At 43.0% G+C, this 44488-nt stretch carries 27 protein-coding genes; 7 read left to right on the forward strand and 20 right to left on the reverse strand.

What is annotated here, in order from left to right; all coding sequences use genetic code 11:
• Positions 1–233: 233 nt before the first annotated feature.
• The gene (locus tag F6K46_RS22065; protein WP_293061017.1) at positions 234–380 is read right to left on the reverse strand and encodes a hypothetical protein; all 147 of its coding nucleotides are present in this window, start codon (positions 378–380) and stop codon (positions 234–236) included.
• Positions 381–1270: 890 nt separating this feature from the next.
• Between F6K46_RS22065 and F6K46_RS22070 the strand changes: the two genes are divergently transcribed.
• A complete protein-coding gene (locus F6K46_RS22070) occupies positions 1271–2143 on the forward strand; it encodes a M48 family metallopeptidase (RefSeq protein WP_075899608.1) in 873 nt (290 codons plus the stop codon).
• Positions 2144–2622: 479 nt separating this feature from the next.
• Here F6K46_RS22070 and F6K46_RS22075 read toward each other — a convergent pair whose 3' ends face one another.
• The 16 genes from F6K46_RS22075 to F6K46_RS22150 form a co-directional block, all read right to left on the reverse strand.
• A complete protein-coding gene (locus F6K46_RS22075) occupies positions 2623–3765 on the reverse strand; it encodes an aminotransferase class I/II-fold pyridoxal phosphate-dependent enzyme (protein WP_293061020.1) in 1143 nt (380 codons plus the stop codon).
• 433 nt (positions 3766–4198) lie between these two features.
• Positions 4199–4942 carry a UPF0489 family protein gene (locus F6K46_RS22080; RefSeq protein WP_293061022.1) on the reverse strand — a complete coding sequence of 248 codons (744 nt, stop codon included), beginning with the start codon at positions 4940–4942 and terminating at the stop codon, positions 4199–4201.
• 250 nt (positions 4943–5192) lie between these two features.
• Complete coding sequence (locus F6K46_RS22085) at positions 5193–6263, reverse strand: peptidoglycan bridge formation glycyltransferase FemA/FemB family protein (RefSeq protein ID WP_293061024.1); 1071 nt, start codon at positions 6261–6263, stop codon at positions 5193–5195.
• A gap of 259 nt (positions 6264–6522) precedes the next feature.
• Complete coding sequence (locus tag F6K46_RS22090; RefSeq protein WP_293061026.1) at positions 6523–7161, reverse strand: sugar transferase; 639 nt, start codon at positions 7159–7161, stop codon at positions 6523–6525.
• Positions 7162–7588: 427 nt separating this feature from the next.
• Positions 7589–8788: a glycosyltransferase family 4 protein gene (locus tag F6K46_RS22095; protein WP_293061028.1), complete on the reverse strand. Its 1200-nt coding sequence runs from the start codon at positions 8786–8788 to the stop codon at positions 7589–7591.
• Positions 8789–8885: 97 nt separating this feature from the next.
• The gene (locus tag F6K46_RS22100) at positions 8886–10019 is read right to left on the reverse strand and encodes a glycosyltransferase (protein ID WP_293061030.1); all 1134 of its coding nucleotides are present in this window, start codon (positions 10017–10019) and stop codon (positions 8886–8888) included.
• The gene (locus F6K46_RS22105) at positions 10016–11320 is read right to left on the reverse strand and encodes a hypothetical protein (protein WP_293061032.1); all 1305 of its coding nucleotides are present in this window, start codon (positions 11318–11320) and stop codon (positions 10016–10018) included. The genes F6K46_RS22100 and F6K46_RS22105 overlap by 4 nt, the downstream gene beginning before the upstream one ends.
• Positions 11283–11474 carry a hypothetical protein gene (locus tag F6K46_RS22110; RefSeq protein ID WP_293061034.1) on the reverse strand — a complete coding sequence of 64 codons (192 nt, stop codon included), beginning with the start codon at positions 11472–11474 and terminating at the stop codon, positions 11283–11285. Before F6K46_RS22110 ends, F6K46_RS22105 begins: the two co-directional genes overlap by 38 nt.
• 1 nt (position 11475) lies before the next feature.
• A complete protein-coding gene (locus F6K46_RS22115) occupies positions 11476–11640 on the reverse strand; it encodes a hypothetical protein (protein ID WP_293117348.1) in 165 nt (54 codons plus the stop codon).
• A gap of 199 nt (positions 11641–11839) precedes the next feature.
• Complete coding sequence (locus F6K46_RS22120; protein WP_293061038.1) at positions 11840–12934, reverse strand: glycosyltransferase; 1095 nt, start codon at positions 12932–12934, stop codon at positions 11840–11842.
• 64 nt (positions 12935–12998) lie between these two features.
• The gene (locus F6K46_RS22125) at positions 12999–14168 is read right to left on the reverse strand and encodes a glycosyltransferase family 4 protein (protein WP_293061040.1); all 1170 of its coding nucleotides are present in this window, start codon (positions 14166–14168) and stop codon (positions 12999–13001) included.
• Positions 14159–15583 (reverse strand): lipid II flippase MurJ, encoded by a 1425-nt coding sequence (locus tag F6K46_RS22130; protein WP_293061043.1) that lies wholly within the window; start codon positions 15581–15583, stop codon positions 14159–14161. The genes F6K46_RS22125 and F6K46_RS22130 overlap by 10 nt, the downstream gene beginning before the upstream one ends.
• A gap of 66 nt (positions 15584–15649) precedes the next feature.
• On the reverse strand, positions 15650–17044 hold the full coding sequence (locus F6K46_RS22135; protein ID WP_293061045.1) for a DUF4832 domain-containing protein: 1395 nt from the start codon (positions 17042–17044) through the stop codon (positions 15650–15652).
• A gap of 301 nt (positions 17045–17345) precedes the next feature.
• Positions 17346–20171, reverse strand: coding sequence for a polysaccharide biosynthesis protein (locus F6K46_RS22140; RefSeq protein ID WP_293061047.1), 2826 nt, complete (start codon positions 20169–20171; stop codon positions 17346–17348).
• A 1056-nt stretch (positions 20172–21227) separates the two neighbouring features.
• Positions 21228–21449 carry a CpcT/CpeT family chromophore lyase gene (locus F6K46_RS22145; RefSeq protein WP_293061050.1) on the reverse strand — a complete coding sequence of 74 codons (222 nt, stop codon included), beginning with the start codon at positions 21447–21449 and terminating at the stop codon, positions 21228–21230.
• A gap of 358 nt (positions 21450–21807) precedes the next feature.
• Positions 21808–22311: a CpcT/CpeT family chromophore lyase gene (locus F6K46_RS22150; RefSeq protein ID WP_293061054.1), complete on the reverse strand. Its 504-nt coding sequence runs from the start codon at positions 22309–22311 to the stop codon at positions 21808–21810.
• Positions 22312–22435: 124 nt separating this feature from the next.
• On the opposite strand from F6K46_RS22150, the gene F6K46_RS22155 reads away from it, so the two are divergent.
• Positions 22436–22615: a hypothetical protein gene (locus tag F6K46_RS22155; RefSeq protein WP_293117351.1), complete on the forward strand. Its 180-nt coding sequence runs from the start codon at positions 22436–22438 to the stop codon at positions 22613–22615.
• On the opposite strand, the gene F6K46_RS22160 is transcribed toward F6K46_RS22155, so the two are convergent.
• Positions 22579–23790, reverse strand: a complete 1212-nt coding sequence (locus tag F6K46_RS22160) for an aspartate aminotransferase (RefSeq protein WP_293061056.1) — start codon at positions 23788–23790, stop codon at positions 22579–22581. The two genes, F6K46_RS22155 and F6K46_RS22160, sit on opposite strands and share 37 nt — an antisense overlap.
• A gap of 270 nt (positions 23791–24060) precedes the next feature.
• Positions 24061–25218 carry an iron-containing alcohol dehydrogenase family protein gene (locus tag F6K46_RS22165; protein WP_293061061.1) on the reverse strand — a complete coding sequence of 386 codons (1158 nt, stop codon included), beginning with the start codon at positions 25216–25218 and terminating at the stop codon, positions 24061–24063.
• A 157-nt stretch (positions 25219–25375) separates the two neighbouring features.
• Here F6K46_RS22165 and F6K46_RS22170 point away from each other — a divergent pair, with 157 nt between their 5' ends.
• Positions 25376–25507: a hypothetical protein gene (locus tag F6K46_RS22170; RefSeq protein ID WP_293061063.1), complete on the forward strand. Its 132-nt coding sequence runs from the start codon at positions 25376–25378 to the stop codon at positions 25505–25507.
• A 1-nt stretch (position 25508) separates the two neighbouring features.
• On the opposite strand, the gene F6K46_RS22175 is transcribed toward F6K46_RS22170, so the two are convergent.
• Positions 25509–26303: a lysozyme gene (locus F6K46_RS22175; RefSeq protein WP_293061065.1), complete on the reverse strand. Its 795-nt coding sequence runs from the start codon at positions 26301–26303 to the stop codon at positions 25509–25511.
• Between the two features lie 1090 nt (positions 26304–27393).
• On the opposite strand from F6K46_RS22175, the gene F6K46_RS22180 reads away from it, so the two are divergent.
• From F6K46_RS22180 to F6K46_RS22195, 4 genes are all read left to right on the forward strand, one after another.
• Positions 27394–27843 (forward strand): hypothetical protein, encoded by a 450-nt coding sequence (locus F6K46_RS22180; RefSeq protein WP_293061067.1) that lies wholly within the window; start codon positions 27394–27396, stop codon positions 27841–27843.
• Between the two features lie 55 nt (positions 27844–27898).
• A complete protein-coding gene (locus F6K46_RS22185) occupies positions 27899–28066 on the forward strand; it encodes a hypothetical protein (RefSeq protein ID WP_293061069.1) in 168 nt (55 codons plus the stop codon).
• A gap of 6 nt (positions 28067–28072) precedes the next feature.
• Positions 28073–43198 carry a hemopexin repeat-containing protein gene (locus F6K46_RS22190; protein WP_293061071.1) on the forward strand — a complete coding sequence of 5042 codons (15126 nt, stop codon included), beginning with the start codon at positions 28073–28075 and terminating at the stop codon, positions 43196–43198.
• Positions 43199–43613: 415 nt separating this feature from the next.
• Positions 43614–44474 carry a transposase gene (locus F6K46_RS22195; protein WP_293061073.1) on the forward strand — a complete coding sequence of 287 codons (861 nt, stop codon included), beginning with the start codon at positions 43614–43616 and terminating at the stop codon, positions 44472–44474.
• The last annotated feature ends 14 nt before the right edge of the window (positions 44475–44488 follow it).

Consider the following 44488-nt stretch of genomic DNA (forward strand, 5'->3'; position numbering starts at 1 on the left):
ATCCCAAATGGGGTTGGAGAGCTTTCTTTAATTCGCTATATTGGTTCATGGGGTTTCTGATGGCTATCCTCAATTCTGATGAAACCCCATCCTGTTCTTCTTTTCAACTTTTTTGTCCTGTACTGAGGAACGGTTAATGGTTTCTGGTGATTTGAAACGCAAACTCAAAGAAGAATTATAGTAAGCATATGCGCTACGCGCAGGCTACGCCAACAGCCGTCAGCGGTCAGCCGTCAGCCTTGGCCTATGGCCACGCTACGCGAATGGCTGATAGCTGTTCGCGTAGCCTGCGCGTAGCAGTGGTAGCTGATAGCAGCTTGTAGGGTGGGCAAAAAGCGATGCAGCGCGGTCTTGGGGGTTTCCCCCATGAGCGACTGCATCAAGACACAGTTTGCTTGTTTTGAGTATTAATGATTATATTACTTTGCCCACCCTACTTTAATTGGTCTGATAGCTCATTGGAATATATAGCGGTTTTCAATTTGGTGAGATTTTTAGGGAACAGGGAACAGCGGATCACCGGAACAGGGAACAGATAAGTCGGAAGTAGCTGATAGCAGCTTGTAGGGTGGGCAAAAAGCGATGCAGCGCGGTCTTGGGGGTTTCCCCCATGAGCGACTGCATCAAGACACAGTTTGCTTGTTTTGAGTATTAATGATTATATTACTTTGCCCACCCTACTTTAATTGGTCTGATAGCTCATTGGAATATATAGCGGTTTTCAATTTGGTGGGGTTTTTAGGAAACAGGGAACAGCGGATCACCGGAACAGGGAAGTCGGAAGTCGGAAGTGGGAAGTGGGAAAAAATACTTTGTACCTCATTAGGCTAGAAACTGCCGAGGAAAGAGTACCCTTATGGGTATGGTCAAATCCTTAAAAATTTAATAATAAAACCTAAGGATTCAACTATCAGCTATTTTTTTATATGCTACCGGTCAAATAGTACCCTTATGGGTACTGTTTAATTAAAAAAAATAAGCTAAATCAATCCAAATTATTCAGTAAAATAGGGATAGATTAAACTAACCATATTAGAATCAAATCACCATTGATTGATATAGGATTGGATGACATGAGATTACTTTTGACAAGGCTTGGAGTTCAAAAATAAAAGTTTAGTCTCAATTAGTTATTATCAATTGATTAGGACACATTATTGAGTAGCACACTAGGAAATCCAAGCCAAATTCTACTTTGATAGAAAGTAAATGAAGAGAGAAATCTATCCTCTGATTAGTTTACGCCCTGAGCTAGGGGCAAGGAGAAATTATGTTGACAAGCGTAAAAACACAGGCAAGGATTGTCACTTCTGTGCTGGCACTAATGCTTCCTCTGTCTTTATCAATGCAAACCGCTGCTGCTGCACAAACCGATCAGACCGCGCCCGACATTTCTCTAAAACAACCCTTGGGATATCAACTTCCCACTGCCTATGAAAAGGCTAAAGCCGAACTCCCACAAGACTTGTACGTAATTTACAGGATCGTAGACCGCATCGTTCGCACCAACGACATAGATACTCGTTTCTGGCGAGTGAGGATTGTCCCTGAGTATTCTACAAAAGCCTACGCCCATTCAGCTTATGTGATTACCCTTGATAAAAGTTTGTTGGATCTGATGGCAGGGGATGTTTCTGCTTTGGCTTTTGTGATTGCCCATGAAATGGCACACCATAGTCACGGTCATATCTCTGAGCTAATTGAAAGTGCCCATGAAGCGTCTATTGATGTCTCCTCTGCGGACAATCAACAAGAAGCTCAAAAACGGCTGAGGGAGTGGCAGGAGCGAATACAAAAGTTGAGTCACAATCTAGAATTGGAAGCTGATCGCATAGCTTATCAGTATTTGGCTCGTGCTGGATTTGATCCGGAAGGGTCTGTGCGAGGGCTTAATACTTTAGCAGAACTGCCCGGAGGCGGCCTTAAGAGCAAGACGCACCCAACTATTTCTCAGCGTATTGAGGCGATCGAAGCGCTGATGGTGGAAAATCCTCCAAAGCAGTTAGCACGGCGAGGTCGTATCCAGCTACTTGGGAGCAAGCCGCTGACTTATGAGCTATCAGACAATGGAAACTCGTTGCGAGTTGACTCTAAACCAAGGAAGTCTTTTGAAGAGCAAATCGAAGGTAGGTTTGGTCAGTAGTTGGTGTATTTAATCGGAAGAGTCATTGGTATCAGGTACTTTCGTCTTGGGTTTTAGGGAGCAGGGAGCAGGGAGTAGGGAGTAGGGATTAGGAAGTAGGAAGTAGGGAGATAAACATTCAGCTAATGCGCTACGCGCACGCTACGGGAACAGCTAAGAGGATATCTGAAAAGTTTTTTTATACTGAATTTTGCCCCCCTAGCCCCCCAACTTTGGGGGGAAAAAGAGTCCATTTGCTTCTAAAAGTCCCCCAAAATTGGGGGATTTAGGGGGCTTGGATGTAGCAAATGAGACTTCTCAGACAACCTCTAAGACTTACCTTGCTTTTGCTTAAGGGAGTATGTTCACAATTGAAATAAAAAGGTTATATAATGTCAGGGTAATTACCCTTAATAAAAATCTCCCCCATCTTCCCATCTCCCCATCTCCCCATCTCCCCACACTCTCGATTAATTATGGGTATTCAACCAGACTTGATATTACTTGTGTACTAGACAACGAGAGGTTGCCTTAATCCCTTCAATCACCCGCTCTAGGTCTTCAGTGGTAAGATTGGAGCCAGAAGGTAGGCAAAGACCATGCTCAAATAAATCTTCTGCGATCGCACCACCAATAGAGTGACACTCAGCAAATACAGGCTGCAAGTGTAATGGTTTCCATACAGGACGGGTTTCAATTTGCTTTGCAGCCAAAGCCAGGCGAACCTGCTCTCGATCTGCTCCAAAGGCATCAGGGTTAATGGTCAGGCAAGTTAACCAGCGGGTGGCTCGTCCATAGGGGGCTTCTGGCATAAATTTTATTCCTGGCAGCTCTCCCAAGGCTTCCTGGTAAATCTCGAAGTTGCGCCGTCTCGCTGCTACTCTTTGATTCAAAACCTGCAATTGACCACGACCAACTCCAGCTAAAATATTGCTGAGGCGATAGTTGTAGCCAATTTGTGAGTGCTGGTAATGGGGGGCTGGGTCTCGGGCTTGGGTTGCCAGAAAACGAGCTTTGCTGACAAAATCAGGATGGTTTGAAACCAACATGCCGCCACCAGAGGTAGTAATAATTTTATTGCCATTGAAGGAGTAAATACCAATTTCCCCAAAGGTTCCCGGAGAGCGACCTTTGTAGGTGGCACCTAAGGCTTCAGCAGCGTCTTCAATCACGGGAATCTCGTAGCGATCGCAAACCTCTAAAATCGGATCAATATCAGCACTTTGACCATACAGATGAACCAAAACCAAGGCTTTAGGTAATTTACCCAGTCGAGCCCGCCAATCTAAAGCTTGCCGCAGTAAGTCGGGATCCATATTCCAGCTAGTGCGATCGCAGTCGATGAAGACTGGCTTGGCTCCCAAATAAGTAATTGCGCTAGCAGTAGCGATAAAGGTAAGGGTAGAGCAAAAAACTTCATCCCCTGATTTAACCCCAACTAGCCGTAGGGCTAGATGCAAGGCTGCTGTGCCAGAACTAACAGCAGCTCCGTGGCGAGTACCCACAACTTGGCAAAATTCTTGCTCAAAAGCATCCACATGGGGACCCACTGGCGCAATCCAATTTGTTTCAAAAGCTTCTTTAACAAATTCCAGTTCCTGATCACCCATGTGGGGTGTAGACAAAAGAATTGGTTTATTCATAGGAAAATGATGAATGTAGAATGCAGAATGTAGAATGTAGAATGTAGAATTTAGAATGTAGGATTTAGAAGGTTGAAGGTTGAAGGTTGAAAGTTAAAAATTAAAAGTTAAAAGTTAAAACTTTAAGGTTGAAGGTTGAAGGTTGAAGGTTGAAGGTTAAATTTAGAAGGAAAAAGGTTTAAGGTAAAAAATAATTTTCAATGTTAAGGGTTGTTCGCATTTGGGGTTCGGTTAAGGGTAGGTTTAAGGTTTAAGGTTGAAATATTAATTAGCTGAAGTTGCTTCCTAACTACAGGGTTTTTCATAACTATGAGGTAAACAGGATTTTTTCCCTGTTCCCTGTTCCCTGTTCCCTGTTCCCTACTCCCTACTCCCTACTCCCTACTCCCTAAAACCCAGGACGAAAGTACCTCACCAATTGAGAACTGCTCTATTAGTAAATACCTTGGTGACGCAACCAGAGTTGACTTTGGTAGTAACCTGTACGAAGGGTGTCGTAAAATATAGGAGGAAGAAGTTTTTTGTAAGTTTTTGGTGGGGGTGGTGGCGCTGCAGGTAGTCGCTCAATTTTGGCTTGGAACATTCCAGCTAGACGCTGGATAGTTCGTTCAAATTGAAGTTGAGTCTGATGGGAAAATCTGGGAGAATAGCACACTGAAATTTGCTCTGGTACACAGGTAAAGTTCCGTTCAAAAAATGCTTCTATCCTAGCTTCGACGCTGTCAGCGGGATAGTCTTTGCAGGCGAACACATCCCAGTCAATATCGAGGAATTCACCAGCTTCTAGACCAGACCACTCTGGGAAAGTCATGACCTCGTAAGTTAAGGGAATACCCACTTGCCCTTGCTGTGCCAAACGCCACCGGGTCAGTTGCACACTCCAATCACTCTCATACTTAACGGTGCCTACATCATGCTGCCGACCCCCTGGTAGATCGTGAACCCAGCGCACCCGCTGCACGCGACCCTCAAGGATAGCATGAGTTAAAAAATTGCCGACGTCTACACCCTTACGTATATCATCAATAGGGTAGGCTCGCTGCGCCCGACGGTCGATCAACAGACCCCGCATATCACAGTGAAAATCCAAATGAACCACCCGTAGGTTAGTAGCATTTTGGCGACGCCAGATAGACAACAGTTGGTCGTGTTTCTCAATTACGTATAGTGTAGTCATATCAAAAAGTAAAAAGTAAAAGGCCTCCATGAAAAGTGTTAATTTCAACTAACACTTAACACTTAATAAGTCAACAATTAACAATTTAAAAATTACTAAACTGATGTGCATTTAAATTGGTTATTTACGGTTCCCGTCTTGATGCAGTCGCTCATGGGGGAAACCCCCGCATGAAGGCGCTGCATCGCTGTTCCCAGAGACGCTGTTCCCTTTTAGCAATTTAGATATGCCAATCTAAATGCTAAACAGCTTAATGACTACAACGATAGGCGGGGAAGAATTTGGAGTGGAGGAGTTTTTCTGGGTCAGTGTTTAATGCTTTGGCTCGTAAATTAACGAGATAACGATACTTTTCTTCATCAGTAATTAAACGTAGTGTCAGGAAGTTGTGTCTTTGCTTGGAGAAACCCGCTTTGAAATTGTATAGACTATCTTTTGCGCCTCCTACACCACCGCCAAGGTGCAAAAATTCATTGCCGCGTTCTTTAGCCCAGAGTCGGACAAAATCTGTTTCTAAAACACTTGGAGATTGTTTGAAAAACTGGGTTTTAGTTCCACCCAGGACAGCTTGAACGATGCCACAGGATTCTGTGTAAATTCCAGCGGATATGATTTGATTATCCAGTTCAACGATACAGAGGTGAAGTTGCTCTCCTAGAATCTCTAACAGTCTGACAAAGTAATCATAGTTAAAATAATAAAAGCCTGAAGCACCTACCCGATCCATAGTCTCTTGATAGACTTCAATAAATTCCTGAATGTAGTCTTTAAATGGAACCATTCTGGCTGTCATCCCAGCACGCTTACACTTATTAATTTTATTGCGATGATCTTTGCGGGTATGACTCCAGAGTTCAGACTCAGGGAGTGTTAAATCAATAGAGATTGTCTCGCCATTGAAGGTAAACGGGTTAGGGTTAAATAATTCATTAATATTATGATTAAGTATGGGATGAAGTCGCAAGAAGGCTGAACATACTCCCTTGACAGATAACACACGTTTGAATTCAGCCATTGCGGCATCAGCAAACCCTGGTGTGCTAGCGGCTGCCTCACTTAATAAAATTCCTGGATAACCATAGGGAGAGACTATATCAAATAAATCCCCTGAGTCTTGATCGCAAATGTCATCACATTGGCGCAGTAAATAAGGAACGAAGAAAATTTGATCACCATCTGCTATTACAATTGCTTCCGGTATCCCTTGATTTCGTCTAGACTCTAAACTAACATAGTCGGCTAGATGATAGATATCATGACGTAATTGGTTTAGAGTTTCTCCCCATAACGGGCTTAAAAAATCAATTATTTTACTATCCATACTGTTATCTAAAAAACTAATAATTAAATTTGCTACTATTTCAAAACGTTAGTAAAACTTCAAACACTATTTAGGACTTACGCAGTTAAACCAAAAATCAAGGGTTTCAGCTATAGGGAACAGGGAACAGGGAACAGGGAACAGGGAACAGAGAGTTAAAGACATTTTATATATCTGAATGCGTAAGTCCTGTATTGCTACATAATAATCACCCCATCGCCTGATTATCATCTTTTAGCAGGAATAAATTTAATTGGTATTAACAAGAGGGAGAGGTCCCCTGAAACTCACTTAACGTAGAGTGGGTTGGGTTAACAATACCTTCGCGCTTGGTCACTTTAATAAAGGTTAGGAATAAAATTTTCAAATCAAGCCAGAGATTCCACTTATCAACGTACCAAACATCACATTTGAATTTATTTTCCCAACTAATAGTGTTGCGACCATTAACTTGTGCCCAACCCGTAATACCAGGTTTCACCTCATGGCGGCGTGCTTGTTCACAATTGTAGCGATCTAAATACTCCACCAGTAAAGGACGAGGTCCGACAAAACTCATATCCCCTTTCAGAACATTCAAAAGTTGAGGAAGTTCATCTAAACTGGTTTCCCGTAGAAATTCACCAATTGCGGTCAGGCGTTCTTCATCCGGAAGTAGATTACCATCGCCGTCGCAATCATCGGTCATAGTGCGAAATTTATAGAACTTGAAAATACGACCATCTTTCCCCGGTCTTAGTTGGGTGAAAACAATTGGTCTTGCCATACTGAAGTAGATTGCGATCGCAATAATTAAGATAACAGGCGATAAAACAATCAGAGCGGTCGCAGCAACAAATTTTTCGGCAATCTCTTTAATTAGTTGTTGTAATTTATGGCTAGGAAAAATGTTCGTCATAGTTCACTCAAAACACAATTTTTTTCTCTTATTAAATAAAACATATAACGTTTGAACTGGGATGTGTTGCCACAATGGCTATTACTAGTGATTAATGACTAATCATGCACACACTTAAAATCCCACGACTTGTATAACGTGGGATGATTTAATATCAAAGATATTCACTTGGAGATCGGGATATGGGGAGATCAGAAGATCGGGAAATGAAATTGATGTGTAACCGTAATCAGCGAGAATTTGTATTATCCCCCCAAAGATCGGCAGGTGGTTAACCTTAAACCTACCCTAGGGGAACGCCAAGGGCGAACAACTTTAAACTTTTAACCTTCAACCTTCAACCTTCAACCTTCAACCTCGAAACCTTCAACCTTAAACTTTAAACCTTAAACCTTCAATAAAAACTGCTTGAATTAAGCCCATCTGTTTACATAGAGTCATTGTAAACAGGCCAAAGTCCAGTGCCTAAAGGTGTCAAAATGCGATCGCTGATTGCTTCAGTATACAAAGCCTCATGGAGTTCCAGAATGTTTTGTAAATCATAAGCACTCATGTGCTCCCGTCCACGTTTGCCCATAGCTAAGGCGTCTTCAGGATGGTCTAATACCCACGTCATTGCCTGAGCGATTCCCTTGATATCCCCCACCTCAACCAAAAGACCACTGTCTCCTGCCAGCAAATCCCTAGTGCCACGGATATTTGTGCCAATCACTGGTGTTTCCAGGCACAAGGACTCCATCACACTTCTAGGAAGTCCTTCTTGTTCTGAAACCAACAGTGTTGCCACTGAGGCTTGTATCAGAGTCGGAATATCCCTGCGGAAACCAAGGAAATGTACCTGATGTTTAATGCCTAGAGCTGATGCCAAGTCTTGCATTTGTTGAGTCCACTCTTCATCTCCATCTCCGGCCAATGCCAAGTGGACATCAGATCGCTCCAAACAGGCAAATGCCCTTAAAATATCCTGATGATGCTTGCGAGGGATAAACTCAGCAACTGACAAAAATAGTGGATTTTCCGGTGCTATTCCCAGCTCCTCGTACACCCCCATTACCTCAGCTACAGGAGTCGAATCAAAATTGTAGTATTCCAAATCAACACCGATTCCTGGCATATAACGAATCTGTTGTGGTGACACAATATTATAGTGCTTAGCTGCCTCTTTATCCTCATGATTAATTACTACTAAGTAGTCAGTCCAATGTCCAGCCAATTTTTCCAATGTCAGGAACAAAGCATTTTTTAAAGGTTGTCCCCCACCATAGAAGTGAAAGCCATGAGCGGTGTAAATTACCCTGGGTTTTTCCTGCTTTCTCAAACCCCTTAGAGCATAACGAGTAATAAAAGCCGCTACTGGGGTATGTACATGAACAATATCATAGTTCTTCTGAGCAATTACTTCTTGGATAGTTCGTGGAGCCAACAGTAGATTCTGTGGATCCAAGGGATTGCGTGACCACTGGACATCCCAAACCTGGTCAAAAGCTGCCAAGCATTCCTCACAAGCTGAAATTCCCTGAGCCATAGCATCTACGCGCCAGCCTTGAAACCGGAAGTGGTGAGCCAAGGGAAGCAGGAAGCCACGGAGTGTATCCGGAATAGTAGTTATTATTAAAAGTTTATTCATGATTAGTTTTTACTAAACAGTAGTTATATCGATTGACAATAATTACAATCTCTATAATTAGCTATTGGAAATTATTAGTGACGGATTAGCACTAGCTTTAGCCTAAAAGTAGTTCATATAAAGTCTCATATTGACCAACGACTGAGTTAATAGAAAAGGACTCAATAATTCTAGATCTTGCTGCTTTTCCTAACGCTTTTCTACCTTCATTACCCATCAAAATCAGCTCTTTCCAAGCCCTAGCCAATGCTTCTGAGTTTCTTGGGGGTACCACTCGTCCCGTATTACCCACAATCCAGGCTGAATCACCGACATCTGTTACCACACAGGGAACACAACTCGACATTGCCTCTCCAATAACTAAAGGAAAGGCTTCCCCATAGGCAGAAGCCACAGTATTAATATCTAGAGCAGCAGTAAGGCGAGGAATATCAGTGCGTTCTCCTAGTAAGTGGAAGTGATTCCATAGTCCTAAGTCCTGAATCAAGGAAGATAAAAATTTATTATTTTTATCAACCTCTGTGCCAGCCATAATAAAATGCACATCAGGAAAAGTTTTGGCTAACAATGAAGCAGCCATAATAAAATTTGGGTGATCTTTCATGGGGTGATAACGACCAATTAATCCGATTAAAACCGATTGCTCATACAAGCCTAATTCAGACCGAAAAGCTGCTCTAGCTTCCAGGGATGGTTTAAATAAAGACGTGTCAAATCCATTCGGAATTACACAGCTATTTTGCGAAGAATATCCCAACGCTTCATGCTGTAATTTACTTTGATTAGATACAAAGCAAATTCCCTGAATAAATTTAGAAATTATAGCACCACTTTTAATCAGAGATGCTGTCATTTTATTCTCAGATGACAAGGAATAAACTGAATGATGAATGCTCCACAAAAGTGGGATTTTATGGGAATAAAAACTACTAGCTAATTTGGCAGCTATATTTCCGTGATACATCCATCCCTGAATTACGTCAGGCTTGAGAGTATTCACCGTATTAATTAACTTAGACAATGCCTTTAGGGTTGGAACCTTTCCTGGTTCAAGACCAATATGAACAACAGGTATACCCAAAGATTCAATGCGATCGCCTACCGTATCACGCCCCATTAGAGACAGTACCACTGGACTAAAGCGCTTTCGGTTTATCTTGGATAGGAGATGATATAACATCAACTCTGCACCTCCTATTGAAACTCCAGTAGTAAGGTATAGTATTTTCATAATCTATAGTTCTTTTTCCAATAAACTTTGCTAACGAAAGATAGTAAGAGACCCATAGCCGCAAAAAACCAAAAATTAGCGATTAGGTAAGCCTCTGGGTCACCAAAGGTAATAAAATCTATCCAAGTTACAGCTGTTAAAATGTAAACAAATGGCATCCAGTATATTGTATGTAGCTGATTATTAAAAATAGTTTGTAGATAACGACCAATCCAACCAAAGCTCAACGATATGATAATTAGTCCGACCCAAGACATACTATAGATACCAAAGGCCAGTATACCTGGTGGTATAGCAAACTCATTGGAGCCTATGATATTTGCTGTATTCTCAAAGGATAGGGTTTCTGGGAACTCCATATTAGTCAGACGCTCCGGTATTAAGGAAAGCACCCCATAGTAGATATCCAGAAATAGCCGCATTGGATAATGATTATTAAAAGCTGCATCTAGGGAATGAACTGGAAACACAAAGTTCTCTACTAGTTCGATAATGCTAAAGCTTTCATTGGAACCACTGTCCAGAGATTGTCTAAAGCGTTCCACTACAGCAACATAGCCATCTGGCAAAGCACTTAAGCTAAAAAACAGGGTTTTGCCGTGAATCAGAAACAGAGCAGCACTAGAGACAAAAGTAAGGGTGAAAGTAAAGGAAAATTTGCCAGTTTTAAGGACATAAACTAAATAAAACCCGATAATGTATCTGACAAAAGGAATACGCCCAGCTGTTAAAGTGGCTGAAATCCAGGAAGCGACTACAGATAGCAAAAACAAACTAAATAGGATGAATTTACCTTTTTTTAGGTTGCTAAAAAATACCAGGGCTGCCAATAAATAAGAGGCAAAGAATGAAAAGAACATAAAATTCTTAAAAAAAACCAGGTTGCCACTTTCAACCGTGGTTGATCGAATCAGGTGGCTTTTAGCAAGGGCTACCATAACGCCACCATACTGAGAGCCATAGATTTGAATAGATAGACAAGAGAATAACAGCAGCAAAATAGCAAATACAATCACAACATTGTCACTATAGCTCTTGATAGTAATCGTTTTTCCAAATTTTTCAGCCGACTTAGAATAGAAACCAATAACAATCAGAATGTATCCCACAAATATAGCAATAACTGTTTGTGGGTTGTCAGTGTATAAGGTATTTCCCCAGTTCAACTCATGCCTAGCATTCTCTAGGTTAGCTGATAAGACAAATCCTGGAAAAGCATAGACAAGAAAGAAAATCAAGTTAGCCAAGGTCAGGAAATCCAACTTACCGGTTTTTTTTCGTTTTATTTCTGTAAGCAACATCAATAAGATTAGTCCCAAGTAAGCTGTGGCTAACATAGTCAATTATTTCTATAGCAAAGGGAGTAGGGAATAGGGAGTAGGGAGTAGGGAGTAGGGAGTAGGGAATAGGGAGTAGGGAGTAGGGAGTAGGGAGTAGGGAGTAGGGAGGGTGCATCTCAGTTTTGAAAATTTTCCGTAGGGTGCGTTAGGGGGCCTTCATTTTTCGCCTCGTAGTCAGGGTTATGTTGCTGCCCGTAACGCACCACCGTGTCAAACAGCAACAATGAGATGCACCCAGTAGGGAGTAGGGAGTAGGGAGTAGGGAGTAGCCAATATGGCATCAAAAACTTTGACAATTTAATTTATTTAGAATTGCTATATATATCCCATAAGGTACAAATTGATCCCCCTAAATCCCCCTTAATAAGGGGGACTTTGAGGTTGAGAAGCGTACCTCATAACTGCGAGAAACGCTATAAAAACAATACATTGAGGAAAATTTTGAATTTTGAATTTTGAATTTTGAATTAACTAACGACTTTAGTTCAATATAGCTAAATACTCAGAAACCGCTCGCTCAGTAGAAAAGTACCTTGCCCGCTCCATTAATTTATCCTGAGTTAATGGAGATTTAAGTACTTGTAACATAGCTAATGATAAAGCGGCTGAATCCCCGACTGGTACTAAAATGCCATATTGTCCTGCTGATAAAATTTCCGCTGGACCACTAGGACAATCTGTAGCAATTACTTGGCAACCACATGCCATTGCTTCAATTAACACAGTGGGTAACCCTTCCCAGCGAGAAGACAAAACCAACGCATTCGCTTTACTCATATATGCATAAGGATTCTCTACAAAACCTGGCATAGAAACATCCGCTGCAATTCCTAGCCTGTTAATGGTTGCCTCTAATTCGCCTCGGGATTCCCCTTCACCTAAAATCACCAGGCGAGCGATCATTTTTTTTCTTAAACGTGCAAACGCTTGGATTAGAGTCAAGAAATCTTTCTGAGGTGATAATCTACCAACAGCCAAAAAGACAGGAGGAGCGTCTTTGCGAAACCAAGGATGGCTCAAAGGCATTTTTGATTTGGCGATTAGCTGATGATTAACCACTGGATTGTAAATTTCTCTGACTTTGCCTTGGTCAAAACCAAGTTGACACTCCAAATCCCGTGCTACTGCTTGAGAAACTCCGACAATTTCATCAGCACGAGGGTAAAACCATTTCATCAGTGGTGGTACCAATTTAGCTCGCATTAACTGAGACTTAGAAGCTGAAAAAGTGTTGTGTTCTACCAATACTAATCGAGTTTTGGTACGAGCTAACTCTTTGGCTGCTACAGCAATGACGTTAGCATGAGCCAGATGAGAGACTAGGGCAGAAGGTCTGTTTTGTTGTAAGTAACGTGACAAGGGTTGAATTGCTTTCACAACTCGTCCGGCTGCCAAGTTAACTAGACGCACCTCCTTAGGCACTTGGCTTAGATAAGGTCCGTCAGCACTGGCAAGAACTAGATCCAACTGGACATCTTGTTCCAACATCCCTTTGAGCAAGTTAACTGTTACCCGTTCTGCGCCACCGTCATAGAGAGCAGGTAGAAAAAAAGCGATATGCTTTATATCCATCATTCTTTTATAGATTATACTTTATAGCAGTTTTCAATTAATCCCTGTTAGATCTGCTGTCAGTGATTCATAAAGCTGACTGCTGACTGCTGACTGCTGACTGCTGACTGCTGACTGCTGACTGCTGACTTATAACGTCACTAAATAAAATTTCCCAGCGTTCTATTATTGTTCCTAAACCAAATTGTTCTGTAATTTTTGGAGCATAAGAGGCTAGACGTTTACGCTCTTCCTCATTGGATATTAAACGCTCCAGTGCTGTAGCTAAGGCTAACCTATTTTCACTGGGCACCAAAATCCCATTTACACCATCACGAATAACTTCTCGTGGACCACTAGGACAATCTGTTGAAACAACGGGGAGTCCACAAGCGAGTGCTTCAACTAAAACCCCTGGTAACCCTTCAAAGCGGGAAGACAAGACAAATAATTCTGACCGTTTTAAGACTGAAAAGGGATTACGAACAACCCCAGGGAAGATGACATTATCAGTTAAACCTAATTGATCTCTGAGATTTTCAAGCTCTGGACGAAGCTCCCCTTCTCCTAAAATTATAAGTTGCCAGTCTGGATGGTGACCAGCATGTTTTTTGAAAGCAGATAATAAAATATCAAACCCTTTCTGATGGGTAAGCCTTCCGATAGCAACTATCCATTTTTTAGTTAGATCAGCTCCTTTAGTTTCCAGTAATTTATCCATACTAGGTCTGGAATTGATACTAGCCAATGGGTTATAAATTACTGCTCGTTTAGTTTCGGGGAGCCAGTCAAAATACTGATTCACCCCATCCCCTACGCTCACCACTTTATCTGCAAAGGAATAGGTGATATGTCGCAATCTATCCCACATTTTTCCACTAGAACTTTTCCGAGGATCATTTTGTTCACTTACCAGAACCGGATAGTTAGTCTTAACAAGAGCTAACAGGGTCAAGATATTGATTTGATCTAAGAAAGAAATGACAACATCAGGGTGTAGGGATTTAATGGTTCGTCTCAAGACCCACAAACGATAGAGGTTATTCAAAATTCCATGAATAAAAGTTGGTGAGTTTTTGGCGATATTAAGGGCTACTCGATTAACCCCATCAGGTAATTTATAAAAGTCAAGATAGGTGTCATCAATTGTTACCACATCAACTTGATAACCCTTGTTAAAGAATCCTTTTGCTAGCAAAGCTACCGCTCGCTCAGCACCTCCACAGGAGAGAGATGACGTCACTAGTGTTAATCGCATAATTGTTTTTCAGGGTTTTTCTTTTTGATTTGATTTTGGGTAAATAAGAGCATAAATGAGAAACAAAAGATATACACGCAGCTAGTGGATAACGCAATGCCTTTAATTCCCAGCCATTGCATAAAGAGAATATTCAAAATAATATTAATGGCTAAATCAAATCCAGATACCCACATCAAAATATAGTTAAGTCTCATTGCTGACACCAGCCTAACAACTAGAATATTAGCAATATAAAAAGGAATTTGTAATGCATAAAGTGCTTGAGATTGAGCGACTAAATTAGTAGCATCAGAGGTAAATGAACCTCGTTCAAAAACTAGCTGGACTATCGGATGAGAAAAAACAATTAGAATTATGCTTAGCGGTACAGTAATCAAAAATATCAGCCGTAGATAATACCTAAGGGTGCCACGGATTTCGTGCCAATCCTGACTAGCAACCATCTTAGAAAAATAGGGAATTACCGCAGTGCTGATCGCAATACTCATTAGGTTAATGGGAGAAGCAATTAAACCGTTGGCGTAGTTAAGTATAGACACACTACCAGGAGACAACATAGCTGCCATGGCTTGATCAATTGGAGCAGCACTACAAATTAATAATGCTCCAGCAATCATTGGCAGATACTGGCTCGCTACCTGGCGCATAGGCTCATTAAATCCATACCATCTTGGCAGTAATGAAATACCTTGACGATGCAGTGCTATTCCCAGAATTATCAGCTCTAGAACTGTACCACTAATTAATCCAGCAACTAAGGCAAAGATTCCTAAAGACTTAAATCCTACTATCAATAGGATGCTAATCACCGGAATCATCATTGGACATAGAGCTGCTAGAGCAAAACGTTCCCCAGCATTCAAAACAGCACTCCAAATGATGGCAATCCCAGTAAGGATAACTACGGGTGCCATTAAACAAAGTAGATGGAAGGTAAGCTCTAACTTTTCGGGGTTAAACCCAGAGGCAATCAATGGTAAATAAACCAGAGCAGTAGCTACCATTACTATAGTAGTGAAGCTAAGCAGTACTAATGCCCAGATCATTACTCCAGAAAATAGTTTTTGAGCGGCTGCCATTCCTTCCTGATCTCGTACACGGATATAGGTAGGAATAAAGGCAGTATCAAGGGATTCAGCGATTACATTTTTTATTAAAAAAACAACCAATAAAGCGATAAAAAATGCATCTAATTCATCCCCAGTACCAAACCTCCAGGCAACTACTAATTCTTTAATAATAGAACCAATTTTTACAAAACCAGTCAATAAACCAACAGTTACAATTGCGCGAAAAATTTTGCTATTCGTCGAGCCATTGACTAGCTTTTTACAGTAGATAAGCAAGCTCTGCCCTGACCAAACTCTCATAGTCTCTAAGGGAATAGGCAACAGGCAACAGGCAACAGGCAACAGGGGGATTTTTTTGTGTACCTCATGAGTATAATAATTGCTATAAACGTCATTATGATTAGAAGTTTAATTAACAATAAGGCTAGTCAATAGGGAATTGTAGCCTGTCGAGGCTTCCCAGAGATTTTGATTAGCAAGTCTGATGGAATAGTCTGGATGATTATATAATTGAGGAGCTGGATCAGGTAGATTTAAGAAAACATCATAGGTTCCAGTTTCGATTGTGTCTGGAGTACGAGTGACAGCATTAATAACCTGAGTACTACCAGGCATCCACATCCGAGGATCCTCGTCTATAGGTAAATGGTATTCGCGACGAGTGACACGGTGACGGAGAATAATTTCCAGTGGCCGAGGATTGTAAGGACTAGCCCATCCTTCATTGATAATTTCCAATTGTATCGAGAATGTACGAGCGGGTTTTACCCTAGTAGGAGTAACTGATTTGACTAGACGGAAGCGATAGCCCAAACGACGTTTAATTTCCTCTAAACACCCTTGGGTTTCCCAGTCTTCAATGATCTCAGTGGCATCACTTGGTTTGTAGTTTAAGGCACTCCAGCGCATTCGTTCTAGTTCATTTAAAGCATTGGGACAATCATCAAAAGAACTAGGATTGCAGGTTTCTCCCCCCTGTACCACATACCGATTATCCAGATTTAAAAATGTCTTTTCTTGTTCTATTATCCCCCGATCCGTATCGCTGTAAGTTCCCCAATCATCAATACTGGCTAGGAAACAATCATTAGTAGCTCCAGTTCTCCCTCGGTTAGTACCATTAAACGCTTGATCAGGGGTAAGAGGATTTTCTTGATCAAAAATTGCCATTTTATGATTGGGGTATCGTAGAGCAACCATCCGTTCACTGGGTAGCACCGACAGCAGTTTAAACAAAATAGCTTTTCTATCTTCATTGTTGCTATCCAAACCATAGTAAGAACTATGCCATTCTCCCCAGTAACCAATAAACCCTGCTTCCATGTAGGCGATAACATCGTAGTTTGATGCTAATATCGGTTGCAGATCATCCAGATGGGAGAGTATGCGATCGCGGGATGAATCTTCACCACCTCCTACCCAATTATAGGAAAACCGTAGGATTAATTTAACCCCAGCTTGTCGAGCCGTATTCAAATCCTGGGATAGGGTTTGTAGAAAAGACTCTGATAACGGTTTATTTCTAAATTCTGAAATTACGTAAACCTTACGTACTAAGGTCATTTGGTTATTCCTAACCTCTTGTAGCTCAGACAGCTGTAAGGAATAATTTGATGTATTGTCCAGAGGAGTAAAAGGCAGAAAAAAGCCTCGTTCTGGATTTGGAAAGTGTTCATCACTCCCTTGATAAACCGTGGTAACGTTAGAGGTATGAGCTGTTGTCATAGTATTACAAGCAACAGTGGTGAATATCCCTAGTACAAAGACTAACTTGCTGTATTTTGCTATCTTGCTAATCACCATAATTGCTTTCTTATACTAATTGATTATCAATTTTTATAGTGGTTTTAAGTTGGATGAGCTATACACCAAATTTCTCCCCCCTTCTCCCCCTCTTTCCACTCTCCCCTTAGTTTAGCTGTAAGCATTCAGCTATCAACCATTGCCCTTTGGCCACCCTTGGCCTTTTTGGCCACGCTACGAGAATGGCCACGCTACTTGAGGTGCGAACGGGACAGCTTTTGAATAAAAGAGGTAAGCATTCGTTTAATCTGAGTTAAGTCTGCTGACGGCTGACAGCTGACGGCTGAAGGCTTACGTTTAGCTAAACTCCAATCAAAGTTATCGCCGCTTCAACGTCTACAGGTTTGGAGAAAAAGTAGCCTTGTCCATATTTACAGTTGAGGATTTTTAGTTGATCAATTTGCCTGGATGTTTCTACCCCGGTGGCAATTAGATCAACACCAAGATCATTGGCTAGTTTAGCCACGGTTTGAACGGGTTCTAAATTTATGTTATCCGTATTAATTTTACTGACTAGAGACCGATCAACTTTTAAGCCATTAAACTCTCCATAGATAGAGTTAGACACTTCATGGATATAATTGATATCCGATGAAGTATTAATACCAAAGTTATCCAATTCTAACTGAACCCCAATGGCTCTAAGTTTGGAAAGCACCACCATGGCTTCCTCAGGATTTTTACGAATAAAACTCTCAGGTATTTCTAGCTTCAAACGATAAGCATCCAAGTTAGTTTTATTGATAATATGGTCAATCTGCTGAACTAAATCAGGTTGCAATAACTGTTGGCGACACAGATTAACACTAATGGTTATCGGTGTTTGACTAGGAAACAGTTGTTGCCAAGACTGTAGTTGATTGCAAACTTCTCTGATTACCCACCAACCAATGGGAACAATCAAGCTAGTTGCTTTGGCTACTGGCATAAACTCTTCTGGGTAAATCAATCCTAGGTTAGGATGCTGCCAGCGCAACAATGCTTCAAAACTATTAATATGCTCGTTTTCTAGGAGCATAATCGGCTGGTAGTAAAGCTGCAACTCCTGATTTTTTAGAGCCTTTTGCAAATAATCTTCCATTTCCCAGAACCCAATTTTTTTGCTTTGGGTAACTTGGCCGTTGGCTTGGTGATAACACTTGTCTAACACTTTAATCTTGTCATCAGTCCTAATCATCTTAGAAATATCCGAATAAAAATTTAGGATTGGAGTAGTTTTTTTGTATTTAGGGGTGTATCCTGGTACCAGTTGCTCCAGCAAGAATAAAATTAGATTGGTATAATTTTGATCTGCAGCTTTCCGGAGTGCATCTACTGCATAGTCAAGATTTTTGGAAACCATATGACTAGCATTTTTAACTACTAGCAATTTGTCGTGTAGGGTTGGTTCATATTCTTCTCCAGGAATTAGCAGTTCCTCAAATAACTTTTCTCCTGGTCGCAGTCCGCTAAAGACAATGTCAATGTCCTTACCCACTTCATACCCGGACAGGCGAATCAGTTCTTTGGCTAAGTCAACAATTTTGACCGGTTGACCCATATTGAGCATAAAAACTTCACCGCCCTGACCAATCACTGAGGCTTGCAAAACCAATTGAACTGCTTCTGGAATCGTCATGAAATAGCGACAGATATCAGGGTGGGTAACAGTCACCGGACCCCCAGCAGCAATTTGACGCTTAAAGGTAGGAACAACACTACCTCGGCTACCGAGAACATTGCCAAAACGAACCACAGAAAAATGCCTACCACTCCTTTGAGCTGCTTGTAGCACCAGCATTTCCGCCACTCGCTTGCTACAGCCCATAACATTGGTGGGATTAACTGCTTTATCCGTTGAAATCATGACAAAGTGTTCCACACCATATCGCAATGAGAGATCCAGCAAATTTTTGGTTCCCAGCACATTGTTTGTGATCGCTTCTGGAGGATTTAATTCCATCATTGGCACATGTTTATGAGCCGCAGCGTGGAAAACAATATCTGGTCTGAATTGGTCAAAAATGTACTCTAACCGACCGGTCAATCGAATATCAGCAATAATAGTGTTAAGATTGGGAAGTCTTTCATTTTCTAACCGATCGTATTCAAGTAGTTCTAAAACCTGGTTTAGTTCTTGCTGGATATGGAACACGGAGTTTTCTCCATGTCCCAAAAGTACCATTTCTGAGGGTTGACACTTGAAAATTTGGCGACAAAGTTCACTGCCAATAGAGCCTCCTGCTCCTGTCACCAAAACTATCTTTCCTTTCAGAAACTTAGCCACACGCTGAACATCAGTTTGTATAGGTTCGCGACGCAGCAAGTCTTCAATCTTGACATCCCGAACACTACCAACACGGATAGGATTATTGAGGATTTCATTCATACCAGGTAAAGTACTAGTTGGTACTCCTGTGGATTTACAAATATCTAAAACTTCCCGAATAACTCGCCCAGGTGCTGTAGGCATGGCGATAATAATTTTGCGAATACGTAGAGAGCGAACAACATCAGGAATGGCATCACGATTACCAACTATAGGTAGTCGCCTAATTCTTAAATTGAGCTTTTTACGGTCATCGTCAATAAAGGCGACAGGATTAAAACCCAGGGAAGGATTCTTTTGCATATCCTGGGCTAGAGCAACCCCTGCACTACCAGCACCAACAATCAGTACATTGTCCCGGCGATGAAACTTCCTATGCCTTTGGCTGACTCTTTCGACGGCACGAACACTGAAGCGAAGACTACCGACAAACAACAAGCTGAGTATACCGTCAAGTAAGGGCAAGGAATTAGGCAGGCTATTCAAGGATAAATTGGTTAAACCATTAGACCAGTGAAACAATAACGTTTGGATGACGATAGCAGCAGCAGTAAGTGCGGCTATATGCTCTAGTTCATCAATACTGGCATAAGACCAGCAACGCTTGTATAGACCGAAGGTAGAAAATACAGTTAGTTTAACGATTAGGAACAGAATGGTTGCCAGTATCAGTCCAGATTGATAGGGGTTGATATCTAGATGATTGTTTAAGAACAGGACTAGAGCTAATACTGGCGTACTCGTGAAAATAATCAAATCAATGAGTAAGAAGTGGCGATTTCTTAGACCTAGTAACCAATTTGATAAGTTATTCGTCATCTTTTATTATCCAGTTAATTATGAAAAATTACACAATAATTTAGCTAGGAAGCTTCGGATTAGGTAACAGGGAACGGGGTAAGCATTCAGCCGTCAGCTTATGTGCTACGCACACGCTACTTGAGGTGCTATCAGCGTGTCGCGTATCAGCTATCAACTTATGCGCTACGCGCACGCTACTTGAGGTGCCAAAGGCAAACGGCTAACCGCTGACCACTGACCACTGACTGACCACTGACCACTGACCACTGACAGCTGATAGCTGAATGCTTACGGAACGGGAAACGGGTAACACAGAATTATCGATGTTTTATACCTCTGGGTGTGCAAGTTATCTTAACTTTATAAATCGGTGGTTAGTATAGCTAAATAAAAAATCAAAAGAAACACAACTAAAGACATATTTTTTATTTTTTTATTGATTTAATGAATTTCAATATATCTAGGTCAAGAGAAATAGCACTCCTATTGCTTTACTAAATTTTTACTAAGGTTTTACTAAGTTTTTACTGATAGTTAAATGAGATTAACTGCTTAGTATAGTGGCTTATTAAAGGCTCACAAGGTTGCCAGTGTGGCATAACTTTTTGGTGCTACACTGGTGGAATGATTTTGAATTGCGTTAATAGATTGTTTTATAAAATTTAGGTAAAGCTAACGTTCTAGTTTTGATGAATTTTTATAAACGATAGACATCCTAAATCATTTGTGCAAAAGAACCAATGGTGAAATTCGGCTCTGTCTCGCCCCATAAGCATTCAGCAGTCAGCCGTCAGCCGTCAGCTTTTGGCTCACGCTACTTGAGGTGCTTATTTTATTCAAAACCACCTCAAGTAGCGTGGGTGTAGCCCATAAACTGTTCCCGTAGCGTGGCCACGCTGCTTGAGGTGCGAATGGCCAAGGCTAATGGCTGATAGCTGATAGCACCTCAAGTAGCGTGCGCGTAGCGCATAAGCTTATAGCTTATAGCTGAGTGCTCCCCTGCTCCCCTGCTGTGGTCACCAGGAAGTATGGTTATTGCACCGAATTTGATATCAGGCAATTGACCAACAGGCTCTACTGCGGTTCCACCCAACGAAACTGGTAGGGTAAATCTTTCGCGCCCCATACCAAATTGCCAGCAGCATCAAAACCCCGATCTAAGGTGTCCATACCTTCTTTGTGGAGTATAATGGTATTGGTGATTTTGACTGCTCCTCTGTACTTAGTTGGACAACCATCATCTGGTGTCTGACCGATGTAGTTCTCACCGACTGGCTTCAAAAATACACTGCACACCGCTTTACCAAAAAAATGGGTCTAAAGCCCCGTCCTTCGTTCGACGGCTTTTTTTCAAAAACAATGCCCTTGATAATTTGTACCAGGTGTGCTATTCTAAAAGAATAAACAATAGACTTTTAAACTAAATGGATACTATCTAACCATAAGTAGGCAACGTGAAAAATATGTCTCAGATACATATTGCGTAATTTGGTCTAACGACTTAAACGTCTATGAAAAATTTAGATAAAAAAAGTATCTATTTAAGTAAATTTTGAAAAGGTACGGTGGGGCACACCGAAACCTAGGTCATAGACCCTCTACGCTTGTGGAGAGGAGACCTCTATTTTTCCTGGCTCCGGCCTGGTTAAACAAGTCACCCCGTTGAAGCAAGAATCCCCGTCCTTCCAGGGCGGGGAGTGTCAACTAAGTTATTTGAGGGTATCACTCGCTCCCGATCAGATTGATTGCACAAACCAATCAGAGTTTTTGGGTTTTGAGGTTTAAACCCCCTAGATTCTACACTCTGGCCATTGTCACTGACAGCTATACGCAAAAATCGCTGTCGGTAAGGAGAGTTAAGGCGTTTGGAAAGCGCTTGTTCCTGATACAGAAATACTGATGTAGGACGGTTGAGTCCAGGATCAACACTCTCTAGCTTGACAGTACAGGTGGTGATGCGGACATCAGGAGAATCTGGGTTAGCTCTGGCTTGGGCCGAGGTATCCATTACCCCAACTAGATGAGACACAACCTCTTTAACCTGTTGCTCAATCATGACTAATTCAGCAACAGCATTACCAGTACTTGTTGCCATCCACAAAAAAGCGATTGGCCTTTGGCCAATCGCTACCCCTGTCCGAAGGCTATTGTTCTTCACGATTACATTCACACCCCAGCAGACTCTTTATCAAAAGTTGTGTTCAAGTATATTACCTGAAGGGGTGACCAAGATTAGCAGTTGGGAGAAGTAATATTGTAAACATTGATGGGGAGATGGGGAGATGGGGAGATGGGGAGATGGGGAGAGAGTCAGCAGATTTGATCTAATTGCCCCAACAGTTGTTGAGTTCACTTACCTGCAGCTACTTACAACCTGCAACCTTAAACCTGCAACCTCCAACCTGCAACCTGTAACCTGCAACTTTCAACCTTCAACCTTTACCATTGTTTCGGCTTGGTAGCGGATATTAGCTTGTTTCAACCGATTGAGGGCTTCACCCAAGCGATCGCATTCCGCAATCAAACTAATCCGCACATACCCTTCACCCCCGATACCAAAAGCATTTCCTGGGGTGAGGACTACTCCAGTTTGCTGCAAAACATTCAGGGCAAAATCCGTTGAACCTACCCCGATTGGGCAAGGAACCCACAGATACATGGTTGCCTTAGACTTAGGAATCTGCCAACCCAACTCGGCCAAACCCTCAATCATGAAATCTCGGCGGCGGCGGTAACGGTTTTGGACGTCTTGAAGGTAAACATCTGGCAGTTGCAAGGCGGCTTCAGCAGCAGTTTGCAAGGCAGCAAAGATGCCATAGTCGAGATTAGTTTTTAAGGTACGCAACCCTTGAATAATGCGGCTATTCCCCACTACAAAGCCAACGCGCCAGCCAGCCATATTATAAGTTTTCGATAGGGTATGGAATTCGACACCAATATCTTTAGCGCCAGGAATTTCCAGCAAGCTAGTAGGCTGATAGCCATCAAATGCTAATTCGGCATAACATAAGTCATGTACCAGCAGAATTGAGTACCGACGGGCAAACGCAACTATTTCTTCAAAAAACTCCCTTGGGGCGGTAGCGGTGGTTGGATTACTGGGATAGTTAAAATAGAGGATCTTAGCTCGTTGGGCAACCTGATCCGGAATCGCCCCTAAATCAATCAGCCAATCATTTTCCGGTTTCAACACCAAGCTGTGAATTTCCCCCCCAGCAATCAACGGACCCCGGAAGTGGACTGGATAAGCAGGAGAAGGTACTAAAATCAAATCTCCCGGATTCACATAGGCTAAGGCTAGGTGAGCTAGTCCTTCCTTAGACCCTAACAGAGGTAAAGCTTCACTGTCTGGGTCTAGCTCCACATCATAGCGGCGGTGATACCAATTCGTAATTGCCCGACGGAAACTAGCAGTCCCCTCAAACGGAGGATAACCGTGGTTAGCCGGATTTTTTAAGGCTGCGATCGCTGCTTCGATCACCGGCTGCGGTGCTGAACCATCAGGATTACCCATCCCTAAGTCAATCAAATCCAGCCCTTGCTCACGGGCTCTTGCTTTTAATTCATCTAAACGAGCAAATACGTAGGGAGGGAGTGCGCTTAGTCGTTGTGCTGGGGTAATCAAATCTACCATCATCAGTGTCAGGTTTGGAAGTTAGCCGGTTGAAGGTCAAGACCTATAATTTTTGACTTTGGCCAAAAGGCCACGCGATGAAGCGAAGCTTCCGCGCTTATGCGATCGCGAACGAGTTGAGAGCCAGTGTAAGGGAAAATCCTAGTAATATTAAAGGGTATCAGGTTTGAGCTCAAAATCTGCAACCTGCAACCTTCAACCTGACACCCAACACCGTTGACCCGGCAACCTTCAACCTGCAACCTTCAACCTTCAACCTGACAACCTTCAACCTTAAACCTGACAACCTTCAACCGTTGAGGTTGTCAAACTTAACTCCTTACGACTCCCCTCAACTAGTACCCTAGTAGAAACCATTGCTGCCATCAGCTGTTCTGGAAGCACCTTAAAGGGTAGCCGATGAATATCAGAATTTTCCCCACAGGCAATCTCAGCTGCTTTCTGTAACTGAGCCAAGGTAATGGACCCTAATCCCAGGTCTTGGAGAGTTTGGGGCAAACCAAGCTCACTATAAAACTTCAGCAACTGTTGCCGTGCTGATGCTGCCAGTTGGTTCCCCTGAAGCATTTCTTCTAAACGCAGCTGCACCAAAATGCCATAAGCCACTTTTTCACCATGTAAAGAATCGTGAGCTGCTGGTATATGAGTTAAACCATTATGTACAGCATGGGCAGCAACAGTACGACATCGAGCTCCACCCAAGCCCCCAATCACACCAGCCAGTAAAACTGTTGCATCGACAACTTCCCGCCAAACCTCACTACCAGGTTGGGTTAGAGCATCAACCGACTTTTGGAACAAAATATCTCGCAATACCCTTGCCTGTTGGACAGCCGCAATAATTAGAGTATCTGTAGCGCTACCACTACTAACCGAAGCTTCGTACCACTTCGCTAAGGCATCACCAATTCCGGCAACTAGGGTACGTTGGGGCGCTGTCTGAATCAAACTGTAATCAAGTACCAATAAATCTGGGCAATGGTCAAGTCCAACATCATACAGGAAAGCCCCCTGGTCAGAATAGATATTAGATAGAGCTGTCCAAGCGGCACAGGTAGCAGCAGAGGTGGGTACAGTAACCACAGGTAACTGGCACTGGTGCGCTAGGATTTTAGCAATATCCAACGCCTTACCACCACCAATCCCAATAATTAAGTCAGATTGATGAGCAGCAACGGCTTCTGAGAGTTTAGCTAAAGACTTCTCACTACAATCAGGACTGTAGGATGCACATTCATAACTGAGTTGATGCTGTTCCAAAACCGATTCCAGTGATGAGCCTAGGGTAGCCAGAGTATGCTGGCCTCCTACAATCAAAGGACGATTTCCCAACCGTGCGATCGCATTTCCTGAGTCTTCCAACGGACAACGCACTACTTGAGTCGGTGCCACGTTTAGGGAAAGCAAGGAAGTAGGTGCTTGTTTGGTCATGCCTGTAGCCCAAATAAACTTATTGGTTTGGTAAGGTGAGTAATGACCTTACTGGGGGATAGGTCTCTTATTATACATTTTGCCCAACTTAGAGGGGTTAGGGATTAGGTCTAGCCTTGGCTGACAACCTTAAACCTGCAACCTTTAACCTTCAACCTTGGCCAAAAGGCCACGCAATCGCGTTCAACCTTCAACCTTTAAACCTTTAAACCTGCAACCTGCAACCTTCAACCTTCAACTTTTAACCTGCAACCTTGGCCAAAAGGCCACGCTTGCGCGAACAATTTGAATTAGCTCAGAAACAGTTTACGCTCCGCTTCTCTGCGTTTGCTCAAGCCTAATAGGACTCGACCACCACCCTTGTTCCAACGAAGAAACTCATTGGCAGCCCCTTGATCATCACCCTGATTCAACTTACGTAACAATGTCGAGCGCCTAAACGCTGTTGGTCCTATATTGAACACAAAGCTAACTAGAGCAGAGAATTGATTATCAGTCAGTGATACTTTGACAAGATTACTCACCGTAGATTCAGAACTTTCTAAATCTTGTCTGAGCAATTTCTCCGCTTGCTCAACAGTAATGATATCTCCGATGCGAACACCAGCCGTATGACCCCATCCAATAGTAGGAATTCCCACCGGATCGATATAAGCTTCTACTCGGCCATCGGGGCACCTTTTATGGAGTCCTTCAAACTCTTTCACCAGATCTAAACCACCTTGGTTAATGTTTCTATCGGTACCTGGTGGCAACTCTGGTGTTACTTTCTTGATGATAGCATCAAAGTAAAACTGAGCCGTTTGAGGACCAATAATTCCTCTTACGGCTCCAGTATTACCGAGTTTGTTCGCCTCTTTAAACTTATTGACTCCTGCCTCAGATAAGTCCAAGCCGCATTCTTGACACAGTTGAATAAAATTTTGTATAATTATAGGGCTAATAACGTCTTCTACCTCCAATTCCATTAATTCTTGGAGTTGAATAACCTGAGGCACTGGCAAATTGACTAGAATGTCAAGTGCATGGCGTTCTTCCACAGAAAGGCTATCGAGTTTGATGTCTTTAATCGTTATAGCTGACATAGTTATATAACTTATAAAATAAACGTAACGTTATTGGCGATAAAATCTGCTTTACTAATTATTATATTCCTAATTTTTTAATATGTAATGGATAAACCTTACAGCGGTTTGCACTTCAGTTAGGTACAAAGTTTTGGGTTTGTAGGGACTGAGGCCGTAGGCCACGCTACGCGAACGGAGCAGGGAGCACCTCTGCATCGCTTTCTTATCCCCCACACCCCACACCCCACACCCCACACCCCACACCCCACACCTGAGGTCTTTGTTAAAAACCTACCCCTGTGAGGTCTCCCCCACTCGCGGTCTGCCGTGGTTTCCCCCACTCGCGCTTTGCATGGCTGACAGTGAAAATCTTTGAGCTGACACCAGCCTTTTCCTCTTCGCCAAATCCAGGTGTTCTTTTTCAATGTTTGCTTTGGGCATATTTACCACGACATGGTATGTAAGGAATCCAACGGGTTAAATTTACCTCCCCTGTAAAGATTAGCGCTACCACCATCCATAAACAGGTGGTTAGGTGTCGCCCAGTCAAGCTTGTTGACTTTACCAGTACTTCAAGGCATTGTAGATATGGGAGTTTTTTTCACAGCAAAAGGAGGATGTGAGTGGAAACCATTCAAAGAATGCTGGCTCAATCTCACTAATGTCAAGTCCTGCAATTCCTCGACCCATAACCATTTGAACACTTTTGACTTCAATTTTTGTCAGTCAACCAGGGCATGCCCCATGCCCAATGAAGTCTGAGGCTCGATCGAATTGGATGGGGTTTGTGACCGAATCGCACTAATAAGAAATGCTCAAATACTTGTTCAGGAAAAATTTATAATTCATAAAAGTCCTGCGATATAAGCTTTTGAGCAAATTTTAGTCTTTTAACTTAGTGCCATTCGGTGTACTATCCCAACTACAACATTAAATCATTACCGAAAAGTGCAATCACTAATGGTCAGAAATGACAACAGACTTTGTCTGTAAGTGACAATGACTATTCTTTCCAAAGAAGTTATATTAAAAACATTGAACAAAACCAATGAACTTACACTCACAAGACAAACGTGAAACACTATTTTCTCACACCTAAGTAAGTACCATGAGTCAAGTATTAAAAGAATCTAGTAATTTGTTGACTGCGGATTTAAAAAAACTTAAAATTTTCCTACAAAAGAACTCAGAGGTAGACTTTCGCAAAGCGGATTTGCTTCACACTCCTAATCTCAAAAAATATAAATGGATCAAGTTTAAAGATGAAGATGAAAAAACCAGGGTATTAAATCTACTCAAAGCCTATCAGCGCATGCTGCGGATTGTACCTAAGGGTAGAGAAGATGTTGCCATGATTTTGCTTGAGGGGGGCTTTCAATCTTCGGTACAGATTGTCAACACACCCAAAAAAGCTTTTCTCAAGTTCTTCCAAAGCGATCGCGAACTTGGCAAAAATGTGCTTAAGCGTGCCATTGCTGTACACAAAATCGTCACGCTGCAATATATAGCTCGCGTAGAGCAAGCACAGCCACATGCCCGCGCCGTGTCTCGTCTTTGATCCAAAGATCGACTCCTATTAACACTGCTAATACTTTATAGCGTTTCTCGTAGCTATGAGGTACACATTATTTTTTACCTCTTCCCTCTTCCCTCTTCCCTCTTTACTGCTCCCTGCTCCCTGCTCCCTAAAAACCAGAGATTTGTACCTCATGGGTATAAGACTTGCTATATACAAGTATTGCTACTCCAATAACCAATATATTTACACGTATAGGTTGTAAACTGTCATGAGCATGCAAAACAATATTCCCAATTATGCCGATTTGTTCGGTAACATTGACTTTAAAGAAGGTGATGATGCCCGCTCCGTGTATTCCCCTGCAGCTTATTTAACTGACTTGCTGCAAATGCTAGATGATGAGTTTGATGATGATAGTGTTGATTTTGATACGCGGCGGAGTGACATCAAAGATATCGATCTTGACGCAGAAAATACTAATACCCTAATTCCCTACCTCGATATCGTTAACGAAGTACTCGAAGGGCAAGTGACTGGTGGCATTTCAGCGCTCAAAAGTGCGGTCTATCCCTTCAACATGCCGTTCTCACTGGATAATGAAAAAATCAAAAATCACCTGCATCACCTGGGTATTTCTGCCCATGAATTGCGTCGCTTGTTTGCCACTGATACTGACTACTACAATGTGGCGCGGGAATATCTGGGTCTATCCCTAGAAGAGTTGGAAGCCCTATTAGAACCGGAAACGGTGACGGAGGATGCAGTCAAAAGTGCCTATGGCTATACAGGCGACAGTTTGATCAGCGATATGTCTACTGTAGCCACCTTTATGGAGACTACGGATTTGACAGCCCAAGAGATGCTGCAATTACTGTACCAGAATCTCTACATTGAACCGTCAAACCATTCCGATGTTGAAGCGGGTCGTCATAATTTTTACATTAATACGGGTATTAGCAGTTCTTCTGGCTATGTCACTCTGAATACCGAAGAGACTGAGCTAGTGTGGTATGACTATGACTCGGAAACTGATACTCAAAGTGATATCAGTACTGTGCCTATCGAGTGGTTTGAACGCACCAGCCGTTTTGTACGGTTAGCTCAGAAAACGGGTCTGAGTTTTACTGATTTGGATCATATTCTGCGCCATTGCTGTAAAGTTGATGGTACTCCCACACTGAATGAAAATACTCTGGTGATTATTGCCCAGGTTGTTTATCTGCACAAGACCCGGTCGCAAGCGATTGATAAAGTGGTCGCCGTGGTTAGTGAGATTGACTTTACCGGCAGAACCAACGAAGATTTACCACAGGACCAGTTCAACCGTATTTTCAACCTGCCCTGTGTATCGGTAAATGAAAAATACCTGCACATCAGCGATGTAATGGGCGACGTACCCGAACAGTATACAGAAACCACATATCACACCTACACCCAAATCGACTATTACCCAGACTTGTTCAGCGATGAAAATGATGATTACCGCAAACGTCTGCGCCATAGCTTGGGTTTTACTGATACCGACCTAATTAATATTACCGATCGCCTTGAGTATGAAGAGGTCGCTGATAGCAGTTTGTGGGAAGACACCGAAAACGAATGGCAATTACTAAATGTGCTCTACCGCATTCGCGCCTTGTGCGATGGGCTGGATGTTCATTTTCTCGAACTGTTCACACTCTTTGATCTGCTAGAACAAGACCCCTTTATTAACCGTTTTGACCCCCATACTTACTTTGTTTATAGCGCACCAATTACCCACAAGTGCTTTGAAATCTTTATGGCGGGGTCAGGGGTATACAGCCAAAGCGACCGTGTGATTGTGTACCAGAATCAAAACTATGGAGGGACAAGTCAGGAGTTTTCTCCTGGTGAGTATAACATTTCGGAACTATACGACGGAGTCGGTAACGATACCATAAGTTCGTTGAAGGTACCAACAGGTTGGACAGTGACTCTGTACCAGCATGCAAACTTCCAAGGTAAAACCAAAACCTTTACTGATGACACCCAATGGGTCGAAACAGATTTCGACGACATTGCTTCAGGTATCGTAGTTAAAGGTTCTACCTCCATCATCAACGACCAGCTTTGGTTATTTGAATCCCTGGTTGTCCTGACCAAGTGGATGAAGGAATTCGGTTATTCGCCAGAAATGCTGTGGAAAATTGTCAATGGCGCACCGATGACTGACAAGGAGGAAGTACAGCAGAAGGAGCAGGACCTCGCCCTTTATAATAATTTGTTACAAAGTTTTAAAGCTGGGGAAATTCGCCCAAATACTTTAAAAGAGGTTCTCGGGGATGAGCGTGCTTCTCACTTTGCTTTCAGCCTGATCAAAGGTCACTATGGGGATAAACATGAATATAAACCCAAGCGATGCCGCAAGTCTTCACGGTTCCGTAAGCACATGGCACCGAAGGAACATAAGCACCTCCTGTTCCCCTATAAACGCCGTGAAATACAGGAACTCACTCAAGACTTTATCCAACAACTGGGGACTATCAGCGACTATGAATTTATTGATTTACAACTTGAGAACAAGCTGATTGAGAAAATTTTCAACAACCTTGTTAATCACGAAATAATTGATGGTAGTGGAAAAATCTTAACTGAAAACTTAATCGAACACCAGTTACCACCCATCGCTGACTTTGAAATTGAGTATGATTTCAGCGATTTGAACCAGCAGATATTTGAGCTATTTTATCGCATTTACCAGGAAGCCGTTGATGCCAGGATAGAAGAAAGCGACACCATCGAAGTGCAGGTGTTTAAATCGGATTTAAAAGAACTGGGTCTTACCGAAACCGAAGCCCGAGAACTATACGATAATCTAATTTACAACGGCTATATTGACTCGGAAGGTTATGCCCAGGATGTGTCAATGTTTAGCGACCTTAGTGGTGCTAGCAGCTTTGACTTGACTACAGAACTTGGGGAATTGACTCATCCGGTATACCACCTGCTTAAGCGACAACTGAGTAAATTCAAAGCTAGCAAGGTGAAAATCAGCGAGCAGATTTTTGCCGAGCTTGACTTGAAACCAGTGGCGTTGCAAGACTTGATCGAGAACCTCAAGATGAATCGCTACATTGATGAACATATGTTCGTCAGGGATAAAATGCGTATAGTCGGTGAAAACCCAAGGACTATGGCACTAGCGCTACAGTTTTATCCCCATCGCCAAGAGATATTAAAAGCCTTAAAAGATGCGATCGCTGCTGACAAGGACACCTGGTTAAAGATAGATCGAGTCGAATTAGGTAAAATTGCTGCTACCGCTGTATCGCGCTGGGTATACGAAGACCTACAAGATAGTTACCTGGATGGTAAGGTTTTGCAACCGGGCGCTGGTGCTTTCTTCAAGGAGGAGAGTAACCGCGATCGCTTTAGTCTGCGACCATATTTTGATGTCAGTCAAACTACAATTATTTTCGACCATATTGCTGGTATCATTAACTACGCTGATAATTATCGGCTCAAAGATGAAAACCTTGCCGACCTCCATTTTACTGCTGAGGAAATTCGCGGTCTCAAACAGGTTCTAGAGGAAATCAACGTAATTGATGATAACAGTATATTGTTGGCAGATTGGTTACCTTTCTTCCTGGTACCAGAAAATGCAGCAACCTTCAGCATACCTGGATTTGAGGATTACGATAAAGAAATTTTCTTCCAATTGTACGATATTGCCAAAGCCATTGATGCTACTGTCAAAGCCGTTGACAAGGCAATGAAAGAATACAGCGATGCCCAGGAGAGTGGCATTCTCGAACAGTTGGAAAGTGTGTTGGGTATCGAAAGGTCAGCGGTAAAAGCTGTGTCCAAGGCGGTGTTTAAAACCGACAATAACCTACATTTCCCTTGGTTACAACCGTTGCTGGAAAACGCTAATGCATTGGGTAGCTTGGATGAAATTCCCGACGATATGCATTACACCCAAGCCGTGAAGCGTATTCGTCAGTTAGCTTTGCTGATTAATAAGGAACAGCTCGATATTAACGAGATTGCAATTTTACTTGAGGATCAGGATCTGGTAGCAAAATTCCCAGAAGACATGATTCTACCGGATGATATTACCTCGGTAGATGCAATTTTGGAAAGTCAGGAGTTTATTTACTTATTTAAAGACGATTACTATTGGATCTACTTGGCCCAAGATTACACGCTAATCGACAAAAAAGAGGTGGTCGCTGGTATAGATGAAGACGATGACCTGATAGACCTGCAAAAGGAAGATGAAGAACTACAAAAACGCCTGAAAGAAGACCCCATCTGCCAGTTATTTGACAAAGAAGAACTGAGCCAGGTAGACGCAGCCTTTATCGATCGCTACCGTACCTGGGTAGTGGTCAGTGGGGATTCGCACTACGTGAAATACGCTCATACTGATGTTTGGGACAAACGCAGTAACCAGTTTGGTCAAGTTGATAACGACTTTGACAACCTGGAAATGATCGACGCGGCTTATGTTGATTCCGAAGGACAACTGTTCTTGTTCGCCAATGACAAATACGTGCGGTATTCAGATATCAACCAGGAGGAGAACGGCAAAGCGCGCATAGTAGATTGGGGCTATCCCAAATCCATTGCCGAAGACTGGAATGATGAGAACCAACCGATTCAACTACCGCCAGCTTGGAACCGCGATTTAGGACCTATGTTCGATGGTTTGGACAACTATTGCTACGCATTTTTAGGCGATCGCTATATCTCTTCAGAAGATGGTACCGTGCGGCCAGTGGCAGAGAAATGGGGACACCGCGAATACAACTTTGGTCAAACCGATCACATTGATGCTACCATGGTTGATCTTGAAGGTAACTACCTATTTTTCTTGGATGAAAAAGTGGTCAAATACCCAGGTAGCATAGAACTAGCCAACTTGCAGCCCGAAGAAGGCTACCCGAAACCCATACACCAGGAATTCACTTCTCTACCGGATGAATTTGTTTTAGGCATCGATGCGGCATTGTACGGTCAAGATGAAAAAATTTATCTATTCCGTGATGACGAATTTGTCAGTATCGACCCCAACGCCGACAATACCACCAATGAACTACAAGAAACGCGCAGCAAGTGGGGGATAGTTACCAACCAAATCGCCACCGTAGGTATGGTTGATGCGGCTTTTGTCGGTTTGGACGGTTACACCTATATTTTCTCCGGTGAGCAGTATGTCCGGTATTCTGGCAGCGATTATTCCCAGGTGGACGATGGCTTTCCGCGCAATATCAGTGAAGACTGGGAGGGTTTGACCTCGGTTACAGGTGCGTTTGTTCTAGGTAATAAAACTTACTTATTTGGTGAAAATAACCAGAATACAAACATTTATGTCCGCTATTCTACCCTACGCAAAGATGAGGATGATTACCTGGAAGTAGATGAAGAAGACCCCAATGCTCGCGTAATTGAAACGGTGCTCGCCAACCGCCCGGATGTTGATGAGATCGAAGTCTTTCCGGCCACAGTGGACGACGAATTTTGGAGTTTGCCTGAAAGCATCACGGGAGGTGCTAGCGACTTTCAGATCGATGCGGTTATGAATGGTCCAGATGGTAAAGTCTACTTATTTTACGGAAACGAATATGTGGAACACGACTACGCCAATCGCTGGTGGTCGGAACCAAAAATTCTTTCCGAGCAGTTGAATCGTACTATTACTATTGGCAACATTCATGCTGGTTTTACAGGCATTGACGGCAAAACCTACCTGTTCTACGATTATTCCAATTCCAATAACTACAAGTACCTGCGCTTTTCTGACCCCGAACTCCGTCATTTGGACTATGGCTATCCACGCCCAACTAAAAAGTTCTGGGGTAAAGTACGTAACAATATTGAGAAAACGGGCAAAGTTGATGCTGCACTGGTGGTAGAATCCCGGTGGGAGGAACAAGACGATAACGGTCAGTTGGTGGATATGACAGCTATGCATACCTACCTGTTCTCCGGTGACCAGATATTCCGCTATCAGGGGGATGATTACAGTGCTGTTGAACCCGGTTACCCGCGCTCGATTAACCGCCTCGATCAGGAACCACGTTTCCGGGGTTTACAAATTGGCTTCGGCAATGAGTATAGGGATTACAGCAATGGTAAGCAGCGTCACAGAAAATTACCTTTTAAGGGCTTGCATGCTTCCTTCCCAAAGGGAATAGATGCTGCCTTTGCCGACCAACGCCAGGTCTACCTGTTTAAAGGCAATAGCTTCCATGTGGTCATTGGTGATGAAGATAACTACAAACAGTACACGGATAGCAATTTTGCCAATATTCAGGCTGTAACTCAGGAGAAAGGTGTGAGCTATGTGCTCAGTAGCAGCAATAACACCTGGCAAAAATTCAATCACCTGGAAGCTACTACACTCACGCCAACCGAGGCAACGCCACGTACTGCCGAAAAAGCTGATGGTAAGCTTACCGATGCGATTGATGCTATCTTACATGGTACTGATGGCAAAAGTTATGTTTTTGGTGGGAACCAATACTACGATGTTGAACTAGAGCGCAGTTTTGCGATCGAAAATGTGTGGGGGCGTTCACGCAACCCGATTTATGACCAAGAAACTATTGATGCCGCCTTTGTTGGTCGTGATGGGGTGACCTATGTATTCTCCGGTGAGTGGTTTGTACAATACGACTCCCAAACCTACATAGACCAGACGGTAACCTACCCACCCCGACGCATCCGTGATAAGTGGCGTGATCTAGACAATGTTGCCTTGGCGTATGTTTGGAAGGAAGAAACCTACCTGTTTGAACGACCCAAAGCTGATGGTACTTTCCACTACCTACGTTACAGTAAAGATAGCTACGAGCGTCCAGATCCTGGATATCCCCGTCAAGGCGATTACAGTATGTGGAATATCCCCGAGGAGCATCAAAGAGAAGGTTTTGATGCCATCGATACGATTTTTGTCCAAGAAGACAATCTAATCTTTATCAGCGACCAGAAATTTATCAGCTTTAACCTTAATACGGAAAACTGGAGCTACCCGCAGCCCCTGGAGTTGATATACAGCGGTATTCCCTTTAACAAAACCGATTTCCAAGACCTCAAATCCGGTTTTATTGGTGCAAACGGTACGGCTTATTTCTTCAACCAGCAGTGTTACGTGAGCTACAACAGCACCAATGGCTGGAGCAACGTTTCCTACATCAAAGACCATTGGGGCTTACAGAACAATATTCTCAGCAACAGTGTCAGTGCTGCCTGGGTTAGTGGGGATGGTGTGACTTACCTGTTTGCCGGGAATTCCTATGTACGCTATTCCGGTGCCGACTACCGTTACGTGGATGAGGCCTACCCAAAAGAAATTGCCACTTATCTACGCAGCGAACCCGCCTTTGAATTTATGAGTAAGGAGTTCCAACAGCATCTGGATGCATTAGAGGAAAGATATAGCACTAGCACCACTTCTTTTGATTTCTTTAACGGTTTGCTTGATAATGGGCGCTGTCTGTATTTCTTTACTAGTGACACCTTGTTTACCGGTAGCCCCAACAGATATGTGGCATACGAAATTGACGGTATTGGTCACATCGAAAATTACTTTACCCTAGGTGGTTATATCGATGCCGCTTTCGTTGACACTGAAAATGAAAAAACTTATTTGTTCTCAGGGGAACAATATATTCGCTACACTGGCGATCGCTATCGTTATATTGATGAAGGCTACCCGAAAATTATTGCCGAAAGTCTGGCTGAAGACCTGGGGATCGATAGTTTGGACGAAGACTATCGCAACGGGATTGACGCAGCATTATACCACAACGAGCTCGGCTTGGTGTTATTTAACGAGCAAAAATACCTTAACGTGACCAACAATGGCACAAATAGCACCAGTACCGAAGGTAATATTGACATCTGGGGAGTGCTCGATAATGCCTTCACCAGCGGCAACTCCATAGATGGGGCTTACGTAGACGAGCACGGTGCTCTGCATGTATTCAAGGATGAGCAGTTTGTGCGCTACAGCGATACCGCCGAACTATTTGACCTCAACCGCTATGATGAACCGCGCTACGTAGATGAGGAATACCCACGCAAAATCGAAGAAATATGGCCCCAACTCGATAGTAGTATCCTTACTACTGATGTTGGTGTTGGCACGGTGTTTAAATTTGAAGATCAGATCTACTTCCATACCGAAGACAATTTTGTTACCTACAATCTAGACCTCACTGACCAATACGAACAGAAGCCAGTGCAACTATTGGCTTACCGGTGGGGCGAATGGTCCGACTACTTGTTGAGCGATGTACATACCATTAGCCGCTTTAAAGACTTAGGACAACGCTTTATGGGTGGCGAACTCACCTTGACAGAATTGGTCAGTGGTGCTAAAGGAGAAGTGAAAGAACCCTACATGCACTTCGCCGCAATCTTTGGGTTTGAGAAAGAAGAAGTGCGCTGGGTCAAACAGCGTAATGCCTTCCTAGCAGAACAAGTGAATGCGATTGAAGAATATTTTGATCTGGAACTTGTACTACGCTTGTACGATATCCTTGCCACCACCCAACGCTTGCGGGTGGATGTATCGGAATTGTATAACGATGTTTGGCTTAATCTTTATAACAGCACTACAGATTACAGTGCTGCTGCGACTGGTGCCTATGATCTACTGGTGGGGGTTGACTGTGATAACAATTACGAAACCCTGGTTACGCAAATTACTAATGAGTTAAATACCATCAAGCGTGATGCGCTGGTGCCCTATGTAATTGCCAAGGATAGTGATGTTACTACTACCCGCCAGCTTTATCAAAAGCTACTGATTGATATTCAGATGGATAGCAGTGCTGAAACTTCCCGTATCAAGGAAGCGACGGCTGCTATCCAATTGTATTTGCATCGCTATTTTCTCAATTTGGAAGATATTGACCTCAACACAAGCGACCAGGAAGCTACCCGTTTGGCGCTGAAAGAACGCTGGGAATGGCTACGTAATTACCGCGTATGGGAGGCGAACCGTAAGGTTTTCTTATACCCAGAAAACTACATTCGTCCAGAACTGCGCGATAGCGATATGAAAACTTCTGGTTTCAAAGCACTTGAGGCAAGCTTATCACAAGGTCAACTTACTGAAACCAGCATCGAAGAAGCTTACTTAAACTATCTCGACAGTTTTACGGAGGTCTCTCAACTAAAAATAGCTGGGGGTTATGTATATGACGATAGCAGTTCGGAAACCGGCGATCAAAAACTGGTACTTTTTGGTCACACCCGCACTGACCCGATGCGTTATTTCTATCGCTTTGCTACCTTTGTTGGGGGTGATAGCGCTGCTGCCATCTGGGAACCCTGGGAAGAACTAGACATCAAGATTGAGGCTACCCGCGTAGAGCCAGTGTTTGCCTTTAACCGCGTATTTGTATTTTGGGCGGTATTGGAGGAAAATTTGGAAGACCCGTCCTCAGCCACCATCACCACCGAAGACGAAAATGACACTGAACAAACAGTATCCTCGTCGGGCAACACTCACCAAGAAGTAAAGGTCTACTACTCCTTCTACAATCTCAATAAGCGCTGGACGCAACCCCAACTACTCCAAACTACCTTTGAAGAAAGTGAATTAGAAGAATTCGATGATTTTGATGCTTCCCATCCCTTCTACATACTTGGGCTGAAGAGCACTACGCATATCTCTAAGGTGGGTTTGTTTGTCGAGAACTCCACCAAGTTAAGCCAGAACGAGACGGAGCATGACGATTACGAAAACATCTACATCAGCGTGCGCTTCTATCTAAATCAAACTTTATCCTTAGAGAGCTTGGGAAGACAAATATATGAGAAAGAAAGTGGTCCCCATTACAAGGCATTTAACCTGACCCGCGAACTTTACTCCCAGGAAGCCGATCCCCTAATGTTTGAAGACCAGGGACAGGAATTGTTCAAAGAGTTGTTCGAGGAGGGTAATATCGAACAAGATAACGTAGTGATGTTGAACAACAGCAGCAACTCCATGGATGGTCCTTGGTTTGCTTATAACCACAAGGGTTGTGGCTTTTTGGTGAAACCAGATGCAATCTCCCTCGACAGTGATACGGATCTGACTACTGGGGTAAGTGACCTTCCAAGTCTTTCCAATTCCAACATCTCATTAGAAGGGGATACAACTATAACGGCTGCAGTACAGGTGTATGATGGGGGGGATATTTACTATTTCCTATCAGATCAGACCTACGTCAAAGTCTCAGCGGATGGTACCGTCTCAGAACAAGCAGCCATCAACAGCCGCTGGGGTATAGTTGATAGCCCAACCAATATGCAAATCACTGGTCATGTTGATTCGGCCTATGTCATTGACAATCAAATTTATCTAAGGCTAGATGGGGATATTTACGAATATACCGGTTCTTTTAGCACCTTGGTGACGAGCACCTATGAAGCAACTGACATGCCAGATGGCTGGAGTAGTATTGATGCCGCTTTTACCAATGAGAACGGTGTAAACTTCTGGTTTAATAATGATTTGGGTCTTGTATACCGCAGCGACACCAACAGTACAAAATCAATTCGTACCACTTTTGGTCTACCCGAAGGCGAGACGGGATTATTCAGTGGCCTTAGTGCTGCCGCCGTTTTTAACGATAAGTTACACCTGATTAACAATGGCAATAACAACAATGGCAATTACACCGTGTACGCCTTAGGTGAGAGCAGTTCCCAACAAACCGACACCAATGTTCAAACCGTTTTGAATATCATGTTAGAAGGTGTAACTGAGCAAACAATCGAGTTACCAGAAGCTCGACTGAATGACAAGGCGATCGCAATAATGGTGATTGACGGTCATGGTCTGTGGATTAAGAGTTTAGAGAACAACTATATAGTAGAACAAAACAGTCTACAGGACTTAGTGCCTAGTCCTTTCGACGAATCTGAACAGGACCAAGACTGGACTTCTGGTCTCAATTATACTGACACCAATGGTAATTCGTATTACCTAGCTTTTTACAGCACACACAGCGGTATTACCAAAGATAACAGCATTGCTAAAGCTTGGAGCAAAGATGCAAGTGGCAGCAACTACCAGGTGATAGATTTTGGCAACGATAGCAATTTGTGGATTTCTACACTCTACAATACCGGTGTTAATGTTACTGGTGCTTTTACTACTGCCGGTGGTTATATTGCGATCGTCACTGATCAAACCACTTATCACCTGTTCGACAATAGTCTACAGCCAGCAGAAATTCTTACCAAGCTCAGCGATGATACTTACTCCGGAAACCTGAGCGATCTTAACCTGCCGGTGTATCTGAACACCACCTTTAACAATGTATGGCTGGACAATAAAGTCGATGCTGCCTTTATTGGTACAGGAGATTTAGGTACTCAAGACGCATTGTACCTGTTCTGCGGTAACCAATATTTGTGCTTTACTCAAGAAAATGGGAGCTTTTCAAGCTCAGCAGACTACTCCGAAACGCTGAATACTAACACTGAGGGCTTTCCACAGTGGAGCCAAATTGATGCTGCTTTCACTTCACCTGGTGATGGTGTTTCTTACTTTTTTAACAACAGCAATCAATTGTATTATAGCAGTGCCACTCAGGAAGCCTACACCACGATTGATGTTTGGGGTGTAGAGTCACGTACGACCTTGCAAACCGAACAGCAAGTGGATGCTGCTTACGTATTTGGCGGTTATCTATATCTAATAGTTAACACCGATAATGGTACCGAATATTACCGCTACACCCTGAGCACTGATAATGAAACGGTTCCGGATTACATCTACGATGACTACCCCAAAACCTATGCCGATACCAACAGTAATATCGATGCCGCTTTTGTAATCAACAATTATGTTTATCTGTTCTCCGGCACGGAATACTATCGTCTCGAAGAAAATGATACAATTGAACTAGGCACCGCATCACCAATTGTGGGTAGTTGGGGCAATCTTCCTTCAGAGATTCGTGATTTCGGTCTCTCTGCATCCCTAAACCATGTCGATGGGAACATTGAAACTCTGTACCTGATCAAAGGTAATGCCTACATCAAGTACGAAATGAGTAATGATGAGCAAGCTCAGCCTTACGAAATCAAGGACGTGAAGTATGAGTTAATTCGCCTCACTTCCAGCACTGCGGAACAACTCAACCAACTGCTGTTTGCCGATGGTATTGATGAACTGTTGAAACTGTCAACTCAGGAGATTAATGAATCCCCCACCCTCACAAAGGATGGGGAGTCTACGCCTTATAATATCAAGATGAGCGCAGACAAGTTCAGCACGGAGCCAACCAACAGTCATCTTGACTTTAACAGTGCCAACGGCATTTATTATTGGGAAGTGTTCTTCCATGCTCCTTTCCTGATTGCACAAACCCTTAATACGGAACAGCAATTTGAGTATGCCAAGGAGTGGTACGAATATATTTTCGACCCCACCGAAACCTCAGATTACTGGAAGTTCTTGCCCTTCCTGGCTGCTGACCCGGATGCACTAATGGCCAGTTTGTCCTATGATATGGACGAATTTGTAACTTTATTCAATGAAGGAACTGAAGAAGGAACTGTAAACGTAAATGAAATAGACGGTGTAAGCGCAAGCGAAGTAGAGTCCACTGTATCAAATGCTAGTGATGTAGTGGAAAGTATGGCTACTGTACTAGCACCTTTTCAAGAAGTGTTCTTGGGGCTAGTGAACCAAGATTTATATGAAGAAAGTTCTGGTAAATATTTGGCCGAAATTGAAAGCTGGGATCAATTCTCAGAATTGAATACGGTAATATCAAACCTTAGTTCATATCTGAGTAATGGTAATATTACTGCATCTACAAGTGATAGTGAATTACTCAATACTTGGGTAAGCGAAATGCAGGAAGTGATGGAGATCATCAAAAAACTCGACTTCCGCATCGACTTGATGAGCAACTACAACGCCCAGCTTACTGTGTACCTCGAAGACCCCTTCGACCCCCATGCCATTGCTGACCTGCGTCCCCTTGCTTATCGCAAAGCCATTGTCATGCGCTATATCGATAACTTGCTTGACTGGGGGGACATGCTGTTCCGTCAGTACACCCGCGAAAGCATTAACGAAGCGCGTATGCTTTACATCCTAGCCTACGACCTTTTGGGTGAAAAACCGGAGAATATGGGTCGTGTGGTGTTGGAACCCACCCAGAGCTATAACAGTTTATACACAGACGAAGATGGTAATCAGGTAGAACCGTCGGAGGCCTACGATTTTCTAATTGACCTGGAAAACAGCACCACTGACGGCATGGTAAATGAACAAAGTCTGAGTTTTGCGGCCACTCAGTTCGATACCGTCACCAATCCCTATTTCTTTATTAAAGAAAATGAACTGTTTACAGAATACTGGACGCGGGTGGAAGACCGACTTGGGAAAATCCGTGCCAGCCTGAATATTGATGGTGTAGCCCAACCTTTACCATTATTCCAGCCCCCAATCGATCCCATGGCTCTAGTAAATGCGGCTGCCAGTGGGGGTGGTATAACTGCTGCTGCCATGGCTGCTGCTGGTGCAGCAAGTGTGCCAGATTACCGCTTCAGTTCAATGATGGCCAAAGCTCGCGATTTGGTTGGCAAGCTCAAAAGCTTCAGTGACAACCTGCTCTCAGTCCTGGAGAAGAAAGACTCGGAAGAACTCAGCTTGATGCAAAACAAGCAGAGCGCGATGATTTTGGACATAGTTACGTCCTTGAAAAAAGAACAAATCAAGGAAGCAAAAGAATCCCTCGCGAACCTCAAGGAAACCAAAAACAGTGCCATAGCTCAGATAAATCACTATGAAAACCTAATCTCTGATGGGTATCTGCGAGAAGAGAAATACCAACTCGATCTGATGATGAGTGCTGCCATAATGCATCAAGTAATCTCCCTGGGTCAGATTGCCAGTGGTTTGTCCTACGTTGCACCGCAAATTACCTTAGGTGCCTTTAGTTTCGGGGCTACTGCTGGTGGGAAAAACGTCGGCGATATGATGACTCGATTTGGCGAAGCGGTTCAGACCACTGCTGAAGGTCTTAGCATGTTCGGCGAGATGTCCGGGGTGGCTGCCCAGTTTAAACGTTCTAAGCAAGAGTGGGAGTTGCAGAAAGAGATGGCTGCCAGCGAAGCGATCCAGCTCGACTATCAAATTGCAGCCCAAGAACACCGGATCAAAATGTCAGAAATCGAATTGCTCCAGCATGAGAAGGACATTGAAAATAACGAAGTTATTACCAAGTTCATGAAGAGTAAGTTTTCCAATATGCAGCTCTATAGCTGGATGAGCAGCAAAATCTCCGGTTTATTCTTCCAGACTTTTAAATTAGCCCACGATTACGCCAAAAAAGCCGAGCAAGCCTTTATTTTTGAAAAAGGTATTAAGGCGGGTGAAGTAAACTATATCAATGGCATGTACTGGGAAAACCAGTATCAAGGTCTGCTGTCAGGATCCACACTGGAACTGGATCTCGATCGCATGGAAAAAGCTTATGGCTCAATGGACAGTCGTCGTCTGGAAATAACCAAGACTATTTCACTGTTGGAAATGGACCCCCTAGGGTTGTTGCAACTAAAAACCAAAGGTTCCTGCACCTTCCGCTTAAGTGAGGAGTTGTTCGATTACGATTTCCCCGGTCATTACAACCGCCAAATTAAAGCAGTTTCTCTCGCTTTTAATGTTGGCGAAGGTCAGAAGGTAAATGCTACCCTAACCCAGCTCAGCAGTAAACTGGTGATGGATACCGATATCAAAGCGGTGAAACACCTGATAGACCCGGCTAACGAGGCAACTACCAACGTGCGTGCAGATTGGCGAGCCAATCAGCAGGTGGCTCTGTCCCATGTAGACCAGTATACCGAGAACAGCGGTATGTTTGAGTTGAACTTTGGTGATGAACGCTATCTACCTTTTGAAGGTACTGGTGCTGTTTCTAACTGGAACTTGGAACTAAATGGTAAGAAAGGCGATTACAATCCAAACGATTTGCTTGATGTCACAATTAAGCTACGTTACACCGCCAAACAAGGTGGTAGCCGCTTTGCTAACGAAGTCAAAGGTGTGCTCAAGCCCTATAATGCTACCAGCTTCTTTGACCTGGCTTATAATTTCACCGATGAGTGGGCTGCTTTGACCGAAGGCGAAACCAATGATGTGAGCATCACCTTTACTCAGGATATGTTCCCCAATATGAGTAGCAGCAGAATTATTGGGTTGTTGATTCGCTATGAATACAAAAACGGTCAGGGTGGGGCGTTCTTTACCATCAATGACAATTTACAAGTGCCGAATAACACCTATCTACAACCAACTACTCTCAGTGTTGGTCAGAAGGGCAGTGAGTGGAAATTTACTGTCAAGGGCGATGCTAGCACTTTGGAGAATGCGGAGATGGTCTTGGTTTACAAGGCAAAGATTTAAAGTAATAAGTAATAAGTAATAAGTAATAAGCTCGTAGGGTGCTGTGACACTATGCTTGATTGTAAACGATCAATACCGGTTTTCGTGTCACGCACCAACCAAGGTCTTGTTAAAATTGCGTAAATCCTAAAGTAATAAGTAACAAATTACTAGTTACGTAACTGCTCCAGGCTGAAAGCCCCGTGTTTTTAAACCGGGTCAGAAGTTACCGCAAAAATAAGGCAGCCTTTATGGTTGGTCGGCTATGGGTAAAAGGGTTAAAACTTTATGATTAAGGCTGCCTTATTTTAAGGTTTCGTCTCCGGGATGAAAGCCTGGTAGCGACTTTAGTCGCCGTTAAAAAGATTTGATTTTGAGTTGACGATTTTCGCTTAGCGTGTTAGCGTAATATTATATCAGTTGAGGTCGAGTTCTGATGATTATTCTAGAGTTCAAAGCGTACGGCAAACCCCTTCAATATCAAGCCATAGACAAAGCAATTCGGACGGTTAAATTTATACGCAATAGCTGTATTCGTTTATGGATGGACAACAAAGGGACGGGGAAATATGACCTTAGTAAGTACTGCAAGATTCTTGCTAAAGAATTCCCTTTTGCTAATGAATTAAACTCTACCGCCCGACAAGCTGCGGCTGAAAGGGCATGGTCATCAATTTCTCGCTTTTTTGAAAACTGCAAGAAAAAGGTTCCAGGGAAGAAAGGTTTTCCCCGTTTCCAAAAACACTGTAGATCGGTTGAATACAAACAGTCAGGGTGGAAGTTATCCCCTGACAAAAAATCAATCACCTTTAGTGACAAGAAAGGAATCGGCAGGCTAAAGCTCAAAGGTACCTGGAACTTGTGGCGCTTCGACAAAAAGCAAATCAAACGGGTTCGGATAGTCAAAAGGGCTGACGGGTACTATATTCAGTTTTGCGTCTCTGTTGATGTAAATGAACAACTGGCACCGAGCCACTCGACTATTGGATTGGATGTAGGACTAAAAGAATTCTACACTGACTCTCTTGGGAACACTGAACCTAACCCCCGTTTTTACAGAGCGGGAGAAAAGGCTATCAAGTTTTATCAACGTCGGGTTTCCCGAAAAAAGAAAGGCTCATCCAATCGGAAGAAAGCGGTTAATAGATTAGGTAGACAACACCTTAAAATAAGTAGGCAGCGTGAAGAACATGCCAAGAGACTGGCTAGAAGTTACCGCAAGAAGAGTGCAGCCTTTATAGTTGGTAGGCTATGCATCAAAGGTAACAGGTTTTGTTGTAAGGCTGCACTCTTCTAAGGTTTCGTCTCCGG

Source organism: Moorena sp. SIO3E8 (assembly GCF_010692445.1).
Taxonomy (GTDB): Bacteria; Cyanobacteriota; Cyanobacteriia; order Cyanobacteriales; family Coleofasciculaceae; genus Moorena; species Moorena bouillonii.

Coding starts and splice junctions, on each gene's coding strand:
- F6K46_RS22100 (WP_293061030.1), bottom strand. CDS start 10,019: ATGAAAATACTATACCTTACTACTGGAGTTTCAATAGGAGGTGCAGAG.
- F6K46_RS22175 (WP_293061065.1), bottom strand. CDS start 26,303: ATGTCAGCTATAACGATTAAAGACATCAAACTCGATAGCCTTTCTGTG.
- F6K46_RS22075 (WP_293061020.1), bottom strand. CDS start 3,765: ATGAATAAACCAATTCTTTTGTCTACACCCCACATGGGTGATCAGGAA.
- F6K46_RS22095 (WP_293061028.1), bottom strand. CDS start 8,788: ATGAATAAACTTTTAATAATAACTACTATTCCGGATACACTCCGTGGC.
- F6K46_RS22065 (WP_293061017.1), bottom strand. CDS start 380: ATGCAGTCGCTCATGGGGGAAACCCCCAAGACCGCGCTGCATCGCTTT.
- F6K46_RS22155 (WP_293117351.1), top strand. CDS start 22,436: ATGGGGAGATGGGGAGATGGGGAGAGAGTCAGCAGATTTGATCTAATT.
- F6K46_RS22120 (WP_293061038.1), bottom strand. CDS start 12,934: ATGATGGATATAAAGCATATCGCTTTTTTTCTACCTGCTCTCTATGAC.
- F6K46_RS22115 (WP_293117348.1), bottom strand. CDS start 11,640: ATGCCATATTGGCTACTCCCTACTCCCTACTCCCTACTCCCTACTGGG.
- F6K46_RS22165 (WP_293061061.1), bottom strand. CDS start 25,218: ATGACCAAACAAGCACCTACTTCCTTGCTTTCCCTAAACGTGGCACCG.
- F6K46_RS22195 (WP_293061073.1), top strand. CDS start 43,614: ATGATTATTCTAGAGTTCAAAGCGTACGGCAAACCCCTTCAATATCAA.
- F6K46_RS22105 (WP_293061032.1), bottom strand. CDS start 11,320: ATGTTGCTTACAGAAATAAAACGAAAAAAAACCGGTAAGTTGGATTTC.
- F6K46_RS22110 (WP_293061034.1), bottom strand. CDS start 11,474: ATGCACCCTCCCTACTCCCTACTCCCTACTCCCTACTCCCTACTCCCT.
- F6K46_RS22180 (WP_293061067.1), top strand. CDS start 27,394: ATGAGTCAAGTATTAAAAGAATCTAGTAATTTGTTGACTGCGGATTTA.
- F6K46_RS22070 (WP_075899608.1), top strand. CDS start 1,271: ATGTTGACAAGCGTAAAAACACAGGCAAGGATTGTCACTTCTGTGCTG.
- F6K46_RS22090 (WP_293061026.1), bottom strand. CDS start 7,161: ATGACGAACATTTTTCCTAGCCATAAATTACAACAACTAATTAAAGAG.
- F6K46_RS22140 (WP_293061047.1), bottom strand. CDS start 20,171: ATGACGAATAACTTATCAAATTGGTTACTAGGTCTAAGAAATCGCCAC.
- F6K46_RS22185 (WP_293061069.1), top strand. CDS start 27,899: ATGAGGTACACATTATTTTTTACCTCTTCCCTCTTCCCTCTTCCCTCT.
- F6K46_RS22160 (WP_293061056.1), bottom strand. CDS start 23,790: ATGATGGTAGATTTGATTACCCCAGCACAACGACTAAGCGCACTCCCT.
- F6K46_RS22190 (WP_293061071.1), top strand. CDS start 28,073: ATGAGCATGCAAAACAATATTCCCAATTATGCCGATTTGTTCGGTAAC.
- F6K46_RS22125 (WP_293061040.1), bottom strand. CDS start 14,168: ATGCGATTAACACTAGTGACGTCATCTCTCTCCTGTGGAGGTGCTGAG.
- F6K46_RS22135 (WP_293061045.1), bottom strand. CDS start 17,044: ATGGTGATTAGCAAGATAGCAAAATACAGCAAGTTAGTCTTTGTACTA.
- F6K46_RS22080 (WP_293061022.1), bottom strand. CDS start 4,942: ATGACTACACTATACGTAATTGAGAAACACGACCAACTGTTGTCTATC.
- F6K46_RS22085 (WP_293061024.1), bottom strand. CDS start 6,263: ATGGATAGTAAAATAATTGATTTTTTAAGCCCGTTATGGGGAGAAACT.